The 57,671-nt window shown below is 72.4% G+C and carries 41 protein-coding genes (1 of these 41 running past the window's edge); 20 read left to right on the forward strand and 21 right to left on the reverse strand.

Annotated features, from left to right (window positions below):
• The 5 genes in view from PKF00_RS13845 to PKF00_RS13865 are tightly spaced (at most 2 nt apart) and all read left to right on the forward strand, a layout consistent with a single transcriptional unit that may run on beyond the window.
• Positions 1-3,656 carry the 3' portion of a non-ribosomal peptide synthetase gene (locus PKF00_RS13845; protein WP_271217886.1) on the forward strand. Its footprint begins 616 nt before the window's first position, so only the last 3,656 of its 4,272 coding nucleotides appear in the window; the start codon falls outside the window, past its left edge; the stop codon is at positions 3,654-3,656.
• Entirely contained in the window at positions 3,649-5,133 is a 1,485-nt protein-coding gene (locus PKF00_RS13850; protein ID WP_271217887.1) for an MFS transporter, read from the forward strand. The genes PKF00_RS13845 and PKF00_RS13850 overlap by 8 nt, the downstream gene beginning before the upstream one ends.
• Positions 5,111-6,223 carry a methyltransferase gene (locus PKF00_RS13855; protein WP_271217888.1) on the forward strand — a complete coding sequence of 371 codons (1,113 nt, stop codon included), beginning with the start codon at positions 5,111-5,113 and terminating at the stop codon, positions 6,221-6,223. Before PKF00_RS13850 ends, PKF00_RS13855 begins: the two co-directional genes overlap by 23 nt.
• Complete coding sequence (locus tag PKF00_RS13860) at positions 6,220-7,554, forward strand: FAD-dependent oxidoreductase (RefSeq protein WP_271217889.1); 1,335 nt, start codon at positions 6,220-6,222, stop codon at positions 7,552-7,554. The genes PKF00_RS13855 and PKF00_RS13860 overlap by 4 nt, the downstream gene beginning before the upstream one ends.
• A 2-nt stretch (positions 7,555-7,556) precedes the next feature.
• Complete coding sequence (locus tag PKF00_RS13865; protein WP_271217890.1) at positions 7,557-8,369, forward strand: DUF6875 domain-containing protein; 813 nt, start codon at positions 7,557-7,559, stop codon at positions 8,367-8,369.
• A gap of 140 nt (positions 8,370-8,509) precedes the next feature.
• Here the strand turns inward: PKF00_RS13865 and PKF00_RS13870 are convergent, their stop codons facing one another.
• From PKF00_RS13870 to PKF00_RS13885, 4 genes are all read right to left on the reverse strand, one after another.
• Positions 8,510-9,052 carry a MauE/DoxX family redox-associated membrane protein gene (locus tag PKF00_RS13870; protein WP_271217891.1) on the reverse strand — a complete coding sequence of 181 codons (543 nt, stop codon included), beginning with the start codon at positions 9,050-9,052 and terminating at the stop codon, positions 8,510-8,512.
• Between the two features lie 6 nt (positions 9,053-9,058).
• On the reverse strand, positions 9,059-9,238 hold the full coding sequence (locus PKF00_RS13875; RefSeq protein WP_271217892.1) for a hypothetical protein: 180 nt from the start codon (positions 9,236-9,238) through the stop codon (positions 9,059-9,061).
• A gap of 229 nt (positions 9,239-9,467) precedes the next feature.
• On the reverse strand, positions 9,468-9,947 hold the full coding sequence (locus PKF00_RS13880; RefSeq protein ID WP_271217893.1) for a S26 family signal peptidase: 480 nt from the start codon (positions 9,945-9,947) through the stop codon (positions 9,468-9,470).
• Positions 9,944-10,486: a peroxiredoxin family protein gene (locus tag PKF00_RS13885; protein ID WP_271217894.1), complete on the reverse strand. Its 543-nt coding sequence runs from the start codon at positions 10,484-10,486 to the stop codon at positions 9,944-9,946. The genes PKF00_RS13880 and PKF00_RS13885 overlap by 4 nt, the downstream gene beginning before the upstream one ends.
• A gap of 189 nt (positions 10,487-10,675) precedes the next feature.
• On the opposite strand from PKF00_RS13885, the gene PKF00_RS13890 reads away from it, so the two are divergent.
• Positions 10,676-10,852, forward strand: a complete 177-nt coding sequence (locus PKF00_RS13890) for a hypothetical protein (protein WP_271217895.1) — start codon at positions 10,676-10,678, stop codon at positions 10,850-10,852.
• Positions 10,853-10,953: 101 nt separating this feature from the next.
• On the opposite strand, the gene PKF00_RS13895 is transcribed toward PKF00_RS13890, so the two are convergent.
• The 6 genes from PKF00_RS13895 to PKF00_RS13920 all read right to left on the reverse strand — a co-directional run bounded on the left by PKF00_RS13895 (position 10,954) and on the right by PKF00_RS13920 (position 21,027).
• Positions 10,954-12,768 carry an ABC transporter ATP-binding protein gene (locus tag PKF00_RS13895; protein ID WP_271217896.1) on the reverse strand — a complete coding sequence of 605 codons (1,815 nt, stop codon included), beginning with the start codon at positions 12,766-12,768 and terminating at the stop codon, positions 10,954-10,956.
• 172 nt (positions 12,769-12,940) lie between these two features.
• Positions 12,941-16,003, reverse strand: coding sequence for an AfsR/SARP family transcriptional regulator (locus PKF00_RS13900; protein ID WP_271217897.1), 3,063 nt, complete (start codon positions 16,001-16,003; stop codon positions 12,941-12,943).
• Positions 16,004-16,257: 254 nt separating this feature from the next.
• On the reverse strand, positions 16,258-17,712 hold the full coding sequence (locus tag PKF00_RS13905; protein ID WP_271217898.1) for a glycoside hydrolase family 3 protein: 1,455 nt from the start codon (positions 17,710-17,712) through the stop codon (positions 16,258-16,260).
• Between the two features lie 101 nt (positions 17,713-17,813).
• On the reverse strand, positions 17,814-18,665 hold the full coding sequence (locus PKF00_RS13910; RefSeq protein ID WP_271217899.1) for a carbohydrate ABC transporter permease: 852 nt from the start codon (positions 18,663-18,665) through the stop codon (positions 17,814-17,816).
• Positions 18,662-19,678, reverse strand: coding sequence for a carbohydrate ABC transporter permease (locus PKF00_RS13915; RefSeq protein ID WP_271217900.1), 1,017 nt, complete (start codon positions 19,676-19,678; stop codon positions 18,662-18,664). Before PKF00_RS13915 ends, PKF00_RS13910 begins: the two co-directional genes overlap by 4 nt.
• A 2-nt stretch (positions 19,679-19,680) precedes the next feature.
• On the reverse strand, positions 19,681-21,027 hold the full coding sequence (locus tag PKF00_RS13920; protein WP_271217901.1) for a sugar ABC transporter substrate-binding protein: 1,347 nt from the start codon (positions 21,025-21,027) through the stop codon (positions 19,681-19,683).
• A gap of 203 nt (positions 21,028-21,230) precedes the next feature.
• Here PKF00_RS13920 and PKF00_RS13925 point away from each other — a divergent pair, with 203 nt between their 5' ends.
• The 4 genes from PKF00_RS13925 (at position 21,231) to PKF00_RS13940 (ending at position 27,608) form a co-directional block, all read left to right on the forward strand.
• Entirely contained in the window at positions 21,231-22,403 is a 1,173-nt protein-coding gene (locus PKF00_RS13925; RefSeq protein WP_271217902.1) for an ROK family transcriptional regulator, read from the forward strand.
• A gap of 11 nt (positions 22,404-22,414) precedes the next feature.
• Entirely contained in the window at positions 22,415-23,059 is a 645-nt protein-coding gene (locus PKF00_RS13930) for a M15 family metallopeptidase (RefSeq protein ID WP_271217903.1), read from the forward strand.
• 56 nt (positions 23,060-23,115) lie between these two features.
• The gene (locus tag PKF00_RS13935) at positions 23,116-26,364 is read left to right on the forward strand and encodes an AfsR/SARP family transcriptional regulator (protein ID WP_271217904.1); all 3,249 of its coding nucleotides are present in this window, start codon (positions 23,116-23,118) and stop codon (positions 26,362-26,364) included.
• 77 nt (positions 26,365-26,441) lie between these two features.
• Positions 26,442-27,608 carry an FAD-dependent monooxygenase gene (locus PKF00_RS13940; RefSeq protein ID WP_271217905.1) on the forward strand — a complete coding sequence of 389 codons (1,167 nt, stop codon included), beginning with the start codon at positions 26,442-26,444 and terminating at the stop codon, positions 27,606-27,608.
• Between the two features lie 44 nt (positions 27,609-27,652).
• Here PKF00_RS13940 and PKF00_RS13945 read toward each other — a convergent pair whose 3' ends face one another.
• The 6 genes from PKF00_RS13945 to PKF00_RS13970 all read right to left on the reverse strand — a co-directional run bounded on the left by PKF00_RS13945 (position 27,653) and on the right by PKF00_RS13970 (position 38,690).
• Positions 27,653-28,270, reverse strand: a complete 618-nt coding sequence (locus PKF00_RS13945; RefSeq protein ID WP_271217906.1) for a TetR/AcrR family transcriptional regulator — start codon at positions 28,268-28,270, stop codon at positions 27,653-27,655.
• 262 nt (positions 28,271-28,532) lie between these two features.
• On the reverse strand, positions 28,533-30,362 hold the full coding sequence (locus PKF00_RS13950; protein WP_271217907.1) for a N,N-dimethylformamidase beta subunit family domain-containing protein: 1,830 nt from the start codon (positions 30,360-30,362) through the stop codon (positions 28,533-28,535).
• Positions 30,359-31,894, reverse strand: a complete 1,536-nt coding sequence (locus PKF00_RS13955) for a condensation domain-containing protein (protein ID WP_271217908.1) — start codon at positions 31,892-31,894, stop codon at positions 30,359-30,361. The genes PKF00_RS13950 and PKF00_RS13955 overlap by 4 nt, the downstream gene beginning before the upstream one ends.
• Before the next feature lie 48 nt (positions 31,895-31,942).
• Positions 31,943-32,194, reverse strand: a complete 252-nt coding sequence (locus PKF00_RS13960; RefSeq protein WP_271217909.1) for an acyl carrier protein — start codon at positions 32,192-32,194, stop codon at positions 31,943-31,945.
• 80 nt (positions 32,195-32,274) lie between these two features.
• Positions 32,275-32,448: an MbtH family protein gene (locus tag PKF00_RS13965; RefSeq protein WP_271217910.1), complete on the reverse strand. Its 174-nt coding sequence runs from the start codon at positions 32,446-32,448 to the stop codon at positions 32,275-32,277.
• Positions 32,445-38,690 carry a non-ribosomal peptide synthetase gene (locus PKF00_RS13970; RefSeq protein ID WP_271217911.1) on the reverse strand — a complete coding sequence of 2,082 codons (6,246 nt, stop codon included), beginning with the start codon at positions 38,688-38,690 and terminating at the stop codon, positions 32,445-32,447. Before PKF00_RS13970 ends, PKF00_RS13965 begins: the two co-directional genes overlap by 4 nt.
• 365 nt (positions 38,691-39,055) lie before the next feature.
• Here PKF00_RS13970 and PKF00_RS13975 point away from each other — a divergent pair, with 365 nt between their 5' ends.
• Genes PKF00_RS13975 through PKF00_RS14005 form a run of 7 tightly spaced genes read left to right on the forward strand, consistent with a single transcriptional unit; the run spans position 39,056 to position 50,789 of the window.
• Positions 39,056-40,504, forward strand: coding sequence for a class I adenylate-forming enzyme family protein (locus PKF00_RS13975; RefSeq protein WP_271217912.1), 1,449 nt, complete (start codon positions 39,056-39,058; stop codon positions 40,502-40,504).
• Positions 40,501-41,736 carry a condensation domain-containing protein gene (locus PKF00_RS13980; protein ID WP_271217913.1) on the forward strand — a complete coding sequence of 412 codons (1,236 nt, stop codon included), beginning with the start codon at positions 40,501-40,503 and terminating at the stop codon, positions 41,734-41,736. Before PKF00_RS13975 ends, PKF00_RS13980 begins: the two co-directional genes overlap by 4 nt.
• Positions 41,715-41,945, forward strand: a complete 231-nt coding sequence (locus tag PKF00_RS13985; protein WP_271217914.1) for a phosphopantetheine-binding protein — start codon at positions 41,715-41,717, stop codon at positions 41,943-41,945. The genes PKF00_RS13980 and PKF00_RS13985 overlap by 22 nt, the downstream gene beginning before the upstream one ends.
• Positions 41,938-42,855, forward strand: coding sequence for a thiamine pyrophosphate-dependent dehydrogenase E1 component subunit alpha (locus PKF00_RS13990; protein ID WP_271217915.1), 918 nt, complete (start codon positions 41,938-41,940; stop codon positions 42,853-42,855). The genes PKF00_RS13985 and PKF00_RS13990 overlap by 8 nt, the downstream gene beginning before the upstream one ends.
• The gene (locus PKF00_RS13995) at positions 42,852-43,826 is read left to right on the forward strand and encodes an alpha-ketoacid dehydrogenase subunit beta (protein ID WP_271217916.1); all 975 of its coding nucleotides are present in this window, start codon (positions 42,852-42,854) and stop codon (positions 43,824-43,826) included. The genes PKF00_RS13990 and PKF00_RS13995 overlap by 4 nt, the downstream gene beginning before the upstream one ends.
• Complete coding sequence (locus tag PKF00_RS14000; RefSeq protein ID WP_271217917.1) at positions 43,819-45,255, forward strand: 2-oxo acid dehydrogenase subunit E2; 1,437 nt, start codon at positions 43,819-43,821, stop codon at positions 45,253-45,255. The genes PKF00_RS13995 and PKF00_RS14000 overlap by 8 nt, the downstream gene beginning before the upstream one ends.
• Positions 45,252-50,789 (forward strand): non-ribosomal peptide synthetase/MFS transporter, encoded by a 5,538-nt coding sequence (locus PKF00_RS14005; protein WP_271217918.1) that lies wholly within the window; start codon positions 45,252-45,254, stop codon positions 50,787-50,789. The genes PKF00_RS14000 and PKF00_RS14005 overlap by 4 nt, the downstream gene beginning before the upstream one ends.
• A 410-nt stretch (positions 50,790-51,199) precedes the next feature.
• Here the strand turns inward: PKF00_RS14005 and PKF00_RS14010 are convergent, their stop codons facing one another.
• The 4 genes from PKF00_RS14010 to PKF00_RS14025 form a co-directional block, all read right to left on the reverse strand.
• Entirely contained in the window at positions 51,200-51,709 is a 510-nt protein-coding gene (locus PKF00_RS14010; RefSeq protein WP_271217919.1) for a GNAT family N-acetyltransferase, read from the reverse strand.
• A gap of 9 nt (positions 51,710-51,718) precedes the next feature.
• Positions 51,719-53,188 carry a DUF6297 family protein gene (locus PKF00_RS14015; protein WP_271217920.1) on the reverse strand — a complete coding sequence of 490 codons (1,470 nt, stop codon included), beginning with the start codon at positions 53,186-53,188 and terminating at the stop codon, positions 51,719-51,721.
• Positions 53,185-53,811 (reverse strand): ABC transporter ATP-binding protein, encoded by a 627-nt coding sequence (locus tag PKF00_RS14020; protein WP_271217921.1) that lies wholly within the window; start codon positions 53,809-53,811, stop codon positions 53,185-53,187. Before PKF00_RS14020 ends, PKF00_RS14015 begins: the two co-directional genes overlap by 4 nt.
• A gap of 108 nt (positions 53,812-53,919) precedes the next feature.
• Positions 53,920-54,648 carry a DUF6882 domain-containing protein gene (locus tag PKF00_RS14025; RefSeq protein ID WP_271217922.1) on the reverse strand — a complete coding sequence of 243 codons (729 nt, stop codon included), beginning with the start codon at positions 54,646-54,648 and terminating at the stop codon, positions 53,920-53,922.
• Between the two features lie 43 nt (positions 54,649-54,691).
• Between PKF00_RS14025 and PKF00_RS14030 the strand changes: the two genes are divergently transcribed.
• The 3 genes from PKF00_RS14030 (at position 54,692) to PKF00_RS14040 (ending at position 56,849) form a co-directional block, all read left to right on the forward strand.
• Positions 54,692-54,904 (forward strand): GNAT family N-acetyltransferase, encoded by a 213-nt coding sequence (locus PKF00_RS14030; protein ID WP_271217923.1) that lies wholly within the window; start codon positions 54,692-54,694, stop codon positions 54,902-54,904.
• A gap of 190 nt (positions 54,905-55,094) precedes the next feature.
• Complete coding sequence (locus tag PKF00_RS14035) at positions 55,095-55,457, forward strand: YciI family protein (protein ID WP_271217924.1); 363 nt, start codon at positions 55,095-55,097, stop codon at positions 55,455-55,457.
• 78 nt (positions 55,458-55,535) lie between these two features.
• Positions 55,536-56,849, forward strand: a complete 1,314-nt coding sequence (locus tag PKF00_RS14040) for an RNA polymerase sigma factor (RefSeq protein WP_271217925.1) — start codon at positions 55,536-55,538, stop codon at positions 56,847-56,849.
• Between the two features lie 98 nt (positions 56,850-56,947).
• Here the strand turns inward: PKF00_RS14040 and PKF00_RS14045 are convergent, their stop codons facing one another.
• Positions 56,948-57,586 (reverse strand): maleylpyruvate isomerase N-terminal domain-containing protein, encoded by a 639-nt coding sequence (locus PKF00_RS14045; RefSeq protein WP_271217926.1) that lies wholly within the window; start codon positions 57,584-57,586, stop codon positions 56,948-56,950.
• Between the last annotated feature and the right edge of the window lie 85 nt (positions 57,587-57,671).

Below are 57,671 nucleotides of genomic sequence, written 5' to 3' on the forward strand. Positions count from 1 at the left end.
TACGGTCGACCGACGGAGAGCTGGTGATCCACCGCGTCCCGCTCGAACTGTGGCAGCGGCTCACCGAGCTGGCCAGGACCAGGCGGTGCACCCCGTTCATGGCCCTCATGGCCGCCTACCAGGTTCTGCTGTCCCGCTACAGCGGGCAGGAGGACTTCTGCGTCGGCACCCCCGTCGCCGGGCGTGACGACGAGGACTTCGAGTCCGTCTTCGGCATCTTCATCAACACCCTGGCCATCCGCGCCGACCTCGGAGGCGACCCGTCGTTCGAGGAGATCCTCAAGCGGGTGCGGCGGCGCGCCTTCACCATGTACGGCCACGCCGCCGTGCCGTTCGAACGGCTGGTCGGCGAGCTGCGGCTCGGCGGCGACCCCGCGAGGACCCCGCTGTTCCAGACGATGCTGACCCTCGGCAACCCCGAGGCGGGCTCGATCGAGCTCCAGGGCCTGCGCTCCGAGCCGGTGGTCTCCGGGCTGGTGGCCGCCAAGTACGACCTGGCCCTGAACGTGGTCGTCTACCCGACGCACCTGCAGCTGATGTTCGACTACAGCACCGCCCTGTACGACCGGTCGACCGTGGAGCGGATGGCCGTCCACTTCGAGACGCTGCTCGGCTCGATCGTCGACGCCCCGGGGCGTCGGCTGTCCGAGCTGGAGATCCTGCCGGAGTCCGAGCGCGCGATCGTCCTCGGCGAACCCCCGGAGGACCTGGCCTGGGACGCGGGAGCCCTCCTGCTCGACCATCTGGTCGCCCGGCAGGCCGCCCGCACCCCGGACGCCCCGGCCGTCGTCACCGAGGAGGCGGTGCTCACCTACGGTGAGCTGGACCGGGCCGCGAACGCCCTCGCCGCCCGGCTGCGCGCCCTGCTGGCGCAGGCGCGGCCCGCGGGGGACGGCGTCCACCCGGGCGCGCGGGTCGCGCTCGGGTTGCCCGCGAGCCCGGAGGCGATCGTGGCGCTGCTGGGCGTCCTCAAGGCGGGAGCCGCCTACGTGCCGCTGGACCCCGCCCAGCCCGCCGAGCGACTCGGCCGTCTTCTGGCGGACTCCGGCGCGGCCGTGGTGATCGCCGACGGGGCGGAGTTCGCCGGGTTCACCGGGCCGGTCGTGACGCGCGCCGACCTCGCCCTGTGGGCGGCGGCGGAGGAGGAGGCCGAGACGCCCAGGAGCGCGCTCAGGCACCCCGACCAGGCCGCCTACGTGATCTACACCTCCGGCTCGACCGGCAGCCCCAAGGGGGTCATGGTCGGCCACCGGACCCTTTCCCACCTGGCCAGGTCGTTTCGCGACCTGCACGGGTTCGGCCCGGGGGAGCGGGTGCTCATGGTCCCGCCGCTCAGCTTCGACGCCTCGGCGGGAGACGTCTTCCCCGCGCTGATCAGCGGCGCCGCCCTGGTGCTGCACCCCGAGACCGCCTCGCTCACGGGGCCCGCGCTCGCGGAGCTGTGCGCCAGGCGCGCGGTCACCATGGTCGACGCCGCCTCGGCCCTGTGGCAGCAGTGGGTCGACGACCTGGACGCGGCGGGCGTCCAGGTCGGCGAACCGCTCACGACGATGATGGTCGGCGGGGAGAGCATCCCGGTCGAGCGCCTGCGGACCTGGGCCAGGCTCTCCGGAGGGCGGGTGGCCTTCCACAACCACTACGGCCCGACGGAGGCGACCGTCTGCGCCACCTCCTACCGCACGGTCGACGGCGCCGAACTGGGCGCGGCCACCCATCTGCCGATCGGCGCCGCGCTCCCGCACACCCGCGTCTACGTCCTCGACCGGCACGGCAACCCGGCCCCGACAGGCGTGCCCGGCGAGGTGCACATCGGCGGGGAGTGCCTGGCCCACGGCTACCTCGGCCGTCCCGGGCTGACCGCGGCCCGGTTCGTGCCCGACCCGTTCTCCCCGCGCGCCGGAGCCAGAATGTACGCCACGGGCGACCTGGCCAGGCGGCGTCCCGACGGGAACCTGGAGTTCCTCGGCAGGACCGACCGGCAGCTGAAGGTCAACGGCAACCGGATCGAGCCCGGCGAGGTCGAGGCGGCGTGCCTCGCCTGCCCGGGGGTCCGCGAGGCCGTCGTCGTCGCCGACGGCCGGAGGCTGATCGCCTACCTCGTCGGCGAACCGCCCACGACCGCCGGACTGCGCGCCTTCCTCGCGGGCAGGCTTCCCGCGTACATGATCCCCGCGGTCGCCGTCACGCTCCCCGCCCTGCCGCTGACCCCGCACGGCAAGGTCGACTTCGGGGCGCTGCCCGAGCCCGACCGGGACGCCGCGCCGCCGTACGAGCCGCCGAGGCAGGGCACGGAACGGGCGCTCGCCGAGATCTGGGCGCGGATGCTCGGCGCGAAACCCGGCAGGAAGGACAACTTCTTCGCCCTGGGCGGCCACTCGCTGCTGGTGCCGCAGGTCGTCTCCGCCGTCGCGGCCGAGCTGGGGGTCACGGTCCCGATGACCGAGGTCTTCGCCGCCGCGACCCTGGCGGAACTGGCCGAGGTCGTCGGCGGCAGGCCGGCCGAGGTCGTCGACCTGCGCGCGGAGGCGGTCCTGCCCGGCGACGTCGCCTTCGGCGGCGCGCCGATCCCCCAGGGGCCGCCGCGCCGGGTGCTGCTCACCGGGGCGACCGGCTTCCTCGGGGCCTACCTCCTCGCCGAGCTGCTGCGCGTCACGGAGGCGACCGTCCACTGCCTGGTCAGGGGAGACGAGCCCGCCGAGCGGCTGCGCGCCAACCTCGAACGGTACGGACTGTGGGACGACCGGGTCGCCCACAGGATCGTTCCGGAGAGCGGCGAGCTGGGCGTCGCGAGACTCGGCCTGTGGGACGGGCGTTTCACCGAGCTGGCCGACACGGTCGACCTCGTCGTGCACAACGGCGCCCTGGTCAACTTCGCGCTGCCGTACCGGCGGCTGCGGGGGGCCAACGTGGACGGCGTCCTGGAGATCCTGCGCCTGGCGTCGAGCGGCCGGATCACCGCCCCCGTCCACCTGGTGTCCACCCTCGGCGTGCACCTGACCCCCGGCGAGCGCACGGTCAGGGAGGGGGACCCGCTGCCCGATCCCGGCCTGCTCCACCTCGGCTACGACCAGAGCAAGTGGGTCGCCGACCGGCTGGCCGAGACGGCCCGCCGCACCGGGCTGCCGATCTCGATCCACCGCCCCGCCAGGGTCTCCGCCGACAGCCGCACGGGACAGGCCATGCCCGGCGACTTCCTCGGCAGGCTCTTCGAGACCTGCGTGCGGCTGGGCGCGGTGCCCGACGGGGAACGGCTCGACATGGCGCCGGTCGACCACGTCGCCTCGGCGATCGTCCACCTGGCGTCGAGCGGGGCGACCGGCGACTTCCACTACCACAACCCCCGCACGCTGCGCTCCGCAGTGCTGGCCGAGGGCCTGACCAGGCACGGCTTCCCGGTACGGCTCACCCCCGGCGACGAGTGGCGCAGGCTGGTCCGCGACCGGCTCGCCGTCGGCGACGACCTGCCGATCGCCCTCTACCCCGGCTTCTTCGCCGAGTACGGCGAGCAGGCGGGGCCGTCCTTCGACTGCTCGGCCACCGAGGAGAGACTCGCCCGCGCCGGGCTGGCCTGCCCGGCCGCCGACGCCGAGCTGCTCGACCGCTACCTGGACCACTACGTCGACACCGGGGTGCTCGTCGGAGGCTGCCGTGCATGACGGCATCCGCAGATTCGTCGTGATCTGGGCGGCGCAGCTGCTGTCGATCATCGGGTCGAGCCTGACCGGGTTCGTGCTCGGCGTCTGGGTCTACCAGCGCACCGGCTCGGCCACCGAGTTCGTGCTGATCATGCTCTGCGCGGTGCTTCCCGAGGTGCTGCTGTCGCCGCTGGCGGGGTCGATGGCCGACCGGCTGGACCGCAGGCGGATGCTCATGACCGCCGACGCCGGAGCCGCCGTGACGACGGGCGTCCTGGCGGTGCTGCTGGCCGGCGGCGCGCTCGAGGTCTGGCACGTCTACGTGATCACGGTGGTCGGCTCCGTCTTCGGCGCCTTCCACATGGCCGCCTACCACTCGATGATGCCGCTGATCATGCCGCAGCGGCACCTCGGCCGCGCCAACGGCCTGATGCAGGTCGCGGACGCGGTCCACATCGCGGCGCCGCTGCTGGCGGGAACGCTCCTGGTGACCGTCGGGATCACCGGCGTCGTCGTGATCGACCTCGCCACCTTCCTGGTCACCAGGGTGGTCATGTTCGCCGTACGGCTGCCGGCCGAGGTCACCCGCCCCGGCGGCGCCGTCACCGAGTCCCAGCCGCTGGGCAGAGACCTGTCGTTCGGCTGGCGGCACCTGCGGGCCAGGCCCGGCCTGTTCCGGCTGGTCGTGCTGCTGGCCGTCTACAACCTGCTGTTCGGCATGTCCGGCGTGCTGGTCCAGCCGCTGATCCTGTCGTTCGGGTCGGCGGCCGTGCTCGGCGCGCTGATGTTCGCGGGCGGCGCGGGCGTCTTCGCCGGCGGCCTCGCGCTGAGCGCGTGGGGCGGCCCGAAACGCAGGGTGCGGGGCGTCGTGGCGTTCGCGGCGCTCGGCGGGGCGCTGCTCGCCCTGCACAGCCTCGCCCCCTCACCCTGGCTGATCGCGGTCGTCGCACCCGCCTTCCTGTTCACACTCCCGTTCGTGCAGGGCACGGCGATGACCGTGCTGCAGCTGAAGACGGAACCGGCGGCGCTCGGCCGGGTGCTCAGCACGGTCCGCACCCTCACCCAGACGGCGACCGTGCTCGCCTACCTGCTCGCGGGTCCCCTCGTCGACCGGGTCCTCGAACCCGCCATGGCGCGGGACGGAGCCCTCGCGAGCAGCCTCGGCGCCGTGATCGGCACCGGGAGAGGACGAGGCGTCGCCGCCGTCTTCCTCATGGCGGGCCTCGCCCTGCTGGTGCTCGCCCCGCTTCTGTACCTCCAGCCCCGCCTCCGCGGGGTGGAGACCGAACTTCCCGACGCCGAGGACGTGCACCGACCGGAGCCCGTCACCCAGGAGACCCCCGTCGCGCACCGGCCTTCCGGCGACCCCGACGCCCCCGCCGGCCCCTCGGGGCACGGCGGGGAGGCGGGCCCGGAGGCGGGGAGCGAGTCGCCCGACGTCGCGCAGACCGCGCGAACCGCGCAAGGAGACAGCGATGCCGTTCTATCTCGACCCTGAGGACCTCAGATACCAGGCGCCAGGACCGCACCTCGACCTGATCGGGTCGATGGCGTTCCGCGCGGCCGGCGCAGCCCAGCGATTAGGGGTCTTCGAGACGCTCCTGTCAGGCCCGCTCCCCGTGGCGGAGCTGGCGGCCAGGACGGGCACGGACGCGGGAACCCTGCCCGTGCTGCTGGACGCGCTCGTCTCCTTCGGCTACCTCGACAGGACGCAGGAAGGGGGCTACGCCAACAGCCCGATGACGGCCGGCTCCCTCGACCGGCGGGCCCCCTGGAGCTACGCCCCCGCCCTGGCCTTCTGGCAGGACCTGCTGGGCGAACTGTGGGACGGGCTTGAGGAGTCCGTCAGGACCGGCAGGCCGCAGGCCGACTTCTACGCGTGGCTGGAGAGGCGCCCGGACACCCTGCGGGAGTTCCAGACCATGCTGGACGGAATGGCGGCGGGGCTCGCCCCGCTCATCGCGGAGAGCGCTCCCGCTCCGGGGAGGCGGCTGCTCGACGTCGGTGGCGGCCACGCCCGCTACAGCATCGCCTTCTGCCAGGTCCACCCGGAACTCACCGCGACGATCGTCGACCTGCCCGCCGCCCTCGAGGGCGGCAGGGCCAGGATCGAGGAGGCGGGACTGGGCGGGCGCGTCACCACGCTTCCCGGCGACGTGACCAGGAGTGATCTCGGCACGGGCTACGACACCGCGCTGCTGTTCAACCTCTGTCACGGGTTCGACGAGGCGGCCAACCGTGAGCTGCTCGGCAGGGTCGCCGCCGCGTTGCGGCCGGGCGGCACGGTGCTGGTCCTCGAGACGTTCGCGGACCTGCCCCGGGAGACGCCCCCGGTGACCGAGGCGTTCATCAGGGCCTTCAGCCTCAACCTCGCCGTCACCCAGGGCGGCCGCACCCACACCTTCGCCGACGTGGCCGGCTGGCTGGCCGACGCCGGGTTCGAAGTGGCCGAGCGGCGCGGCCTCGGCGGCCCCGACGAGCTGCTCGTCGCCCGGCTGCCCGAGACGGCCGTGCCGTCCGCCCCGCACCCGGAAGCCGGGGCCCGCCCCCTGCTCCCCGCCGCCTGGACCATGGAGGAAGGCCGATGACGCGCAGGATCCTCGTCGTCGGCGCGGGACCGGCCGGCACGCTCCTGTCCTGTTACCTGGCACGGCGAGGGTTCCAGGTGGACGTCTACGAGCGGCGTCCCGACCCCCGGCTCCTCGACGAGGACGAGAGTAGATCGATCAACCTGGGCCTGTCGGCCAGGGGCATCAGGGCGCTCGAGGACGTCGGCCTGATGGGGACGTTGTGGCCGCTCACCGTGGCGATGCGAGGCAGGGCCATCCACCTGCCCGGCGGCGGGGCCCCCTTCCAGCCCTACGGCGCGCACGACGGGGAGATCCTCCACTCGGTGCTGCGCCGCGACCTGATCACCACGCTGGTCGACCACGCGGAGGCACAGGCCGGGGTGAGCTTCCACTTCGGGCACCGGCTCGTCGACCTCGACCGCGAGGCGGCGGCCGTACGCCTGGTCCAGGAGGAGACCGGAGCCGAGATCACCGTCTCCGGCGACGCCGTGATCGGCGCCGACGGCGCGTTCTCGCAGGTGCGGACCCGCATGCAGCACGGCCTCACGGCGGACAACCACCAGGAGTTCCTGGAGTGGGGCTACAAGGAGCTGACCATCCCGGCCGCCGACGACGGCTCGGCCAGGACCAGGCTGGAGGCGCTGCACGTCTGGCCGGGTGAGGACGCCCTCATCGTCGCCCACCCCAACCGCGACAACTCCCTCACCGGAACCCTCTTCCTGCCGGTCGAGCGGTTCGACGAGATCACCGACCCCGAGGCGCTCTTCGAGGAGCGCTTCCCCGACGCGCTGGAGCTCATGCCGTACCTCGCCAAGGAGTACGCCGAGCACCCGGTCGGCCACCTGGTGTCGATCCGCACCTCCCACTGGCACTACCGGGACAGGGTGGCGCTGATCGGCGACGCCTGCCACGCGGTCTACCCCTTCTACGGCCAGGGCATGAACTCCGCGCTCGAGGACTGCACGGTCCTGGACCGCTGCCTCGGCGAGCACCCCGGCGACCTCGGCGCGGCGTTCGCCGCCTACCAGCGACTGCGCAAGCCCCACACCGACGTGCTGGACGAACTGTCCAAACAGAACTTCGTCGAGCTGCGCGACCGGCTCAGATCCCCGCTCCACCTGGCCCGCAAGAAGGCCGACCTGCTGCTCGCCCGGCTCCTGCCGGGACGGTGGGTCCCGCTCTACACGATGGTCTCGCACACCACCACCCCGTACGCGGACGCGCTGGCCCGTGCCCGGCGTCAGGACGCGATCCTGCGCCGGGCGGGAGCGGGCGGCCTCGCCGCGCTGGTCGCCGGTGTGGTGGCCGGTGCGGCGCTCAGGGCACGGCGGAACCGGAAGGGCCGTTGACCATGCTGACCGATCCCACGGACCCCTCGCGCGTCCTCATCGAAACCTCAGACCTGGACGGCGACCACGACCTGGTCCGCCGGTACGGCGTGTCGCTCAAGGAGATCGTCCTGTGGGCGCGGGAGTACCTGTGCCGTCCCCACGCCGACCTCGGCAGGAAGGGGCCTGTCTGCCCCTACGCCCAGACCTCGCTGGACCGGGGCACCTTCTACCTGGGAGTCCGTCCGGGAACACCGGACGGGGCCCAGGCGGCGGAGGCGCTCGACGGGTACCGAGAGTGGTTCCGCAGACTCGTCTCGCCGCCGGGTGTCTCCCCGCAGTACCGGACCATCCTCGTGCTCTTCCCCGACCTGCCCGAGGCGGAGGCGGCGCGGGTGATCGACACCGCGCAGCGGGCGCTCAAGTCGCGTTACGTCTCGGAGGGGCTGATGATCGGGGAGTTCTACCCCGGCCCGCCGCCGAAGGCGGGACTGTGGAACCCCGCTTTCCTGCCGCTGGGCAGCCCGGTCCCGCTGCTGGCGATCCGCCACATGGTCGCGACGGACTTCGCCTTCCTGCGCGACGACCCCGACCAGTTCGCGGCCTATTTGGAGCGCTTCGGAGACAGGCCTCCCGCCGCGCTGCGTGAGGAGGTCGACGCGACGGCGCGCCGCTACGGACTCGCCGGAGTGGGCGCCGCGGTGGGCGCCAGGGTGAAGGCAGGCGCGGGGGAGACCGCAGCCGGCGTCGCGGTGAACGACGTCGCGGGGGCCGCCGTGGAGATCACGGTGAACGACGTCGTGGACGTCACAGCGGACGTCTCCGCGAATTCGTGAGCGGCGGTCTCCTCCCGCGCCGGTGACCGGAGCCGTCCTCCCTGGGGGGGACAAGGACGGCTCCGGAGCCTTTCATCCGGCGGCGGCTCCCCGCGGGCCTCCCAACCCGGGGGCCGCCGCCGTGCTCCGCGGACCGCCCGTCACCGGGCGGCGACCCCCGGAGAGCCCGTGAACAGCTCGGCGATGTCGTCGAACCGGACGACGGCGACCGCCGCGCATCCGGCCGAGGCCAGCGCGACCGCCACTCCCGCGGGATGGAGCGGTCCGGAGGCCCCCGCCGCCACGGCGGCCCCGCCCGAGAGCGACGCCGCGAGCAGCACGGAGTTGCGGATCAGGTGCCTGCGGCCCAACGGGGAGGAGGACACGCCGAAACACCTGCAGGGCGCGCTCGCCCCGCGCCGCACGCTCAGCTCTATGCCGACGCAGAAGGCCGTCATGAGCCCGGCGGCGAGGCAGAAACCGGCCATCCTGGTGGCGGGGAACGCCAGCAGCGGCGGGACGAGGCCCTCCGCCGTGACGACCAGCGCGGCCGCGGCTCCCGCCCACGCCCTCGGCAGCAGCCGCAGCCGCACCAGAGAACCGGAGAAGGAGGCGAACGCCGCCCCGCCACGCAGCTTGCCCACGGCCGAGACACCGAACACCGCCGCCAGGAGCGCGCCACAGGCGATGAGGACGTACGGCATGCCGACCTAGCAGAGCCCGCAGCCGTGGTCCATGTTGGGGCCGCCCGGCGGACGGCACATCTTGCCGGGGCGGGAAGCCGCGCCGCAGGAGTAGCACCAGCAGTCAAGGGCCAGCGCCCGCGCCTCGGCCGCCGGCACGAGGCGTGCCAGCATCCGGTCGCCCAGACGCTGAACAAAGTCGATCATCGGGGTCTCCTCCCAGCCTCGGACCCGGAATCTCCAGGCCCGCCACCATGCTGGCGACCGTCGCTTCGCAACCGCCATACATCCCCGGCGGTATGGACCGGGAGCGCACGCCGGGCCGCGCGCCGCCCGTCGGCGCGGCGCTCCCCCGTGCCGCCGCCCGCCGTACCGGCGCCATGGACGACCTCGGGACGGCGAGGGTGTTCCTGCTGGGCGTGGGGAGGGCGGCGGCTCAGGAGGTGATGCGGCGGGCGACGACTCCGACGAAGTACTCGGCCGGTATCAGGCCGAGCTGGCGGGAGTCGATGCTGCGGTCGGGGTTGTCGCCCAGGACCAGCAGGTGGCCCGCGGGCACCGTGTCACCGGGCGTCAGCATCGTGCCGGGCCCCACATGGTCGGGGATCCGGTCGCCGGGCACGGCGCTCACCCGTTTGATCGTGTAGATCCGCCCGCCCTCCTCCACGGCCTCCGGGGGAAGCGGCAGCAACGTGCCGGGGCCCGCGGGCTGTCGCAGGACCGCGATCGTCCCCGCCCGCGCCCGCGTGACGGGGACGCGACGGACCAGGACGCGGTCCCCGGACTCCAGGGTCGGGCGCATGCTGTAGCCGTCCACCGTGACGACGAGCAGTCGTCTGCGCGCGGCCAGCAGGAAGACGCAGGCCGGCAGGCAGACGCAGACGGCGGCCACGGACAGGAAGCCGAGCGGGGTCATCGCCGGGCGGCCTTCCTCAGCGTCGCGGCCGAACCCGGCAGCGACAGGTTCCCTCCCGACTCGGCGATCCTTCCGTTCTCGTCCACCAGGCACATCGCGGGGAAGCCCCGGACGCCGAAGGCCCGCGAAACGCCGCCTTCCTCGGCCTCGACCACGACCGGCCCCGCGAGCTCCAGCGCCGCGCTCATCGCGCCGGGCTCGCCCACCACGACCGACAGGACGTTCAGCTCGGGCAGCGAGGTCGCCTCGTCGGCGAAGCGCGGCGCCTTCTCCTGGCACGGCTCGCACCCGACGTCGAAGAAGGCGATCACCGCGGGCAGCGGGAGGTCGGCGGAGCCGATCCGCTCGCCTGTCGTGCACACCGCGGAGAACGACGGGAGGACGGCCCCGACCGGCGGCAGGCCGAGGGAGGGGAAGCCGCCCGCCGCGGGCAGCCGCGCCTCGTGTTCGCGGAGCCTGCGGACGACTCCCAGCATGAGCACCGTGTTGGCCGCGCAGAGCAGGCCGACGAGCACGACAGCGGCGGTGAGATAGGGCATCGGATCGTCTCCTGGGCCGGACGGGGATGTCCGGTCAGGATGCGCGCGGCCGCTTCACGTCCGCCATACACACCAGCCCGGCGCGAGCGCATGGAGTCTGCGAAGGACGATGGCCCAGCTTGGTCCGCGGAACACGGCGGCGGATCGGTGAGAGCCGCCGGAAGGAAAGCGGAGGAGAAGGAGATGTCGATGACGCGTGTTATCGAGCGACTCGGCGACAGGCTGCTGGCCAGGCTGGTGCCGGCCAGGCGGGCGGCGGCGGGCGGGTGCTACCCCTGCGGCGGCGCCCACCTGGGCTCCCGGGTGAACTGCTGGACGGACTGGACGACCGGCAAACAGTACTGCGGCAGCTGCGGTTCCTGCTGACGGATCGCCCGTCGTGCTCGTCCCGGACACGGGCGTCCGGGACGAGCACCGTGGCGATCACCGGGACGAGCACTGTGGCGATCACCGTGGCGATCACGAGGTCAGGCGGGTTCTCCTTCCAGGTGGGGCTGGTAGCCCTCGGCCTGGAGCGCGAACAGCTCCGCGTACCGGCCCCTCCGCTCCATGAGCTCCGCGTGCCCTCCCTGCTCGGTGACGCGGCCCTCGGACAGCACGACGATCCGGTCGGCGTCCCTGATCGCCCCGAGCCTGTGCGAGATCAGCACGCTGGTCCTGCCCGCCCTGTGGGCGCGCAGCATGCTGTGGATTCCGTGCTCGGCCTCGGCGTCGAGTCCCGCGCTGGGCTCGTCGAGGATCAGCAGGTCGCGCCGGTCGCGCAGCAGGGCGCGGGCGAGCGCGAGCCGCTGCCACTGGCCGCCGGAGAGCGGCACGCCCGCTTCGAGGGCCTCGTCGTCCTGCCCGTCGGCGGGGGAGGGGAAGATCCTGCTCAGCATCGTGTCGTAGCCCCTGGGCAGCACGGTGATCGTGTCGTGCACGCCCGCCCTCACGGCCGCGGCCTTCACCCGGTCCCTGTCGCGCAGCGCGTCGAGGTCGCCGAGGCCGATGTTCTCCATGGCCGTGAGGTCGTACTCCATGTAGTCCTGGAAGACGGCCCCGATGCGGGACCGCAGCGTCTCGGGGGCCATGTCCCTCAGGTCGACGCCGTCCCACAGGATCGCGCCCCGGTCCGGGTCGTAGAACCTGCACAGGAGTTTGACCAGGGTGCTCTTTCCCTCGCCGTTGAGGCCGACGACCGCGACGGCCTCGCCGTGCGGGATGAACAGGTCGACCCCGCGCAACACCCACGAGTGCTCGGGGGAGTAGCGGAACCACACGTCGCGCAGTTCGATCCCCAGCCGGAGCTCCGGCGCCGCCCGGTCCTTCGAGGGCAGGTCGGGTCCGGCCTCGACCACGTCGACGTAGTGGCCGAACAGCAGCAGCGCCCGCTGGGCGAGCGAGTAGTCGACCACCATCTGGGAGAGCGCGCCCTGGACAGCCGCGACGGCCGCGACGAACAGGGACAGGTCGCCCACCGAGAGCAGTCCGTCGCGGGCCGCTCCGACCGCCCACACGAGGCCGCCCCCGGCCACGACCGTGGAGAGCGCGGCGAGCGAGCCCTGGGTCCACAGCTCGCGGCGGTCGCGCTCCCGTTCGGCCACGTTGGCGGAACGCCGTTCGGCGAGCATGCGCCCCAGCAGGAACCCGCCGATCCCGAACAGCCGCACCTCCTTGGCCGCCCGCACGTCCGTCAGCACGTGCGAGTAGAACAGGTCCCTGCGGAGCGTCGGGCTGATCCGCCACATCATCCTGACCCTGGCCCGGTTGAGCGTCCGCTCCGCGACGACGGCGGGCAGGGCGGCCAGCAGCACCAGGACCGCCATGGGAGGGCTGATCGTGACCAGGGCCACCAGGAAACCGGCCGTCACGAGGACGCCGCGGCCCATCCCCGCGGCGCTCTGCACGACCGCGCCCGAGGTCAGCTGACTCGACTCCTGGGCCAGGCGCAGCCTGTCGTGGAACCCGGGAGTCTCGAACCTGGCCAGACCGGTGAAGCGGTTGACCGCCGTGTGGAGCCGTTCCCTCGCCAGAAGGCTGACACGGCGCTCCGCCTCCCCGCTCAGATAGCGGTTGAGGTGGAGGGTCACGGCTCCGAGCAGGCCTGCCCCTGCGAGGCCTGCCGTGTAGCCGAGAAGCCGTGACCACGGGGCCCCCGTCGTCAGCGCGTCGAGGGTCAGCTTGGTCAGCCACGCGGTGACGACCGGGACGCCCGCCAGCACGACCGTCGTGACGAGCTGGCCCAGGGCGATCCTGGGAGCCGCTCTCCACATGAGCGCGACGGCGGCGGTGAGATGGGGCATCGGTGCTTTCTCCTCGGCTGCGGCACGGAGACGACGATCGTGCACCGCGCCGCTTCACGTCGGCCATACACCGTCGCCCCGCCCCGGTGCGTGGAGCTTGCGAAGCCCCCGGGCGGACAGTGGTCTCGTGCGAACGCCCCCTGCCCGCCGTGTGCCGCCGCGGCCCGTCGTGTCAGAGCGAGGACTGGCGCGGGACGCCGCGCCGGGCGCGGGCCAGGCCGAGCGCGTCGCCGATCTCCTCGAACATCCGCCCCGCCGCCTCCCCGTCGCCCAGGGCGAGCAGGGCGTATCCCTCCAGACGCCGGAAGCCCGACCTGCGGGCGGAGACCAGGGCGTGGCTCGCGTGGCGCGTGCTCGCGGTCGTGTCGCCGAGCAGCCCATGGGTGACCGCGAGCTCGATGTGCGTCTGGGTGATGTCGTAGTGGAGCTGCTTGGCCAGCGCCAGCTCCAGTGCCCGCTCGTGGAGTCTGAGCGCCTTCTCCGGGGAGTCGCCGCGCGCGGCCGCCCCCAGCGCGTTGGTCGCCGACGTCTCCGACTTGCCGTCGCCGATCGTCCGCGCCAGGTCCCTGGCCCGTACGGCGAGGGCGCGGGCGGTGACGGGATCGCCCAGGTCGTTGTGGACGGCGGCCAGCGAGGAGAGGGCGTCGACCGCGCCGTAGTCGCTCCTGAGCGACTCGAACAGCTCCACGGCGCGGCCGAGCTGGGACAGGGCGAGGTCGAGGTCCCCCCTGTGGTGGGAGACCACGCCGAGGTTGCCCAGGCCGAGGGCCTCGCCCATGGCGGAGGAGCGCTCGCGTTCGCATCTCAGGGCCTCGCCGAGCTGCTCGGCGGCGTGGTCCAGGTTTCCCAGGTAGATGTTGGTCAGCCCGAGGTTGCCGAGGTTGGAGATCATCCCCCGGTACACGCCCAGCCTTCTGTTGGACTCGATGGCGCGCAGGTAGTACCCGGAGGCCTCCCTCGGCTCACCCCGGCTGATGTGGAGCGTGCCCAGCCTGCCCAGCGCCGCGGCCTCCGACTCGAGCCATCCCGCCTTCCTGGACAGCTCCAGCACCGCGGTGTGGTGTTCGAACGCGCCCGCGCGGTCGCCGAGGATCATGTGGGCGTCGGCCAGGCTGCTGCGCATCGCGGCCTGCGCGGCGTGGTCGCCCGCCGCCTCGGCGGAGGCGAGGCCCGCCATGGCGTGCCGCATCCAGCCGGAGGAGTGCCTGCGCAGGTACCAGTAGCCCCGCAGGGCGTCGACGAGCAGCCACTGCGTCCTGCCCCCGGTCTCCTCGGCCAGGGCGACGACGTTGTTCAGCTCCGCCTCGAGCCAGCTCAGCGCCGAGGCCTCGGAGTCGAACGACGGCCGAGCCTGCAGATCGAGCGGGAGGTAGACCATCTGGGGGCAGATCAGCTCCGAGGCCGCCCGCGTGTGCCTGAGGTACCACAGGGCCAGCCGCTCGCGCGTCCGCCGCTGCTCGGCCTCCGGCTCCTCCTCGGCGAACCGCTCCAGGGCGTAGAGCCTGAGCAGGTCGTGCAGGGCGAAGCGGTCGCCCTCGCCGCCGTGGACGAGGTGGGACCTCCACAGCACCCGCAGCAGCGGCTCGACCTCCAGCTGGTCCGCCCCCAGCATCGCCGCCGCCGCGGCGGGCGTGAAGTCGGGCCCGGGAACCGCGCCGAGGGCGCGCAGCAGCCGCCTCGCCTCGTACGGCAGCCGCCGGTAGGAGGCCTCGAACGTCGAGCGGATGGCATGACGCCTGTCGATGTCGCCGTCGAGCGCGCTCAGCCGGTCCTCGCCTCCCAGCCTTCCCAGGTAGGCCGAGACGCTGAGCCCGGGCTCGCTCACGATCTGCGTGGCGGCGAGCCTGAGCGCCAGCGGGAGGTGGCCGCAGAACTCCGCGAGCCCCTCGCACTCCGCGCCGGTGATCCTCTCCACGAGCTCGCGCGACTCCTCCCGCGGCATCACCTCGACCGTGATCCGCCTGACCCCCTCCAGGACCAGGGAGTCGAGCCGGTCGCGGCTGGTGATCAGGGCGCAGGAGGGGAGCGGCGGAAGCAGCGGCCTGACCTGGGCGCCGTCGAACGCGTTGTCCAGGAGCACGAGCGTCCGCCGCCCGGCCAGCAGGCTCCGGTAGAGGGCGGAGGCCTCCTCCGTGGCCAGGGGGACCTGCTCGGCGGGCACGCCGAGCGAGCGCAGGAACTGCGCCAGGGCGTCGAGCGGATGCAGCGGGCGGGTCGAGGGGGTGAAGCCGCGCAGGTCGACGTAGAGCTGGCCGTCGGGGAAGCGGTCGGCGGCGTGGTTGGCCCAGTGCACGGACAGGGCCGTCTTGCCGACTCCGCCGGTTCCGGTGAGGGCGCAGAAGACCGAGGCGCGCCCCCCGGCGGGGGAGGCGGGGAAGAGGTCGTCGAGGGCGCGCAGGTAGGCGGTGCGGCCCACGAAGTCGACGACCCCCGCGGGGATCTGGCGCGGGGTCGGCGCCGCCTGTGGCCGGTTGGAGACGATCTCGGGAGCCAGGAGCAGCCCGGGGTCCTCATTGAGGATGCGTTCGTGCAGGGCGCGCAGCTCCGGGTTCGGGGGCACCCCGAGCTCGTCGTCGAGGATTCCGCAGGCGGTCTGGTAGGCGTCGACGGCCTCGGCCGTCCGCCCGCAGCGGTGGAGCGAGAGCATCAGCAGCCCCCACGCCGGCTCGCGGAAGGGGTTCCTGCCGGTGAACTCCCGCAGACCGGCGACCAGGTCCTCGTGCTGTCCCAGGGCGAGCCTGGCGGTGACGGAGTCCTCGTAGGCGGAGAGGCGAAGCTCCTCCAGCCTGCTGCGGTCCGGCCACAGCCACTGGGGGAGCGGGAGCCCGTCGAGCAGCTCACCGCGCCACATCGCCAGCGCGTCGCCCAGATGACCGGTCGCCTCCCGGAAGCGCGCCGCGGTGAGCGCCTGCCGGCCGCGTGTCACCAGCTTCTCGAACACGGCCGCGTCGTAGCGGCTCTCCTCGACCGTGAGCAGGTAACCGTTGCCGTTCAGGGAGACGCTCTCGTCGAGGAGCCTGCGCAGCTCGGAGACGTAGGACTGCAGGTTCGCGCGCGCGGAGGCGGGCCTGCGCTCCTCCCAGAGGGCCTCGAGCAGTTCGTCGGCGGGCACGAGGGTGTTGGCGCGTAAGAGGAGGATCGCGAGCAGGGTGCGTGTTTTGCGACGCTTCGGGACGAGGATTCGTCCCGAAGCGTCACGTATCTCCAGCGGACCAAGTACACGGAATTCGACCACGGAGAAGTCTCCCACCGCTCGTCTTTCACGGCTGGGCTTTCCGGTGTCTGATGTGCCCGCGGTCCAGCCGGTGGTTCAGGGGTTCGGGATCCCGGGAGCCGAGATCGTGAAGGCGCGGAGGCGTCGGATCACACGACCCCAGGGGGGGTTCGCGGGTCGCGCCGTCGCGGAGGCGCCTTCGTCTGCGGGAGGCCGGGGAGCCGGGGAGTCGTGAGCGCGTGCCCCGCAGGGCACGGGGAGACCGGTCGGGCGCCTCAGATGCTCAACAGCTCGGCGGCGGCCTGGGCGTTGGCGCGGGCGGCGCCGTACGTGGCCAGGTAGGTCGCTCCCTCGGGGCGCCAGATCGGCAGGCCCATCTCCACGACCGTGGCGTCGGGACGGGCGGCCAGCAGTTCGGAGACCACCGTCTGGCTGGTCTCGTAGCGGTGGGCGTCCTTGACCACGACGATCAGGGAACGGCCGATGGCACGCTCCAGGATGTCCGGCACGTCCGCGTCCTCGGGTTTGACCCGGACGACCTCCGCCTGCGGCATCAGGGGGGAGAAACCCCACGGAACGTCTCCGACCGCGATGGTCGGCGGAGTCTCCACCTCGACCACCAGCGGGTCGACGAGCGGGGACGTCGCGCCGGTGAGGGTGACCGCGCGGCGGGCCGCGGTCAGGCCGATCACGCTCTCCTCCGCCTGTCCCGTCTGGGGCGAGCCGAACCAGGCGCGCAGACGGTTCACGCGCTCGGCCGCCGCCTCCAGCCTGGCCGCGGGCAGCCGCCCGTCCCCCACCGCGGCGACGATCTCGTCGATGATCCGGCGGACGTCCTCCTCGGTCGGTATCGGGCCCAGGCAGAGCAGGTCGGCCCCGGCGGCGAGCGAGAGCACCGCGCCGCCGGCCAGGCCGACGCTCTCGGTGATGGCGTGCATGTCGAGGGCGTCGGTGATGACCACGCCGTCGTAGCCCATCTCGCCGCGCAGCAGGCTGGTCAGGGCGGTCGAGGACAGCGTGGCGGGAGCCGCGCCGGTCAGCGCGGGGACCCGGACGTGCGCGGTCATGATGGACTTGGTCCCGGCGTCGATCGCGGCGCGGAAGGGCGCGAGCTCTCGTTCGCGCAGCAGTTCGACGGACGCGTCGACGAGCGGGATCTCCAGGTGGGAGTCCTGCCGGGTGGCGCCGTGGCCGGGGAAGTGCTTGACGCAGGCGGCCACGCAGGCCGACTGGAGGCCGTGGACGGCCGCGACGGTGTGCCGCGACACCAGGGCGGTGTCCGACCCGAAGGAGCGGGTGCCGATCACCGGGTTGTCGGCGGCGGTGTTGACGTCGGCGGACGGGGCCATGTCCAGGTTGACGCCGCAGGAGGCCAGCTCGTCGCCGATGGACCGGTAGACCCGCTGGGTCAGCTCGACGTCGTCGACCGCGCCGAGGGCGGCGTTGCCCGGGTAGGGGCTGCCCACGTGGTAGGCGAGACGGGTGACGTCGCCGCCCTCCTCGTCCAGCGAGATGACCGGGTCGCCGGCCTCGCGCAGGCGGGAGGTGAGCGCCGAGAGCTGGGCGGGGTCGGCGACGTTGAAGCCGAACAGGGTGACGCCGCCGAGACCGTTCTCCAGGTCGTGGAGAACCCAGTCGGGAGCGATGGTGCCCTTGAACGCGACGAGCAGCGTTCCGGCCGCGAGACGACGCAGCCTCTGATCGCTGGAAGCCGCGATGAGCTCAGACATGGCGGTAGATGCTCCTTACCTGAGATGAGGAGTTTCGGATGGGGAAAGGGCGGTACGGCTCGCGCCTTGTGGGTGCGGAGCCGTACCGGCACCAGCGGGGGTCAGCCCTTGACGGCGCCCGCGACGAGACCGGAGACCATCCGTCGCTGCACCAGGAGGAAGAAGATGACGACGGGGATGGTCATCACCGTTGAGGCGGCCATGATGGACCCCCAGTCGGTCGTGTTGCGGCCGAAGAAGTACCGCAGCGCGATCGGCATGGTGTATTTGGTGTCGTCCTGCATGAGCACCAGCGCGAAGAAGAACTCGTTCCACGCGGCGATGAAGGAGAAGATGCTCGTGGCCACCAGGCCGGGGGCGACCAGCGGGAACAACACCTGCCAGAAGGTGCGGAAGCGGGTCGCGCCGTCGATCGCGGCGGCCTCCTCCAGCTCCCTGGGGACGGCCGCGACGAAGTTGCGCAGCATCCAGATGGCGAACGGCAGCGTCAGGCCGACGTTGATCACGACGAGGCCGAGGATCTCGTTGTACAGCCCGGCGCGCTTGGCCATCAGGAACAGCGAGATGCCCAGGGCCTCGGCCGGCACCATCTGCACGATGAGCAGCAGGACCAGGAAGGTCGCGCGGAAGCGGAACTTGAACCTGGCCACGGCGACCGAGGCGAGCAGCGCGAGAACCGCGCCGACCACCACGGTGCTGAGGGCCACGATGAGGCTGTTGCCCAGATAGAGCCAGATGGAGTGGCCGGCGACGCCCTCGGTGAAGATGCCGGCGAAGTGCTCCAGCGTCGGCTCCGTCGGCAGGGGCCTGAGCTCCAGGGAGGAGATGTCGGCCTCTGACTTGAACGACGTGGAGACCATCCAGAAGACCGGGAAGATCGCGGCCAGGAAGACGACGATCCCGGCGGCGTTGAGCCCGACGCGGCCGAGCCGGGCGCGGAGTGCCGGGTTCATCGGAGCTCCTCCTGTCGGACCATCTGACGGACGTAGACGAACGTGACCGCGAGCAGGATCAGCGTCAGCACGACGGCGATCGCCGAGCCGATGCCCATCTTCGGCGGTGCGGAGAACGCCTCGGCGTAGGAGTAGAGGGACAGGTTGAAGGCGTCGCGCGTGGCCACACCGCCCGCGAGCGTGTGCAGCTGGGTGAAGACCTTGAAGTCCCAGATGATGGACAGCACCAGCAGCACCGAGAAGACCGGCCGTAGCAGCGGGAAGGTGATCTTCCAGAAGATCCGCCACGCGGTGGCGCCGTCGACCCTGGCCGCCTCGTACAGCGCCGAGGAGATGCTCTTGAGACCGGCGAGCACCGAGACCGCGATGAAGGGGAACGACTGCCACACCACGCACAGGATCAGCACGGTGTACAGCGGCGCGGGCTCGAGGAACCAGACGAAGCCCGACCAGTCCGACCTGCCGAACAGCGCCTGCGACAGGAAGTCGGGCAGCAGGTTCAGCACCCAGTTGGCGACGCCGTTGCGGTCGTCGAACAGCCAGCGGAAGATGATCGCCGAGCTGATCGCCGGGGTGGCCCAGGCGAGCATCGAGCCGATCACCACCAGGGTGGACATCTTCTTGCCGAGCTTGTTGAGCAGCAGCCCGACCAGGGTGCCGATGACCAGGGTGAGCGTCACCGCGATCAGGGCGAAGATGACGGTGTTGCGCAGGGCCGCCCAGAAGAGGTCCGACTCGACGATCTTCTGGTAGTTGCCGACTCCGACCGACTCGGCGGGATAACCGCGAATCTCCCTCAGTCCCACCTTCTGGAAGGACATCTGGATCATCTGGACCAACGGGTAAAGCAGCAGCCCGCCGATGACGATCATCGCCGGGAGCAGCAACCCGTAGGGGAGATATCTCGGGTTGAGCGCTGAACGCGGGTTAGCGGGGCGGAGCCCACGCTTCGAACCGCCGGCCTTGCGGCCGCCGTCCGAAGCGTGGGCCTGCCTCGACGTGGTCGTCGTCATGGCTACTGGTTCAGCAGCTCTTCGACCTGCTTGCCTGCCTCGTCCGTGGCGGCCTCAAGGGTCTTCTTGCCCTGGACGATGTCACGCAGCATGTTGTGGATGACCAGCTTGTTCTTGTCGACCTCGACCCAGTTCGGGCTGGCGGGCAGGCCCTTGCCGTTGACCAGACCGGCGGCGAACGGGCCGAGCCACTCGTCGCTCTTGTACTTCTCGCCCTGCAGCAGCGAGCCGTAGGTCGGGAACAGGCCCATGGCGTCGGCGTTGGCCTGGTTGTTCTCCTCGGTCATGAGCATCTGGATCAGCTCCCACGCGGCCTCGGGGTGCTTGGAGTCCTTGCCGATGGCGAGGTCCGAGCCTCCCGCGAACTGCGGGGCGATGTTGCCGTCCTTGGCCGGGAGGGCGAAGGCGCCGACGTTCTCGCTCTCGGAGAGCTTCTTGTTCGTCTTGCTGATCTCGGCCTTGGCCCAGGAGCCGTCGATGTACATGCCGGTCTTGCCGTTGGCGAAGTTCCTGGCGATCTCGATGGAGTTGCGGCCGAGGGAGGCCACGGGGGAGACCTTGTGGGCCGTGATCAGGTCCGTGTAGAACTTGATGCCCTCGCGAGCGGTCGGCTCGCTCAGCTTCGAGACCCACTTGCCGTTCTCGCTCTTGGCGATCTCGCCGCCCACGCCCCAGACGAAGGGGGCGAGGGACTGCATCATGTCGCTGCCGCCGTTGAACTCGAAGCCGGCGGTGCCCTTCTTCTTCTCGCTGATGGTCTTGGCCGCGGCGACCAGCTCGTCCCAGGTCTTCGGGACCTCGAGCTTGAGCTCCTTGAACCAGTCCTTGCGGTAGATGACCGCGCGGTCACCGGCCATCCACGGCACGCCGTAGATCTTGCCGTCAAGGGTGTCGGTGTCCCACATGCCCTGCGAGATGCCGCCCTTGCCGGGGAAGGCGCCGACCTTGTCGGTGAGGTCGAGGAAGACGTCCTGGGCGGCCCAGGTGATGACGTCGGTGTTGCCGATCTCGGTGACGTCGGGGGTCTCGCTGCCGGCCGCCGCCGCCTGGAACTTCTCGGCGTAGCCGGTCCACGGCGACCACTGCACGTTCACCTTCGCGCCGGTGTTCTTCTCGAAGTCGGCGACGACCTTCTCCATGACCGACTTCTGCTCCGGGGTCGGGTCGCCCCAGCGCCAGAAGGAGAGGGTCTGGCCCGCGTACTTGGGGCCTGCGCTGGAAGCCGCCGCGGACGGGTCGGCGGACGCGCTGTCACTGGTGCTGGTGCTGGTGCCGCTCCCACATGCGGCGAGGCCCAGTGCCAGGACGGCGGTCGTTGCCGTCGAAACGGCGATCTTCGTGAACTTCACTTGGGGTTCTCCCTTCCCGGCTTCGCGTCGGGGTCGCGCTTCGTGCGTCGGCGGGGATCCCCGGGACCTCGCCGTACGTAATCGAAGTTCTGTCCAGGTCCGAGGCTTCACCTGCTTGCCTGCGGGCCGACTGCCGCTAAACTAACAAGAAACTTTCTTAAAAGAAACGATCGTTAGCGGATCGTGACGGGGGGAAACCGATCTTGACCAGACGTCCGGGCACCCCTCGGCTGCTGCGCCAGCTCAACGACCGCGCGGCCCTGGAACTCCTGCTTTCCAGTGGCCCGCTCACCCGTGCTGAGCTGGGAGAACTCACCGGGCTCTCCAAGGTGACCGCGGGTCAGCTGCTCGCCAGACTCGAGGACCGCAGACTCGTCGCGATGGTCGGCGAGCAGGCGGGCGGGCGGGGACCGAACGCGGCGCTGTACGGCGTCGTGCCCTCGTGCGCCTACGTCGCCGGACTGGACGTGCTGCCCGACCGGATCAGCGCCGGGGTCGCCGACATCACCGGGGAGACCGTCGCCGAGGTCTCCGTCAATCCCAGGGACCACGACGACCCGGTGCGGCTGGTGCACAGCGCCGTCCAGAAGGCGTGCGAGTCGGCGGGCATCACCCTCGCCCAGCTGCGCGCCTTCGTGATCGGCACCAGGGGCGTCGTCGACCCCAGGACCGGCGACGTCAGGTTCTCCTTCGACCTGCCCTCCTGGCACGAGGGCGTGCTGGCCGAGCTCCGCCGCGACCTCAACGTCCCCGTGACGATCGAGAACGACGTGAACCTGGCCGCGCTGGCCGAGCACTTCTGCGGCGCCGCCACGGAGGTCGAGGACTTCGTGCTCGTCTGGGCGGGCGTCGGCCAGGGCCTGGGGGTCATGCTCGGCGGACGCCTGCACCGGGGTTTCACCGGAGGCGCGGGCGAGATCGGCTGGCTCCCCGTCCCCGGCGAGCCGCTGCCCGTCAACGTGACCGAGCCCCAGTCGGGGTCGTTCCAGAGACTGGTCGGCGGCGACGCCGTGGCGGGCCTGGCGAACGCGTACGGCGTGCGGGCCGCGGGCCGGGGCGACTCGGTGGCCGACCACGTCCGGGCGGCGGTCTTCGACGGCGCGGAGGGCTTCCTGGACGAGCTGGCCGGACGTCTCGCGGTCGGTGTCGCGGCGGTCGCCGTGGTGCTCGACCCGGGGCTGATCGTGCTCAGCGGCCACATCGGCAGGGCGGGCGGGCCCGCGCTCGCGTCCAGGATCCAGGAGGCCGTGGCCAGGGTGTGCCCGAGCGAGCCGAAGGTGGTGATCTCGGAGGTCGAGGGCAACTCCGTGCTGCGCGGGGCGCTGGTCTCGGCCCTGCACCAGGCCCGCGAGCAGGTCTTCTCCGAGACGGTGTGAGAATTGCCGCTATGCGCGACATCGTTTTGATCTCCGATCCCCGGGTCGCCTCGATTCCCGTCGAGGAGTCCGGGGAGCAGCTGGTCGACGTCCGGGGGCGGTTGCGGGTCGACGAGCGGCTCGCCGACCCCGAGGGGGCCTACGCCCACCTCAGGCAGGGACTGCTCGCCAGGCTCGAGGACGCGCAGGATCGGCTGCCCCGGGGATACCGGCTGCTGGTCGTGGAGGGCTACCGGCCGCTGGCGACGCAGCAGCAGATCTTCGACAGGTACTCGGCGGAGCTGTGGGCGACATTTCCAGAAATGTCGCCTGAGGAGATCTACAGTGCGGCGAGCCGTTACGTCTCGCCGGTCGAGGTCGCCCCGCACACCGCGGGCGCGGCCGTCGACCTGACCCTGTGCACGGAGGACGGCGTCGAGCTGGACATGGGCACCCCGCTCAACGCCACCCCCGAGGAGAGCGACGGCGCCTGCTACACCGCGGCCCCCGGCATCTCGTCCGAAGCCCGCCACCACCGCGAGGTGCTCGGCGCGGCCCTCGACTCGGCGGGCCTCGTCAACTACCCCACCGAGTGGTGGCACTGGTCCTACGGCGACCGCTACTGGGCCATGACCACCGGAGCCCCCTCCGCCCTCTACGGCCCCCGCGCCCTGTAGCGCCCCCGCTCGCGGCGGCACGGCCCGCTTCGAGGACATAGGGGACAATCGACGCCATGCACTTCGGCATCCTCGGCCCCCTGGACGTGCGGTCCCCCACCGGTGAGACGATCACCGTGGGCGGGCCGAGACCGCGTGCCCTGCTGGTGATGCTGCTGCTCGAGGCGGGCCGGGTGGTCGGCGTCCAGCGGCTGATCGACGGCCAGTACGGCGACGATCCCCCCGCGGGCGCGGCCAACGCCGTACAGGCCCAGGTGTCCCGGCTGCGCCGCGCTCTGCCCGCCGGGCTGGTCGAGTTCCACGGGACCGGCTACCGGCTCGCGGCGGACCCCGAGGACGTCGACGCCCACCGGTTCGAGCGGCTCGCCCGCGAAGGGCGGCGTCTGCTGTCCACGGGGCACCACGCCGCCGCCGAGAGCCCGCTGCGGGAGGCGCTCGGCCTGTGGCGCGGGCCCGCCCTGGCCGACCTGGCGGACCTGCCCTTCGGCCGGGCGCAGACGGCGCGCCTGGAGGAGCTCAGGCTGACGGCGGCGGAGGACCTGGCCGAGGCCGAGCTCGCCCTGCCCGGAGGCGGCTCCGTGGCCGAGCTACGCCGTCTTGTGACCGCCCATCCGTTGCGGGAACGCCTGCGGGGACAGCTGATGCGCGCCCTGCAGGCCGAGGGGAGACAGGCCGAGGCGCTGGAGGTGTTCGAGGAAGTCAGACGGCTGCTCGCGGAGGAGCTCGGCGCGGACCCCTCACCCGAGCTCGCCGAGGTCCACCTGGCGCTCCTGCGCGCGGAACGGCCCGCGCCGACGCCGAGGCGGAGGCCCGCGGCCCAGCTCACCAGCTTCGTGGGGCGGGAGCGGGAGCTGGAACGGCTCGACGCGCTGCGTGACACCCGCCTGGTCACGATCGTCGGGCCGGGCGGCACCGGCAAGACCAGGCTGGCGGTCGAGGCGGTCAGACGAGGGCGGCGCGAGGTGTGCTTCGCCGACCTGTCCCCGCTCGCCGACCTGTCCCCGCTCGGCGCGCACCCCGCACCGGACGGCGGACAGGTGGCCCAGGTGGCCCAGGTGGTGCTGGGCGCCCTCGGACTGCGCGAGACGGGCCTTCACCCGCTGCGCGCGCCCGACCCCGTGGCGCACCTGGTCGCCGCCCTGGCCGGGCAGGGACTGCTGTTGGTGCTCGACAACTGCGAACACGTGGTCGCGGCGGCCGCGACGCTGGTCCGCGGACTGCTGGACGAGTGCCCCGGGCTGGCCGTCCTGACCACCAGCCGCGAACCCCTCGGCATCACCGGTGAGACGCTGATGCCGCTGACGCCGCTGCTCACCCCGCCGCCCGGCTCGCCGACGGCCGACGCCCTGGCCTATCCGGTCATGCGGTTGTTCGCCGACAGGGCGGCGGCCGTACGGCCTGCGTTCGAGCTGGGGCCGGACAACGTGGAGACGGCCGTCCGGATCTGCGCGGCGCTCGACGGACTGCCGCTGGCCGTCGAGCTGGCGGCCGCGCGGCTGCGCTCCTTCACCGCGGAGGAGATCGTCACGCGCCTGGCGGAGCACGGCCGCTTCCGGCTGCTGTCACGCGGCGACCGTACGGCCGCGGCACGCCACCGGACCCTGCACGCGGTGGTCGAGTGGAGCTGGGACCTGCTCACCCCCGGCGAGCAGGTGCTGGCCAGGCGGTTCGCCGTGTTCGCCGGAGGCGCGTCGCTGGAGGCGGTCGAGGCGGTCTGCGAGGTGGAGGACGCCGCGGGACTGCTGGCCGACCTGGTGGACAAGTCGCTGGTCGAGACCGACGGCGACCGGTACCGCATGCTCGACACGATCAGGCTGTTCTGCGCGGAGCGGCTGACCGAGGCCGGGGAGCGGGAGCGCATGCGCGGCGCCCACGCCCGCCACTTCCTCGACCTCGCGCAGCGCGCCGACCCCCGTCTCCGGGAGGCGGAGCAGCTCCGGTGGCTGGCCAGGCTCTCGGCGGAGCACGACAACCTGATGACCGCGCTGCGCCGGAGCGTGACGGGTGACGGTGCCGGGGAGGGCGACAGGGAGACGGCGCTGCGGCTGGTCGCCGCACTGGCGGCGTACTGGTGGCTGAGCGGGCGGCGCGGCCAGGTGGGGGAGATCGCCGCCGATCTCCTCAGGGCGGTTCCCGAGCCCGTCGAGGGTCTGGAGGAGGAGTACGTCACATGCGTGGTGCACGCCGTCCCCCGGGCGTCGCCGGAGCACTGGGGACGGGCCGCGGCGATCGTGGAGTCGCTGGACCGGCTGCGCCACCCCTTCGTCGTGGCCCTGTGGGGCATGGCCGCGGGACCGCCCCAGGCCGGGCCCCGTACGCTGCCCGGCCTGGAGCCGTGGCTGCGGTCCCTGGAGACGCTGAGCCTGGGCCTGCTCGCGATGATGGGAGGCGACCCGGCCGGAGGCGAACGGGACCTGCGGGAGGCGCTGACCGGCTTCCGTTCCATGGGAGAACGGTGGGGGACGGCCCAGGCGCTGGACGGGCTGGCCATGATCGCGAGTCGGCGCGGGGAGTGGGCGCGCGCCCGGGACCTGTGGGCGGAGGCACTGGAGCTGTTCGAGCGGCTCGGCGCCGTCGAGGAGACCGTGGACGTGCTGACGCGCAGGGCCGAGGGGCTGGTGCGTCAGGGCGACATGGCCGCCGCCGTCGCCGACTGCCGGCGCGCCGGAGAGCTGGCCCGCACGACGGGCAGACCGGACGCGATCGCCACCGTCCACCTGGAGTCGGCGGAGATCGCACGGTTCCACGGTGACCTCGCCGAGGCCGGGCGCCTGCTCGACCTGGCGCTGGAGGCCTCGCGGGACGGGGGCTTCGGCATCGAGGGGACGCGGACCCGCGCGCTGGTCGCGCTGGGACGGCTGGCCGAAGCCGAGGGCGACCCCGCGCGGGCCCGCCTCAGGTACCGGCAGGCGCTGACCGCGGCACGCGGCTCCTCCCTGACGGTCTGCCTCGCCGACGTCGCAGAGGGGCAGGCGGGAGCCGCGCTGCTGGACGGGGCGGGGGAGCGCGCCGCGACGCTGCTCGGCGCGGCGGTCGCGCTGCGCGGGACGGCCGTCGCCGGGGCCCGGGACGTCGCCGGGACCGCCGCAGGCGCACGCGACCTCGTCGGCGCGGAGACGTTCGCGTCGGGGTTCGCCCGAGGAGCCGCGATGAGCCAGGAGGAGGCGCTGACCGTGCTGGACGGCGAGCAGGCCCACGGGGGCGGCCTGGCCGAGGACACGGATGTTCGGGGGGACACGGACGTTTTGGGGGACGCGGACGTTCAGGGCGACGCGGACGTTCGGGGCGACGCGGCGGGGGACTGACGGCGCTCCACGCCGAGGAGGTCCGGCTGTCAGCCGACGGTCGGCGAGCTGTCAGCGCCCCTCGCGAGGCTCGGGACATGAAGAACACCACGGTCCTCATCTCCGGCGCGAGCATCGCCGGGCCCGCCCTCGCCCACTGGCTGCACCGCGCGGGCTGCGCCGTCACCGTCGTCGAGAAGGCCCCCGCGCTCCGCCGGGGCGGCCAGGCCGTCGACTTCAAGGGCGCGACCCACCTCACCGTGCTGGAGCGCATGGGAATCCTCCAGGAGGTGCGGCGTCGCCAGACCGGGGGAAGCGACCAGACCATCGTCGACGCGAACGGCAGACGCCTGGCGGTCGTCCCGGGGGAGTTCACCGGCGGCGACATCGAGATCACCCGCGGAGACCTGTCCGCCCTGCTGTACGACAGGACCAGCGAGGGCTGCGAGTACGTCTTCGGCGACTCCGTCACCTCGCTGACCGAGACACGGGGCGGCGTGCACGTCACCTTCGAGCGCGGCGCGCCGCGCACCTTCGACCTGGTCGTCGGCGCGGACGGCATCCACTCCAACGTCCGGCGGCTGGCCTTCGGCCCCGAGTCCGAACACGTGCGTTTCCTGGGCCACTACTACGCGCTGGCCGACCTCGGGGGGGACAGTGAGAGCCTGATGTACAACGAGCCGGGCCGGATGGCCGCGATCGGCGGTCCCAAGGCGCCCGCCTTCTTCGTCTTCGCCTCCGAGCAGCTCGACTACGACCGCTACGACGTCGAGCGGCAGAAGCGGATCCTGGCCGACGCCTATCGGGGCGCGGGCTGGCGGGTTCCCGAGCTCATGGCGAGGCTGCCCCAGGCACGCGAGCTCTACCTCGACTCGATCAGCCAGGTCAGGATCGACCACTACGTCAAGGGCAGGGTCGTGCTGCTCGGAGACTCCGCCTACGGCAACACCCTGGGCGGTTTCGGCACCGGCCTGGCCGTCGTGGGCGCCTACGTGCTCGCCGGAGAACTGGCCGAGGCCGGAGGCGACCACCGGGTGGCGTTCGCGCGCTACGAGGAGGTCTTCCGCGACTACGCCAAGGTGGCCAGGCAGGGCAACGCGGGCCCCTTCCTCGCCCCGCCGACCCCGGCGCGCATCAGGATGCGCAACTGGACGTTCAACCGCAGACTCCTGTTCAGGGCCATGATGAAGATGACCGACAGGTTCGCCACCAACATCGCCCTCAAGGACTACCCCGCCCTCACCCGGTCCTCCCGCACCCCGTGAGTCGTCGGCGTCGCGGCCTCCCTTCCTGGCCTTTCAACCGCCTCTCACCGCGTGGCCGGTCCACTTGACGTCCCGGCGATCTGGGTGACGATGAAGTCGAGCCGCTCCGTCTGACCGTTCGGGGGGATGCGGCCGCTGTCCGCCAGGGCGGCTATGCCGTGCAACGCGCTCCAGGTGACTTCGGCGAACAGCTCGCGTCGCGGGTTGTCCGAGCGGAAGCAGCTCACGAACTCGTCGAAGGCGGCGCGCAGTGGGGGCGGCGTCTCGGCGTGCGCGAACTTCACATCGGTCGGCAGGACGAACATGGCCTGGTAGAGGGCGGGCCGCTCGGTCGCGAAATCCAGGTAGGCGCGGCAGACGGCGTGCAGTGCCCCAGACGGCGCCCCAGACGGCGCCTCAGACGGCTCGGGGGCGGCCAGCCGGGCACGGCGCAGGCGGGCCGCGAGTTCGCCGAAGCCCTCGATGGCGACGGCGCGCAGGATGGCGTCCTTCCCGTTGAAGTGGCTGTAGAGCACGGGCTGGCTGTACTCGACGTGCTCGGCCAGCCTTCGCGTCGTCACCGCCTCCCACCCTTCGGCCTCGGCCAGTTCGCGGGCGGCCGTGATGATCAGCTGATGGCGTTGGGCGCGTTCACGTTCGCGGCGTCTGGCGATGGCGGACATGACAGCATCATAGCAACGCTAGACATTATGTCTACGATAGAAATATTGCCGCTATGAAAACTAGCGGCGCTAGAAAAGGCGGTGCGACAAGCCCGGGGCGGCCGCCTACGGCATCCACGGCGCTGTCGCAGCGGTGATGCCGGCGTTCTGCTCGCCGTGGCCGCGGTGGTCGGCGCCGTTGGGCGCGAAACGGCGCGGAGCCGCGAACTCCGATTCGATCCAGCCCCGCCTTCCTCCACGCGAACAGCCCGGACGACCCGGGTCAGAGGTCGGGGAGCGGAGGGCGTTGGAACAGGGGGCGGTCGGGGGCGGCGCCGATCAGGAGGCCGGCGTGGGCGGTCAGGACGGTGCAGCCGCCCGCGTCGCACAGGTCGGTCCACTCCGCGGGCGTCGTCACCGGCAGGCGCGTGCGGATCCTGCCCTCCCCGTCCACGACGTAGAGGCGGCCGTTCATCGCGGTGAGGGAGACGGCCCCGCCCGAGGAGTCGACCAAGGCCCACTCAGAGGTTTCCGGGCTCAGCCGCCACAGGTCTTCCGCGGTCGCGGCGAAGAACTCGCCGTTCACCATGCCGAGGCCGACTCCGCCGGAGGGCGCGTCGGCGATGGTGATCCAGCCGTGCTCGGGGTCCTGGTAGACGAGCCGGTCGTCGGAGGTGAGACCGTACAGGCCGATGGGATGGACGGTGGTCGCCTCCCTGGGGGTGGCCATGGCGACGACCTGCGGCGCGGTGCCCGCGCGCTGCCAGCGCAGGTTCTGGGCCGAGACGTCGCGGACGAACAGGGAGTCGTCGGGGGCGACGCCGTACAGGCGGGAGCCGAACACCGTCAGGGCGCGGAACGTTCCCACGCCGCCGATGATCTCCCAGCCGCCCGTCCTGGACGACAGCCGGTCCAGCACGTTGCGGGTGATCCTGTCGACGGCCGGGTCGTGCAGGGTGTTGCCCCAGTTCACGGTGGACGCGGTGAACACCGTTCCCGCGCCGAGGCCGAAGACGCCCATGGTGGCCATGCCGCCCTGGCCGTAGCGGTGCCAGTGGCGCAGGTCGGCGGTGGCGAGGATGACGAAGGAGGGCGGGGTGCCGTCGCGTCCCGTCGCCAGCGGGACGCCGTCGACCTCGACGAAGTCGCAGGCGTCGGTCTCGTAGCCGATGGCCCCCTGGCCGAACTTGTCGCCCTCGCCGAGCCCGGTCCCGGCGAACACCCAGTGTTCGGGGAACCTGACGGTGTAGGACTCCTCGTGCATCCGCTGCATGTACGGCCCCCAGGTTCCCGCGCCGCGCCTGAAACTGACGCCGGTCAGCCCGTTCTCGGGGCGGTTCACCGGGGCGCTCGACCACTCGACCGTGGTCAGCCCGGGGTCGATCGCGGCCATCGGGTCCATGACGGCGTCGCGGTAGCAGACCATCGTCCGCCCGTCGTCCTCGAGGCGGAACTGCCACCAGCAGGTGTTTCCCGAGAACACGGCCAGATTGCCGCCTCGGCGCACGAACTCCTCGACGTTGTCGCGCATGCCCGCCGACCAGTACTCGTCGTGGCCGTTGACCACCAGCAGCCGGTAGCCGGACAGCAGCTCCGCGCCGTCGTGCAGGTCGAGGCCCGAGCAGTAGTCCACGTCGTAGCCCGCGGGGCCGAGCCAGCGGAGCATGCCCTCCTCCCAGCGCTCCGGCGGAGGCCCGCCGCCGGGCCGGTCGAAGGACACCTTCGCGGCGCGGTTCGGCTGCTCGGTCCAGTAGATCGACTCGCCGGGAATGCCCGCCCGGTTGTACGCCTGCCAGGTCGGGAACGGGATCGACAGCAGGATCGGCGAGTTCGGCCTGGCGGCCCTGACGACGAAGTAGACGTCGGAGAAGCCCTCGGAGAAGCCCTCGTCGGCGGTGAAGACCGCGCGGTAGAGCGAGCTGGGCCAGTCGGCGGGGATCTCCAGCGTCCAGAGCGGGCCGTCGAACCGCTCGCTGAGCATGGGCAGGTCGGCGGCGACGTCCTCGACCGTGACCGTGCCGCGCGCCGGGGCCCGTGAGGTGTGGGCCAGGTGGAAGCGGAGGGTCCCCTCCTGGACGCAGGAGGTGGACTCGGCGTAGGCGTAGACCGTCATCCGACCGGCTCCAGAATCTCGCGGAACGCCGCGTCGACCAGCAGGGACTCCAGATCGCGCAGGTAGCGCTCCATGGCGGCCCTGGACATGTAGTGGGTGTCGGCGGTCAGCGAGACGCCGAGGCCGCCGGGCTCGCCGGTCACGTGAAGGCAGAACCTGCAGTTGAGCTGGTCCTGGCTGAGCGGCCAGGTGAGGGTCGTCGACCCCATGGCGCGCCGTACCGTCGCCTCGTCGTGGGAGGCGTCGACCCGGTCGACGAAGCGCATGTCGTTGAAGCAGCAGTAGGGGTGGATCCTCGTGCCCCGTTCCCGGCTGACCCGTTCGACGAGCCGGTCCCGGTCCCCGGGATCGTGGTAGGCGGAGCGGTAGGCGCGCAGCGCCGCGGACTTCGCCGCTCTGAGCACCTCCGTGAAGCCGCCGTGGCGCAGGTCCAGCACGAACAGGCCCTCCTGGGAGAGCGTGGTGACCGTGTGCGCGGCGTCCTCACGGAAGCGGTTGCCCACGATGGGCAGCATCGCGCACACGTCGTGCCCGGTCACGTCGCCGACCAGCAGGCAGGAGGCGGCCAGCAGCACGGTCGAGGTGCTCGTGCCGTGCACGGCCGCGATCCGTTGGACGGCCAGGTCCAGGGCGCGTGAGACGAGCTGCGCGCGCCAGACGGGCGGGCTCTCCGGCACGGCCTCCCGCCGGTCGAACATGGTCGGCGGGATGCGCCGGTACTCCGTCTCCCAGTGCTCGGCGGCGATCCTGGCGACCCGCAGCCCCGGCTCTGAGCGCTGCCAGCGGGCCAGGTCGAGCGGTGAGGGCGGCGGGGGGCCGGGCACGGTTCCGCGGAGCAGGAGCAGCCGCAGGTCGGTGATCGCCACCTCGGCCCCGAGGCCGTCGGCGGCCAGGTGGCAGAAGACGAGCACGATGTGGGTGACGGTCCCGCGCGGGCCCTCCCCGCCGGTGCCGTCTTCCGCGCCGCGCTCCCGGGAGGTCTCGGCGGTGGTGCCGTCCCCTGTGTCGTGCCCCTGAGGGGTCTCGGCGGTGGTGCCGTCTCCCGTGCTGTGCTCCTGAGGGGTCTCGGCGGTGGTCGCGGGGTTTTCCCGGGCGTGTTCGGCGGGGTCGCCCGCGACCACGAGCCCGACTCTGAGCGGCCATTCGCCCGTGTAGTCGAACGCCGTCTCCGCCAGCCTCCTCAGGAGCAGCTCCGGGTCGCCGTCGGAGATCGTGATCGGGATGGAACCGCCCGCCGCCAGCACCTGTGACGGCTCCGGCTCGGGCCCGGTTTCCGGTCCTGTCTCCGTTCCGGGCCGAGGTCCGGGACCCAGCCTCGTCCGCAGCGACTCGTGCCGCTCGACCAGCGCGCCCAGGACTTCGGCGGCCCGAGCCACCGTGAGCGGGCGGGCCCGCCTCGGCACCTCGAGCACGCGGCCGAAGTTGAAGTAGTGGTCGTCCGGAGCCGTCTTCCTGATCGCGTCCCAGATGGCCCGCTGCCCCCATGTCAGCGGAGCCGTACCTGACCGGCTCCCCGAGAACCGGATGTTCATGTGCCTCTCCCCGTTAGAAGAACGCCCCTGACCGTCGTCGCGGCCCGTTCAGGAGTCCGAGCGCCCGGCTCGCGCGATGTAGCGCTCCAGCGCTCCCAGGTCGTCCAGCAGGTCGAGCCCGTCGCCGGACAGGTCGATCTCGATTCCGAACTCCGTCTCGACCGCGTCGATCAGCCGCATCTGCGCCAGGGACGTGACCCCGAGCGCCGACAGCGGGACCGTGGCGGTCAGCGCCTCCTCCGCCGTGACCGCGCCGTCCGACGCCGAGGCCACCATCGCGGCCAGTCGTTCCCTAACCATTGCGGGCTCCTGTCATTCGGTCGTGTGTCGTTCGGGCGCGGTCGTCGTCCGCCGACACCCAGATCCACTCCTCGGACATCTCAGGACTCCCTCGCACTGAGCGGGCGCAGGTCGGTCCACACCTGGTCGATGTGGGCCAGGCACTCCTCCCTGCCGCCGGTGAAGCCCTCGAGGCGCCAGCCGTCCGGCAGGTCCCGGCCCTCGGGCCAGACCGAATACTGCTCCTCGTGGTTGACCACGACGTGGTGATTCATCTCGGCTCCCCGTTTCCATGAGGCGTTTCGACGAGGCGGGCGGCCTCGTCGTCGGACAGTTCCGCCAGTTCGGCGATGAGCAGTTCCTCGAGCGAGGCTGCGAGCCCGGCCACGGTGCTGCGGGCGAACAGGGTGCGGATCGGCACCTCCACCTCGACGACGGCGCGCAGTCTGGCGATGACACGGGTGGCGAGCAGGGAGTGTCCGCCGAGGGCGAAGAAGTCGTCGAACGCGCCGACCTCCCCGATCCCCAGCACCTCGCCGAACACCTCGGCGACCAGCTCCTCGGCGTCGCCGCGCGGAGCGACCTTCGCCTCCGTGCTCACCGCGGGCGCGGGCAGCGCGGCCCGGTCGATCTTGCCGCTCCGGGTCAGGGGCAGTCCTTCGAGCCGGACCCAGAGCGCCGGGACCATGTAGGCGGGAAGCGTGCCCGCCAGGTGCCTGGCCAGCTCCTCGCCGTCCGCGGTGCCGACGACGTAGCCGACCAGGGTGTCGTCGCGTACGGCGACGGCCGCCTGGCCGACGCCGGGACGGGCGAGCAGCCGCGCCTCGATCTCGCCGAGCTCGATCCGGAAGCCTCTGACCTTGACCTGGTCGTCGTCGCGGCCGAGGAACTCCAACTGCCCGTCGGCCCGCCAGCGCGCCCGGTCGCCGGTCCGGTACACACGTGAGCCGTCCGGGCCCGGCACGAACCGCTGCGCGGTCAGGGCGGGCCTGCCCAGGTAGCCCCTGGCGAGCCCGGCCCCCGTGACGCACAGCTCGCCGGGGGCTCCCGGCGGCACGGGTTCGCCGTCGCCGTCCAGGATCAGGACCCGGGTGCCGCCGATGGGCGCGCCGATCGGCGGCCGTCCCGGCGAACCGTCCAGCTCGGCCGCGGTGGCGATGATCGTCGCCTCGGTCGGGCCGTAGGTGTTGACCAGCCTGACCCGGTCGCCGAAGCGCTCCCGCCAGCGCGCGACCGCGGCCTCGTGCACCTGCTCGCCGCCCAGGATGACCAGGCGCAGCGTGTCGGGCCAGGCGATCTCGTCGATCTGGTCGACCAGCGCGTGCCAGTAGGCCGTCGGCAGGTCCAGCACCGTCACCCCGTCCAGGTGGTCGGGCAGGGTGACGCCGCCGTCGGGAAGCAGTTCCAGGCGCGCCCCGGCGGCCAGCGCGGGGTAGATCTCCTCGGCGTGGGCGTCGAAGCTCAGCGAGGCGAACTGCACCACCCGGTCGCCGGTGTGCAGGCCGTACGCCTCGCGCATCCACGCCACCCGCGCGGCCAGCCCGTCGTGCTCGACCACCACGCCCTTCGGCGTCCCGGTCGACCCGGAGGTGTAGATCACGTACGCGACGGCGTCGCGCGGCCCGGTTCCGTCCGCCCCCTTGTCCGCCGCGCCGGCCGTCCTGTCCGTGGCCCTGCCCGCCGTCCTGTCCGGCACGTCGTCCGCGACGGAGTCGAGCACGAAGGACGCCCCGCTGTCCTCGACGAGGAAGGCCAGGCGCTCCCGCGGGTAGTCGGGGTCGAGCGGGAGGTAGGCGGCTCCGGCCCGCCAGGCGGCGAGCAGGGCGGCGATCGTGTCGGGCGTCCTGCCCAGGCGGACGCCCACCACGTCGCCGGGCGTGACGCCGCGTGCCCGCAGGAGCGCCGCCAGCTCGTCCGCCCGCGCGTCCAGCTCGGCGTAGGTCAGCGTGACGTCCCCGCAGCCGACCGCGACGGCGTCGGGACGCGCCCGTACGGCCGCCGCGACCAGCTCGGGCACCTGGGGCGTCTCGGGCAGCGCGGGCCCCTCGCCGAGACGCGCGAGCAGGGCGTCGTCCTCCTCGGTGCGCAGCGGCAGCGCGGAGACCCGGTCCCCCGCGGCGGAGGGCAGCGAGGTGAGGAGCAGACGGAACCGCGCGGCCAGACCCTCGACGGTCGGCCGGTCGAACAGCTCGGCGTCGTAGACCAGGGTGAGCAGCAGCTCGTGCTCGTCCTGCCAGGCCTCGAGGGCGAGCTCCAGCTTGGCCTGCCGCATGCCGTGCTCGAACGCCGTGGCGGTCAGCCCGGCGAAGGCGTCGCGGTCGTGCCCGGAGTCCTGCGTGTGCAGGATGAACATGGTCTGGAACAGGGGCGTCCTGGTGAGGTCCCGTTCGGCGCGCAGGGCCGTCACCAGTTCCTCGAAGGGGACGCCCTGGTGGGAGAAGGCGTCCAGGACGCCGATCTGGGTCTCACGGAGCAGGTCGGTGAACGCCGGGTCGCCCGACAGGTCGCCGCGCAGGACCAGCGTGTCGCTGAGGTAGCCGACGACGGGTTCGAGCTGGACCCGGTCCCTGCCCGCGGTCGCCGTGCCGACCAGGATGTCGCTCTGGCCGGTGTGCCGGGCCAGCAGCACCTGGTAGGCGGCGAGCAGGACCATGAACATCGTCGCGCCGTGGTCCCTGCCGAGGCGGGCCAGGGCGTCGGCCTCGGCGGAGGTCAGGCTGACCGTCACCACGTCGCCGCGCCTGGCGGTCCCCGCGGTGCGCGGCCTGTCGACCTGCAGGTCCAGCGGCGTCGGGTCCGCCAGGCGGTCCCGCCAGTAGTCGAGCAGGGCCCCGGTGTCGCGCTCCCGCTGCCAGCGGGCGACGTCGCCGAACTGGAGCGGCACCGGGGGCAGGTCGTCCTGGCCCGAGTACAGGTGCGCCAGCTCCTCGAAGAGGAGGTTGAGCGACCAGCCGTCGCCGAGGATGTGGTGCAGCACGACGCACAGCACGTGGTCGTCCTCAGCGATCCTGACCAGCGTGACCCGCAGGGGCGGCCTGGAGGCCAGGTCGGCGAAGGGCCGGTTGGTCAGGTCCGCGACGAGCGCGAGGGCCCGCGCCTCGTCGGCGGCGTCCGCCTCCTCGACGGGCACGGGGCCGGGCGGGTCGACGGTCACCGACGGCGCGCCGTCCACCTCGGGGAAGCGGGTGCGCAGGCTCTCGTGCCTGGCCGCGACGCCGTCGAGCGCCCTGGTGAGCGCGTCCCTGTCCAGCCTTCCCCGCAGCCGCCTGACCAGGCACATGTTGTAGGAGGCGTCGCCGGGGTCGAGCCGGTTGAGGAACCAGAGCCGTTCCTGGCCGAAGGACAGCGGCGGCGCGGTCCCCTCAGGCCTCGGCCGTGGCCCGTCGGCCTCCCCGCCGGGGGAGCGGCTCTCTCCGGCGCCCGCGGGAGCGTTCTCCCGCTCCGCGTCGTGAGCCGTCTGCCCGCCGGCCGCGACCAGCTCGGCCAGTCCGGCGACGCTGGGGCGCAGGAAGACCTCCCTGACGGGCACCTCGACGCCGGACAGCGCGGACAGCCGCGCGGTGACCATGGTCGCCAGCAGCGAGTGGCCGCCGAGTGAGAAGAAGTCGTCGTGGGCCCCGACCGAGGGGGCTCCCAGGACCTCGGCGAAGACCTGGGCGACCAGCCGTTCGGCCGGGGTGCGGGGGGCCGTGGCGCCCGCCCCGGGCGTCACGTCGACCTCGGGCAGGGCCTTGCGGTCGATCTTCCCGTTCGGGGTCAGCGGGAACGTCTCCACCTCGACGAACACGCTGGGCACCATGTACGCGGGCAGCTCCCGCCCGGCCCGCTCCCTGACGTCGTCGGCGAGCCCCCAGGTTTCCGCGTCCGGCCGCTCTCCCTCGCGGGGAGTCCGCCGGGCAGCCGGTGAGGCGGGCACCACGAAGGCGACCAGCCGGTCTCCGCGCACGGCGACGATCGCCTGCCCCACGCCGGGGCAGGCGTCGAGCACCGCCTCGATCTCGCCGAGTTCGATGCGGTGCCCGCGGAGCTTGACCTGGTTGTCGGTGCGGCCGAGGAACTCCAGGGTGCCGTCGCCCCGCCAGCGGGCGAGGTCTCCGGTGCGGTAGACGCGGGAGCCGCCGGGCCCCGGCACGAAGCGCTCCGCGGTCAGCGCGGGGCGGCCGAGGTAGCCGGTCGCGACGCCCGCGCCGCCGATGAGCAGCTCGCCCGGCACGCCGACGGGGGCGGGGTCGCCCGAAGGGGCCAGCACGTGCACGACGGTGTTGGCGATGGGGCGGCCGATGACGATCTCACCGGGGTCGGCGGGCACCTCCCAGGCGGTGGACCAGATCGTGGTCTCGGTCGGGCCGTAGACGTTGACGAGCCGCTCGACCCTGGGCCGCAGCTCCCTGGCGAACTGCGGCGGCAGGGGTTCACCGCCGGTCAGGCCGACCACGGGCGGCAGGTCCCCGCTGAGCAGGACCCGCCATCCCGACGGCGTCGCCTGGACGTGGGTCACTCCGGCGTCCCTGACGAGGCGCGCGAGCCGTGCGCCGTCACGCGCAGTCTCGGCGTCGGCGACGACCAGCCTGCCGCCGGTCACCAGGGGCAGGTACAGCTCGAGGGCGGAGATGTCGAACGACAGCGAGGTCAGCGCCAGCCACACGTCCTGGGGCGAGGAGCCGACCAGCGTCCGCATGGCGAGCAGGAAGTTGGTCAGCGCGCTGTGCGGCACGACCACGCCCTTGGGGCGTCCGGTCGACCCCGAGGTGTAGAGCACGTACGCGGTGTCGTCAGGGCGCGGCCCGCCGGTCGAGCCGGACGTCGGAACGGGCGCCGCGCCGTCCCCCCGCGGGAGGTCGTCGAGGCCGGTCAGGACCAGTGCCGCGCCCGAGTCCTCGATCACGTAGGCGACGCGGGCCCGCGGGTAGTCGGGGTCGACGGGCAGGTAGGCCGCCCCGCTCATCGCCACGCCCAGCAGCGCGACGACCATGTCGCTTCCGCGTTCCATCTGGACGGCGACCAGCGAGCCCCGGCCGACGCCGGCGGAGGCCAGCCGCCCGGCGAGCCCGGAGGCCCGCTCCACCAGTTCGGCGTAGGTCAGCGTGTCGACCGCGAGGGCGTCGGGGGTCGCGGCGGCCTGGTCGAGCACGAGGTCGACGAGCGTCACGCCGGGCAGCTCGGACCCGGTCTCGTTCCACTCCCGCAGCAGGGCGAGCTCGGCCTCGGGCAGCATCCGCAGTGAGCCGATCGGCGTGTCCGGCTCCGCGACGGCCGCCGCGAGCAGCTCCCCGAACCTGGCGACCATCCGCTCGACGGTGCTCCGCTCGAACAGGTCGGTGCTGTAGATCACGGTGCCGAGCAGGTGGCCCTCGCCGGTGGGAGTCAGGTCCATCGACAGGTCGACCCTGGCCCTGGTCCAGCCGTGGGGGAAGGGGGTCGCGGCGACGCCGGGCAGCGGGTCGTCGGACTCGCCGTGGGTGTGGAAGGCGAACAGGGTCTGGAACAGCGGGGTGCGGCTGAGGTCCCGCGCCACGTCGAGTTCGGCGACCAACTGCTCGAAGGGGACGTCCTGGCGGGACAGCGCGTTCAGCACGACCTTGCGGGTGCGCTTGAGCAACTCGCCGAAGGCGGGGTCGCCGGACAGGTCGCAACGCAGGGCCAGCGTGGTCGACAGGAAACCGATCATGGTCTCCAGCTCGGTGCTGTCGCGGCCCGCGGACGGGGTGCCGACGCAGAAGTCGTCCTGCCCGGTGTGCCTGGCCAGCAGCACCTGGTAGGCCGACAGCAGCACCATGTACGGCGTGCAGCGCGCGCGGCGGGCCAGGTCGTTGATCCCGGCGGCCGTCTCGGCGGAGATCGTGAAGTGCACCTCGTCGCCCTCGCCGGTCCGCTGCGGGGGACGGGGCCGGTCGGCCGGCAGGTCGAGGGGCGGCACCCCGGCCAGGTGCTCGACCCACCAGCGCAGCTCGGTGTCCGCGGAGAGCTGGGCCCTGGCGTGCTCGCCGTACTGGAGGGGGAGGTCGGGCAGCGGGGCGGCGGCGCCGCCGGCGTAGTGGGCGGCGACCTCGGAACGGAGCACGTTCAGCGACCAGCCGTCACCGTTGATGTGGTGCAGGACGACGCAGAGCACGTGCTCCTCGGGGCCCAGCTCGATCAGCGAGACGCGGAAGGGCGGAGCGGCGGCCAGGTCGAAGGCCGTGTTGGTGAGCGCGGAGACCAGCGCGAGCGCTTCCTCGTCGTTCCCCGCGGCCAGCCGCTCGACCACGATCGGGGCGGGGGGTTCGACGACCGCCAGAGGCTCCCCGCCGACCTCGCGGAAGCGGGTTCGCAGGCTCTCGTGCCGCGTCGCGACGGCGGTGAACGCCGCCTCGAGGGCTGCGGAGTCAAGACGGCCTTTCAACCTGTAAACATAGGATGTGTTGTAGGTTGAGTCGCCGGGATTGAGGCGGTGAAGAAACCACAACCGCTGCTGGCCGTACGACAGCGGGTACTCCGTCCATGGCTGGCCGGGTGAGATGGTCTCTGGCTGAAGCACGCAGAGCTCCTTCGGCGGCCGCAGGCTCGCATGCACGCGATCGCGCTCGAAAATGGGTATGCGAAAGCCCGCTCCGCGCATATTTGCCGAGTTGAGCACAGAAGAGGAAGGGCTTCTTTCTGGAAAGAAACCTTTCAGTTAGTTCTGGGTGGTTAGTGTTACACCTCTTCTCCGGGTACGCAAGGCCCGCCCTGGCCGGGGTTTCCGGTCTGTTCGGCCAACCTCTCCAAAGGGCTTGCGTGGCTGTGGCGATCATGTAAGACTGACGCTCGTTTTAGAATAGTAAAGGTTCTTTCCTGTAGTGATCTCGGACGTCCGCACGCGTCGGGCTCATATACATCCGATCTTTATGGGAGGTTCACTTGGTGAACCTGACCGTCCCCCAGTTGCTCAGAGACCGGGCCTCCACCGAACCTGACGGGGTCGCGCTGATCGTGCACGGATCGGCGCCGCTCACCTATCTCCAGTGGCACGAGCAGGCTGTCGCGATGGCGAAAGGCCTGGTCGCCCGGGGTGTCACCAGGGGGGATCGGGTCGGCCTGGTCTTCGGGAGCGCGGACTGGGCGGACTACGCGGCGGCGTTCTGCGGGGTGCTGGCGGCGGGAGCGGTCGCCGTGCCGCTCTCCGACCGCCTCGCCCCCGCCGACCTGCGCTTCATGCTCGAACACTGCCGCGCGAGCGGGGTCGTCCACGCGGCGGGCCTCACCGTGCCCGAGATCGGCTGGACCGCGACACCGGCCGGGCTGCGGGCCGAAACGTCCTATGAGATCGTCGATCCCGCCCCGGGAGACCTCGCCCAGATCCTCTACACCTCCGGCACCACGGGCCGTCCGAAGGGCGTCTCCGCCACTCACGCCAACCTGGCGTACGGCTGCGGCGCCAAGCGGCGTCCCTTCGCGCACTCCAAGCACCTGCTCCACGCGTTCCCGATCGGCACGAACGCCGGCCAGGCCATGCTGATCAACGCGCTCGACGCCCACCCCGCCGTGGTGACGCTGCCGCGCTTCACCCCGGGCCGCTTCGCCGCGCTGATCGAGTCCTACCGGGCAGGGACGGTCTTCCTCGTCCCCGCGATGGCCATCGAGCTGCTCAACGCCGGGGTCGGCGACAGGCACGACCTGTCCAGCGTGCTGCTGCTCGGCTCGGCCGCCGCGCCGCTGCCCTCCGCCGTCGCCCAGGCGCTCACCGCGGCCTTCCCCAACGCGACGATCACCAACTACTACACCTCGACCGAGGCCGCCCCCGCCCAGACGGTCATGATGTTCGACCCGGACCGTCCCGGCAGCGTGGGCCGCGCGATCGCCGGGGGGCGGGTCAGGGTCGCGACCGAGCAGGGGGAGCCGCTCCCCGCGGGCGAGACCGGCGAGGTCTGGATGCGCTCTCCCGCCGCGCCGCGCGCCTACTACGGCGACCCGGAGAACGGGACCTTCCGCGACGGCTGGGTGCGGATGGGCGACCTCGGCCGCATCGACGCCGACGGCTACCTCTACCTCGTCGACCGGGAGGGCGACGTGGTGAAGTCCGGCGCCTACAAGGTCTCGACGATCCACGTCGAGGAGGCGGTCTACCAGCACCCCGCCGTGGTCGAGGCGGCCGCGTTCGGCGTGCCCCACCCGGTCCTCGGGACCGTCGTCGCCGTCGCCATGGCGACCAGGGCCCCCCTCACGCCCGAGGAGCTGCGGATCTTCCTCAAGGACAGGCTCGCCTCCCACGAGCTGCCCGCGCACGTGACCGTCGTCGACGCCCTGCCGCGGAACAACGGCGGCAAGGTCGACAAGCGCGCCCTGCGCCGGAGCGTGGAGGGGACGCCATGAGCGAGGTCACGTTCACCCAGCGGGGGATGTGGGTGACCGAGCAGCTGGTCGAGGTGGGGACCGCCTACCACATGCCGCTCCTGGTCCACCTGCGCGGAGAGCTGGACGCCGACGCCCTGCTGGCCGCGTGCGCGGCCGTCGTCGAGCGTCATCCGGCGCTGGGCGGCGTGGTCGCGGAGGCGGACACCGGGCTGCGGCTCGTCCCCGGCGCGGAGGTCCCCGTACGGCGCGCCCACGCGGAGGGCGAGGAGGCCCTCGCGGCGGCCGTACGCGAGGAGATCCTGCGCCGGTTCGACCTGGAGACCGGGCCGCTGGCCAGGTTCACCCTGTTCGAGACGGGGCCGGGGCTTCACACGCTCCTGTTCGTCGCCCACCACCTCGTCTTCGACGGTCAGTCCAAGGACATCCTGGTCCGTGACCTGGCCGCCTTCCACAACGGCGAGCCGCCGCCTCCGCTCGCGGCCGTCGACCACGGCGGGGCGGAGCGCGACCGGGTGACCGCCCTGCTCCCCGAGGCGCGGGAGTTCTGGAAGCTCCGCTGGCAGGATCCGGGCGAGACCGTGATGCTCGGCAGGGCGCTGCGCTCCAGGCACGCGGGCGAGGGCCGGATGCTGCACTTCACCGCCGACCCCTCCGTCGACGGGCTGACCCGGTTCGAGACGCTGCTGTCCGCGCTGCACGTCCTGCTCGCGGGATACGGCAACGAGCGGGTGACCACCGCCGTCGACCTGTCCACCCGGCCCCCCGAGGCGGCCGACCACGTCGGCCTGTTCGTCAACGAGCTGCCGGTCTCCTCTGCGCCGTCCCCGGACGAGAGCTTCCTGGCGTTCGGCGCGAGGCTGCGGGCGGGGCTGCGCGAGGTCTACCGGTTCCGCCAGGTGCCGCTCTCCGCGGCGATGCCCCGTCTCAGGCCGCACGCCGCGCTCGTCCCCGTCTCCGTCAGCTACCGCACCCGCCGCGACGCCGACCCGGTGTTCACCGGTCTCGACGCCTCGGTGGAGTGGACGGTCTTCAACCACGCGGTCCGGGGCGCGCTGCACCTGCAGTGCGTCGACGGCCGCGACGGGCTCACGGTCAGCCTGCGCCATGATCCCGAGGTGGTTCCGGACGCCCGAAAAGCGGCCGATGACCTGCGTCTTCTTCTGGAACGCGCCACGCAGACCCCCGACATTCCGATCAAGAAGCTACTGAACGAAACTCTGGAGAAGAGATGGGTTCCGTCACCACCCTGACCGACCAGGTGCGCGAGATCTGGGAAGAAGTCCTGGGCATCTCGCCGATCGACGACAACGACGACATCTTCGACCTGGGCGGTCACTCCCTGACCATCACCCAGATCATCGCCCGCATGCGCAAGCGCCTGGACATCGAGGTCTCCCTCGACGACTTCTTCGACAATCCGACCATCGCGGGAATCGTGGAGTCCCTCGGAGATGACTGAGACCCTCGACCGGCTCCGTCTGTCCCGCCTCGGTGACGACGACCTGGAACTGCTGCTGCTGGTCAGGCACTTCGAGCTGAAGCTCCTCGAGCTGTACGGCAGAGGTGAGCTGAACGGCACGACGCACACCTGTCTCGGGCAGGAGTACGTTCCCGTCTCGCTGCGCCCGCTGCTCGGCGAGCACGACCACATCTTCAGCAACCACCGGGGGCACGGCCACTACCTGGCCAGGTTCGCCGACCCGCACGGCCTGCTCGCCGAGATCATGGGCAGGGAGGGGGCGGTCTGCGGGGGCGTCGGCGGCAGCCAGCACATCCACCGTGACCGCTACCTGTCCACCGGCGTGCAGGGCGAGAGCCTGCCCGTGGCCGCCGGGGTCGCCCTCCACCTCAAGCGGGCCGAGCCGGGGGCGCTGGCCTGCGTCTACATCGGCGACGGCACCTGGGGCGAGGGCGCGGTCTACGAGGCGCTGAACCTGGCCTCGCTCTGGCGGCTGCCGCTGCTGGTGGTGGTGGAGAACAACGGCATCGCCCAGTCGACGCCGACCACCTCGCAGATGGCCGGCAGCATCGCGGGCAGGGCGGCGGCGTTCGGCGTCAAACACCACCTGGTCGTCTCGACCGACGTCAACGAGATCAGGACCTCGCTCGAGCCCCTGGTCACCGAGGTGCGCGACTGCAGGCCGCTAGTGGTCGAGTTCGTGACCCACAGGCTCGGCCCGCACAGCAAGGGCGACGACATCCGTCCCGCCGACGCCGTGCAGGCCGCCAGGGACAACGACTGGTACGTCCGCTACGCCAACGACCACCCCGACCAGTTCCACCGGCTCGACAGGCTGGTCAGGGCCGAGGTCCAGGCCATCGCCGACGAGGTCGCCGCCCGTCCGCTCTCCCGCTGGGAGGAGTCGTGAGAGTCGCGGAGAACCTCAACGCGGCCCTGCACGGGCTGCTGGACGACGACCCGACCGCCTACGTCCTCGGCGAGGACGTCCTCGACCCGTACGGCGGGGCATTCAAGATCACCAAGGGCCTGTCGATGCGGTTCCCCGGGCGCGTGATCGGCACCCCGATCAGCGAGGGCGCCCTGACCGGCGTCGCGGCGGGCCTGGCGCTGACCGGCAACACGGCCGTCGCCGAGATCATGTTCGGCGACTTCGTCGCGCTCGCCTTCGACCAGATCTGCAACTTCGCCAGCAAGTCGGTCTCCATGTACGGCAAACGCCTGCCGCTGCGGATGGTCGTGCGCTGCCCGACCGGCGGCGGCAGGGGCTACGGCCCCACGCACAGCCAGAGCATGCAGAAGCACTTCGTCGGCATGCCCGGCCTCTCGCTGTATGAGATGTCGCCCTTCCACGACAACCGCGCGGTGTTCACGGCGATGCTCCAGCGGGGCGAGCCGTGCCTGTTCTTCGAGGACAAGGTCCTCTACACGCGGCAGATGGACCAGGTGGACCCGATGTTCCGGGTGCGCCGCGACGGCGAGCTCGCGGTGATCGACCTGGAGGACCGGCCCGACTGCGTGATCATCGCTCCGGGCGGGATGGCGCACAGGACGCTGGCCGCGATGAAGACCCTGGTGCTCCAGCAGGAGATCTCCTGCAGGCTGCTGGTCCCGTCCAGGCTCTACCCGCTGGACGTCGACGCGATGCTGCCCCACCTCGGCGAGGTCGTCCTGGTCGCGGAGGAGAGCACGGCGGGCGGCACCTGGGGCGGCGAGGTCGCCCATCTCCTGCACGAGCGCGTGTGGGACCGCCTGCGCGGCCCCGTCCGTCTCGTCCACTCCAGGGCCAGCGTGATCCCCACCGCGGCCCACCTCGAAAGCGAGGTCCTGGCGGGGGAGTCCACGATCCACGACGCCGTACGAAAGGCTCTGCGTGGCTGACATCCGCGTCCCCAAGCTCAACAACAACGACACCGAGTACCTCGTGGTGGCGTGGCTCGTCGAGGACGGCAAGCCTGTCAGGGAGGGGGAGCCCGTCGCCGTCCTGGAGACCTCGAAGGCGGCCGACGAGCTGGAGGCCGAGGAGTCCGGCTACCTGCACCACGTCGCCGCGCTCAACGCCTGGATCGCTCCCGGCGCCGTTCTGGCCCGGATCACCGCGGAGCCGGACGCGCCCGCTCTCGCCCCCGGGGACACGGTCGTCGCCGGGGACGTGCTCGCCCCCGTGGAAACGGTCGCCTCCGTGGGCACGGTCGTCCCCGGGGAAACGGTCGCCTCCGGCGGGACGGACGTTCCCGTCGACGCGCCTGCCGGCGACGGTGTGCCCGTCTCCTCCGGCGGGCCCGTTTCCGGCGACACGGCCGCCCCCGGTCGTCCGGTCGTCTCCGGCGGCCAGGGCCCGTTCCCTGAGGACTCCCGGGCCGCGGACCCGGCCCTTCCCGCGCGGGACCCCGTCATCACCGACCCCGCCCGCGCCCTCATGACGGAGCTCGGCGTCACCCCCGCCCAGATCGCGGCGCTCGGCCTCGCCGTCGTCCGGCGCGCCGACGTGGAGCGCCTCGCGGGGCGGGCCGGCGGCCCGGCGGGCACGCGCGAAGCGACCGGCGCGGAGGACCCGGCGAACACGGGGGAAACCCCGGGGGGCGAGGGAAGCACGGAAGGCGCGGGCGGCACGCGCGACGCGGACGGCGCGGACAGGGTGGGCGACGCGGACGACGCGGCGGGGACGCACGTGCTGTCCCGGGTCCAGCGGGCCGTCGCCAGAGCCGTCACGACCTCGCACGACACGATCCCCGCCGCCTACACCGCGATGAAGTTCGACGTGGGCCCGTCGCTGGAGCGCGCCAGGGGGCTGAGCAGGGAGGTCCGCAGGCCGGTCGGGCTGGCGGAGCTGTTCGTCCAGGCCGTGGCCGCGCTGCACCCGGCCTTCCCGCTGTTCTTCGCCTCGGTCGACGGGGACCGGGCCAGGCGGGCCGACGCTCCGCGCGTCGGCGTCACCTTCGACATGGGCGAGGGGCTCTACGTCCCGGTCGTCCGTGAGACCGGGTCGCTGAGGGAGATCGCCGACGCGCTCATGCGGTACCGCCTGGCCGCGGCCGAGGGCGACTTCAGGGAGAAGGACCTCGTCGGCGCCAACATCGCCGTCACCCTGCACACCGACGCCGACGTCGTCCTCGCGATCCCCTTCATCTTCCCCGGGACGGTCTGCGCGCTCGCGATCACCTCGCCGCAGCCGGAACTCGTCCTCGGAGAGGACGGCGCCGTGACGGCGCGAACGGTCGCCAACATCGGCCTCGCCTACGACCATCGACTGATCAACGGCAGGGACGCCGCGCTCTTCCTCGCCGCCCTCCGGACGGAGCTGCAATGACCGAGACAACGCTGTCGGACGCCAAGCGGGCACTGCTCGCCCAGCGGCTCCGGCGCCGGGAGGAGTCCCGGACCATCACGGCCAGGGACCCCGCCACCACGCCGCCTCTGTCCCACGCCCAGGAACGCCTGTGGTTCCTGGAGCAGTACCGTCCCGGCACCACCACCTACACGGTCCCCGTCGCGGTCCGCCTGTACGGCGAGGTGGACGTCGACGCGCTGCGCCGGGCCCTCGACGAGACCGTCACCCGCCACGAGGCCCTGCGGATGCGCTTCCTCACCACCGAGGACGGCACCCCCGAGCTGGTCGTCGACGAGCCCCGCCCCGCCGAGCTGCGCGTGACCGAGGCCGCGAGCCTGGAGGCCGCCGTCGAGCTGTTCGACGCCGAGCTCGCCACCCCGTTCGACCTGGAGCTGGGCCCGCTGTTCAGGACCGTCCTGGTCAAGCTCGCCCCCGCCGACCACGTGCTCCTGCTGGCCGCGCATCACACCGTCGTCGACGGCTGGTCCATCGACCTCGTCATCCGCGAGCTGCTCGCCCTGCACGACGGCAAGACCCTGCCGCAACCCCAGGTCGGCTACGGCGACTACGCCGTCTGGCAGCGGGGGCGCGACCACCGGGGCGAGGTCGACCACTGGCGCGACAAGCTCGCCGGGCTCCCCGCGATCGAGCTGCCGACCGACAGGCCGCGCCCCGCCGAGCAGGGCTACGAGGGAGCCGCCCTCGACTTCGCGCTCGACGCCGACCTCACCGGGCGGCTCGCCGAGCTGGCCAAGTCCACGGGCGCGACGCCGTACATGACGCTGATGGCGGCCTTCCAGGTCCTGCTGGCCCGCTACTCGGGGCAGACGGACTTCGCGGTCGGCTCTCCGGTCGCCGGGCGGGGGCTGCCCGAGCTGGACGGCGTCGTCGGCATGTTCGTCAACACGCTGGTGCTCCGCGCCGACCTGGCGGACGACCCGTCGTTCACCGCCTTCCTCGCCCGCACCCGCGAGACCGCGCTGGACGCGTTCGCCCACCAGGAGCTGCCGTTCGACCAGCTCGTCAGCGAGCTGAACGTCGTCCGCGACGTCAGCAGGTCGCCCCTGGTCCAGGTGACGTTCGCGTTGCAGAACTACAAGGCGGGCGAGGAGGACGGGCGCGTCTCCTACGTCACCCTTCCCGCCAAGACCACCCGTTACGACCTGGCCCTGTACCTCTTCGAGAGCCCGGACGGGCTGGTCGGCAACTTCACCTACAGCACCGCGCTGTTCGACCGGGAGAGCGTCGAGCTGCTGGCCTCCCGGTTCGAGACGCTGCTGCGGTCGATCGTCGCGGACCCCGGGACCCGGGTCGGCGAGCTGTCGCTGCTGTCGGAGGAGGAGCGGGACCTGGTCCTGGGCTTCGGCTCCAGCACCCTGCCCGCCCCCGTCGGCCACGACCTGCTCCACGAGCTGGTCACCGCCCAGGCGGCGCTGACCCCCGACGCGAAGGCCGTGGTCCACGAGGGCGACCACCTCACCTACGCCGAGCTCGACCACCGCTCCGACCGGATCGCCGCACTTCTCCGCAACAGGTACGGCGTCGGCCCGGACAGCAGAGTGGGCGTCCTGCTCGACCAGTCGGTCGACCTGGCGGCGGCCGTGCTGGGGGTGCTGAAGTCCGGCGGCGCGTACGTGCCGCTCGACCCCAAGCAGCCCCGTGACCGCCTGGCCTACATGCTCGGCGACGCGGGGGCGGCCGTGGTCGTCACCACCTCGGCCCTGAGCGAGCTGGTCGCGGGGCCCCAGGTCGTCCGCCTGGACGCCGAGGCGCTGGAGGAGACCGCGTTCGAGGCCCCCGAGGTCACCGCGGACAACCTGGCGTACGTCATCTACACCTCGGGGACGACGGGGCGTCCGAAGGGCGTCGGGGTGCAGCACCGGCAGGTGCTGAACTACCTGGCCGGGGTCAGGGAGCGCTTCGCGGTCGAGCCCGCCGGGGTCTACACGCTGCTGCAGTCGCTCTCGTTCGACTTCGGCGTGACGATCTTCTACCTGTCGCTCATGACCGGCGGCGAGCTGCACCTGGTCGACCCGCAGTCCCCGGTCGAGGAGCTCGCCGAGCAGCTCGGCCGTACCGACTACCTCAAGATGACCCCGTCGCACCTCGCGTCGCTGCTCGCCGACTCCGACGCCGCGACCCCCGCCGAGCTGCTGCCGCGCAAGCTGCTCATCCTCGGCGGCGAGGCGTCCAGGTGGAGCTGGGCCCGCGAGCTGACCGAGCACACCACCGTGGTCAACCACTACGGCCCGACGGAGGCCACCGTCGGCATCTCCACCCACGCCGTCACCGGCGAGGCCGAACGGGCGCTGAACCTGCCGATCGGCAGCCCGCTCCCCGGGGCCAGGGTCTACGTGCTCGACGAGCACCTGCGGCTCGTCCCGCCCGGCATGACCGGTGAGATCTACCTCGGCGGCGACCGTCTCGCCAGGGGATACCTCGGGCAGCCGGGGCTGACGGCCGACAGGTTCCTGCCCGACCCGTACGGCGAGCCCGGCGCGCGCATGTACAAGACCGGCGACCTCGGCCGCTGGCTGCCCTCGGGCGACCTGTGCTTCCTCGGCCGCCGCGACCTGCAGGTCAAGGTGCGCGGCTACCGGGTCGAGCTGTCGGAGATCGAGTCCGTCCTCACCGACCAGCCGGGAATCGCGCACGCCGTCGTCGAGCTGCGCCAGGACCGGCTCATCGGCTATCTCGTCGGGGAGAAGACCAAGGTCAGCGAGCTGCGCGCGACGCTCGGCGAGCGGCTCCCCGAGTACATGATCCCGGCGCGGTTCGTCTGGCTGGACGAACTGCCGCTGAAGTCGCACGGCAAGGTCGACCGGGCCAGGCTGCCTGAGCCCGACGAGGAGCGCCCCGACCAGGAGGCCGGGTTCGTCCCACCGGAGACGCCCGTCGAAGAGGCGATCGCCACGGTGTGGGCCTCGGTGCTCGGGCTGGTCCAGGTCGGCGTGCTGGACGACTTCTTCGACCTGGGCGGACATTCGCTGCTCGCCGCACAGGTGGTGGCCCGCCTGCGGAAGGCTCTCCCCGCAGGCGGGCGCCAGGTCAGCATCCTCGACCTGTTCAAGCACCGCACCGTGCGCGAGCTGGCCCAGGTCGTCGAGGCGGGCGACAGCGGCCCGCGCATGCTCCTGCACCGCCTCACCCCGGCCCGCACCGCCACCTCGACCGTCGTCTGCGTGCCGTACGGCGGCGGCAGCGCGGCCATCTACCAGCCGCTGGCCGACGCGCTGCCCAAGAACTGGGCGCTGCACGCGGTCGCGGTGCCCGGCCAGGAGATGGGGCTGGTCGAGGAGACCCGTCCGGTCGCCGAGGTCGCGGAGGGCTGCGTCGAGGAGATCCTCAAGGGGATCAAGGGGCCGCTGGCGCTCTACGGCCACTGCGGGCTCGGCGTCATGCTCACCGTGGAGATCGCCCGGCGTCTGGAGGCGGCGGGCCGCCAGGTCGACGCCATCTACCTCGGCGGCGTCTTCCCCTTCGCCAGGCCGCAGTCGGCGCTGGCGTGGCTGGCGAACCTGACCGACAAACTGCGCAGCGACCAGGTCTGGGCCAACGCCCTGCAGGCGGCGGGCCTCGACGTCGAGGACCTCGGCCGCGACGAGCTCAAGCTGGTGATCGACAACCGGCGCAAGGGCACCAGGGAGGCCGAGCGCTACTTTACCCGCCTGTTCGAGGAGGGGGTCGAGCCGCTCAAGGCGCCGATCATCTCCGTCGCGGGCGAGCGCGACCCGGCCACCGAGTTCTACCAGGAGCGCTTCCGCGAGTGGCACCTGCTGACCGACTCGACCGCCGTGGTCGTCCTCGACGAGGCCGGGCACTTCTTCCTGAAGTACCGGGCCGAGGAGCTCGCCACCATCGTCACCGGCACCCACCGGGCCATCGCCTCGGGTGAGACCGAGCGGCTCGGCCGTACGGCGAGGTCCACCTGGTGGCTCGAGGGCGTCTCCCAGCAGACGGCCTCCGAGCCCGTGTCCGCCGCGGCGTCCACGCTCAGCGCGTCGGAGCTGTCCGAACTGCAGGACTCCGACCTCGGGAGTTCCGTGCCGGACACTCCCGCGGAGCTCGTCTCCACTCCCGCCACGCGGGCGGGCGGGCCGGCGCCCGGCCGCGGAGCCCCGCCCGGCGCGGCCAGGCTCGGGCCGCAGCCGAGCATGAAGCGCTTCGCCGCCGTGGCGGCGGGACAGCTCATCTCGATCGTCGGATCGTCGCTGACGGAGTTCGCCATCCCGCTGTGGATCTACGTCCACACCGGCTCGCTCGCCAGGTTCGCGCTGTTCTCGGTGCTGGCCCTCGTCCCCGGCATGCTGGTCGCCCCGATCGCGGGCACCCTCGTCGACCGCTACGACCGGCGCAGGATCATGCTCGCCGGAGACCTCGGGGCGTTCGGCACCCAGCTCATCCTCGGCCTGCTGCTGTGGACCGGCAACCTCGACGTCTGGCACATCTACCCGCTCATCGTGCTGCTGTCGGTGGCGCTCACCTTCCAGCGTCTCGCCTACAACTCGGCGATCCCGCAACTGGTCCCCAAGCGCTTCCTCGGCCACGCCAACGGCGTCGTCCAGATGATCACCGGTACCGCCCAGCTGGTCGTCCCGCTGGTCGCCGTCGGCCTGATGTCCCTGATCGGCCTGGAGGGCATCCTCGCCCTGGACGTCGGCTCCTACGTGTTCGCCATCGTGGTCCTGCTCTTCGTCCGTTTCCCGAAGACCATGGCCTTCAGGCGCAGGGAGTCGCTGACCGCGGAGATGGTCGAGGGCTGGAAGTTCTCCTGGGGCGTGAAGGGCTTCCGCTCGATGCTCTTCTTCTTCGCCTTCCTGAACGTCTTCCTGTCCCCGCTCTTCCTGCTCATCTCCCCGCTGGTCCTGGGCTTCGCCACGCTCGACGACGTCGGCAGGGTCTCCTTCTTCGGCGGCCTGGGCGTCTTCCTCGCCGGAATGGCCATGACCGTCTGGGGCGGCCCTAGGCGGCAGAGGCTGCGCGGCGTCATGCTCTCCACGCTGGTGCTGTCGGTCTTCTGCCTGGTCACCGGCTTCCAGCAGAACCTGGTCGTGATCTCGATCGGCGTCTTCGGGATGTCGTTCTGGCTGACCATGCTCAACGGCGTCTACGCCACGATCATCCAGGTCAAGGTGCCGCAGCGCTTCCACGGCCGCGTCATCGCGCTGAACACGCTCATCGCCTGGTCCACGCTGCCCATCGGCTTCGGCCTGGTCGCGCCGTACGGCAGCGCGCTCTTCGACCCGCTGATGATGCCCGGCGGCGCGCTGGCCGACACCGTCGGCGCCGTGATCGGCACGGGGCCCGGCCGGGGCGTCGGCCTGATGTACGTCCTGTTCGCGGTCGCCATCGCCGCCATCGCGCTGGTCGCGCTGCGGACCAGGACCCTGTCCAGGTTCGACGAGGAGGTGCCGGACGCGCTCCCCGACGACCTGGTCGGCTTCCAGACCGTCCAGAAGCGTCAGGAGTCGCTGGCGGAGGTGGTTCCGATCAGGAGGACCACGGAGGTGTGACACGACTTCCCCGTCAGGCGTCCGCCCGACGGGGAGACTCCCCGCCAACGCGCCAGGGCGGGGAGGAAACCGTCCCGGCAGGGGACGGGCGAGGGAGGACAGAGCGGCCCGGTCACGGGCCGCGAACGTCCGCCCGTCGCCTGCCGGGACAGAGACAGGCACGGCGGGGCGGGGAATCCCCGGACCCCCTTGACCGGGAACCCCCCGCCCCGCCGTGACCGTCCCGCAGAGGTCTTCCGGGCTGCGGGGCTCCCGTTCCACGAAGCCCCGCGGCCCTCTCGCTCTCATGGGCCCCTCCGTCGCGCTCCCCGCCGCGCCGGACCGGTTCCGGCCCTGTTCCCTCACCGTCGCCCTCGACGACAAGCGTCCGTGCGGAGCGGGGGATCGGCCGTCCACGGCTGCTCCGGCCGTCAGGGCAGGGTGAGCTCGTACTCGACCTGCGCGAGCGGGTTGCCGTCGCCGTAGTCGTGGTCGCGGACCACGCCTGACTCGGTGAAGCCGCTCTTGGCGTAGAAGCGGCGTGACTGAGGCGTGTCACGGAGCGTCCACAGATGGACGTGCCCGAAGCCGTCCTCGCGGATCCTCCGCAGGGAGGAGGCCATCAGGAGGCTCGCGACGCCGCTTCCCCAGCCGTCAGGGTGACCGTAGAAGCCGAAGATCTCCGCCGACCCGGGCCGTGTCGCCGAGGGGCCGAAGTAGGAGAAGGCCAGCGCCCGCCCGTCCAGCGCGGCCAGCAGGGCCGTGTTCTCGCTCTCGGCGAGCACGCCGTGCCATTTGTGACGCCGCTGTGCGATCGCCTCGGCGGCGAACTCCGGGGAGAAGAAACCGGAGTAGGCGGCCCTCCACGACTCCGAGTGGACCTCGCCCACCGCGTCCCCGTCACCCGAGGAAGCCGGGAAAACGGTGAAATTTCTGGTCATCAGGGCACGCTACTGGAGCTGGACGCCTTTCACCGTCCGCGTCCGCCTCCGGCCACCGCGCGTGGCCAGAACGATGTATCCCCAGAGAACCCCCAGTCCGGTCAACGCCTGGGCCAGCAGGTAGGGCACCGGATTCGCGGGCTGTACGGCCAGCGCCAGCAACGCGGGCGCGCAGCCGAGCAGCGCGAGGTCCACGCCGGTCAGCGCCCACAGCAGCGGCCCCGTGGGAATCGCACCCCCCGGCGTGTCGATGACCGGCATGGAGTGGTCGACCGGCCGCCGCCTGGCCATCCGCAGGGCCGCCACGGCCAGGGCGGGGCCGCAGGCCGGGCCCAGCAGCCACCAGAGACCCCCGGGAGAGGCGCCGACGGCGCTCAACCCGGCGAAGGCGACATCCAGCCACAACGCGCCCAGCAGAGCAGACGGCAGGGCCCGCACGGCCAGGGCGGCACGAGGCTCCACGGCCAGCACCCGCAGCAGCGCGGGGTTGTCGTCGTCGCGGCGGACGCCGGACGTGACGGAGGCCGCCGCCGCGAGCGCGCCCGCAGGCGTCAGCGCGACGGCCACCTGGGGCAGCCCGGCGGTCACGACCAGGGCGGGCAGCGCGGCGGCGCCGGCCAGTACCGCGAGCCGCGCCGGACGGCGTCCGAGGCGCCGAGCCTCCTGCCAGGCCAGCGCCCACGCGCCTGTCACCGGCCAGCGGCGCGAGCGCAGTGTCCGGCCCCGCCAGTGGTTGTCCTCCACCACCCAGGTCAGCATGCCGGGATCCAGCACCACGGCCGCTTGAGCGACCCGGCCTGCCCTCACGGAGGCGGCCAGGATCGCGCGGGCGGGGACGCGGCCGAGCGCCGTCCAGGCCCGCCGTACCAGCAGCGCGGTCACCGCCGCCGCGCAGCCCGCGACGACGCCGACCGGTCCGGCCGGAGCGCCCGCCACCACCGCGGGCAGGTGCCGGCCGGGCCCGGCGCCGAGCACGGCCAGCACTACGGCCGCCACCACGATGACGGCGATCAGCGCCCGCAGCCACCCGTCCCACGCGGGAGACGCCTGGCCCAGGACCCCCATCGCCATGCCGCCCAGCCCCGCGCCGAGACCCAGCACCAGCGCGGCCGCCAGCCGCAGGGAGAGCTGATCGGGAGCGCCGAGCACGGCCACCAGCGCCACGCCCAGCACCAGGCCGCCCAGAACCGACACGGTGAGCAGCGCCAGCGCCGTCCTGCCGAGGACGGTACGGCGGGGCAGCGGCGACAACAGGCGCCAGGAGGCGTCGGCGGCGCCCAGCACCACCGGGCCGGCCGTCCTGACGAGCGTCAGGTAGCCCGCGTAGGCCACGGCCACCAGCGCCAGCCCGGAGCTGATCCGGCCGGGATCGGCCTGGCGGGCGAGGGCGCCCAGAACGGACACGAGCGGCTGGCCGACGATCGCGATCGCCACGGCGGCGCTGAGCGACGCCGCGTACCGGTCCTGCCAGCTTCTCACCGTGCCGCCTCCAACGTGACCAGGCGGGCGCCGCACGCCTCGGCGAGAGCGATGTCATGGGTGGCCATGACAATGGTGCCGCTCTGCGCCGCGTATTCGCGCAGGATGCCCGCCAGGCGTTCGCGGAAGTCGGCGTCCAGCCCGCGCTCGGGCTCGTCCAGCAGCAGCAGGCGGCTCGGCCTGGCCAGCGCCATGGCCAGCGACACCCGCTGGCGCTGCCCGGTGGACAGGGTCAGCGGGTGCAGTTCGGCACGCCTCTCCAGCTGGAAGGCCGACAGCGCCGACTCGACGCTCAGCCGTCCGCCGCCGTGGACCGACAACACCAGCTCCACGTGCTCCCGGACGCTCAACCCCGGATACCAGGCCGGCTCGTCGCCTGCCGACACCACCTCGCGCCAGAAGCCCGCCGTGTCGGCCGGCGGGCCGCCCAGCACCCTGATCTGCCCCCCCGAGGGAGTCTGCAGGCCGGCGAGGCAGCGCAGCAGCGTCGACTTGCCCGCCCCGTTCTCCCCGGCGACGGCCACGATCTCCTCTGGCCCGGCTGTCAGGTCCACCTCGCGGAACACGGTGTGCCCGCCCAGATCCACCCGGACGTCACGCACGGTGATGATCGCTGTCTCCACGTTTCGGGAGTCTACGTCCGTCGCCGTCACACCGGGCCGCGGTGACGGCGGGCCTGACGCCGCCTCACCGGTCGGCCGCCCGGGGGCACCCTCGCCACCCGAGCCTTGTCACGCGCCGTGCGTCGACGACAGGGTGGCGTTGATGTCGGCGACGCGGCCGAGTTCGTCGAAGGCGGCGGTCGCCTCGAAGCCGGGGCCGGTGAGGGCGAGCTTCGTGTGGTCCGCGTTGAACGTCGCGCCGAGCCCCCGCCGTACGGCGTAGCCGTGCAGGGCGCGCCGGTGGTCCGTCAGCCACATGTCGGTGAGCGCCTGCTGGATCACGCGCATGACGCGGGCGGGCTCGGGCGGCGGCAGCCGGAAGGCCGGGTGCTCCACGAGGAACGCGACACGGGTGCCGCCGCCCGCGTCGCCGCTGTAGGAGGTCCACTGACCGGTCACGGCCTTCGCGGCCTCGATGAGGATGCTGGCGGCGTGGTGCGGCTCGGCGGGCGAGCCGGGCAGCGTGTCGAACGGCACCTCCGCCGAGGCGAGTTCCGCGATGTTGTACCGCTGCCCGAAGTCGCGCAGCGTCGCCGACAGCGCGGTCAGCTCGTCCGGGAACCCGGACGGGTTCGCCCAGGCCCACAGCCACGAGCCGGGGCCGGGGGCGGCGCTGCCGAGCAGGTGGAACCGGGAGCAGGTGATGCTGTGGTCCTCTTTGTCGAACGTGAACCGCTGCTGTCGCAGGTCGACGTTCCAGTTGTGGTCGCCGACGACGTCCGCGAGGTGCAGCTGGTGTTCGATCGAGATCATCGCCGCGTCGTCGAGAAGGTTTGTCAGGGTGAGTGTCTCCGGCACGCCCGCAGAGTAGGGGATCTTCGCGGAAGGCGTCCATTTGGCCATGGTTCGTTCCACGGATCCGAACGGCGGTGACGCGGCCCGCGGCCGGGGGGCGGCGCGGGCGCTGATCGAGCGAGTGGCGGAGGCGGCACGGGAGCGGGGAGCCTCCCGCCTGTACTGGACCACCGGACAGGACAACGTCACCGCCCGCGCCCTGTACGACAAGGTGGCGCGTTTCCATGGGTTCGTCCGCTACGACTACCCACTGAGGTAGGGCCGGGACCGGAGGCTCGCGAAGCGCCGCCGGGCGCGCCCCGAACGGTGGCGCGGCTGCCCGTCGCCGAGGTGACGTCGATTTCGCCGTCGTGCCGTGTCGATTCGACCGGGTGTCGTTCGTGTAGAGGGTGAGAGGCCCGGCGGACGCCGGGTGCGACATCCGACTCGTCAAAGGAGATCCTGGGAAGATGAAGCACTACCTGCTCAGCATCCAGCAGCCCGACGGAGGCCCGCCCTCGCCCGAGGTCCTGGAGCCGATCATGCGGGAGGTCGGCGCCTTCAACGAGGAGCTCAGGGCCGCGGGCGCGTGGGTCTTCGCGGGCGGGCTGCACGAGCCGAGCACGGCCACCGTGGTGCGGGTCCAGGACGGCGAGGCGCTCGTCACCGACGGTCCGTACACCGAGGGCAAGGAGCACGTCGGTGGCCTGACCATCGTCAGGGCGTCTGATCTCGACGCCGCGCTGGAGTGGGGACGCAAGCTCGCCAGGGCGGTCACGCTTCCGGTGGAGGTGCGTCCGTTCCAGGGTGAGACCGGTGACCACCTGCCGTAGGACATCGCACGTGTTCCTCGCGGAGCCGCCCGGGGACCGTCCTCCGCGGCTCGTCGAACCGCGTCGGAGGGAGCCGCGATGACGCCCGGCGCGCCGGACGTCCTCGTCTCGGACGTCGAACGCGTCTTCCGCGAGGAGTACGGCCGCGCGGTCGCCGTCCTGGTCCGCCGCTTCGGGGACATCGACGTCGCCGAGGAGGCGGTCCAGGAGGCGTTCGTCGCGGCGGTGCGGCGCTGGCCGTCCGACGGGATGCCGCCGAGCCCGGCGGGATGGATCATCGCCACCGCCGGCAACCGGGCGGTCGACCGCCATCGGCGGGAGGCGTCGCGGGAGGACCGGCACGCCCAGGCCGCCCTGTTGCACACCCCCGACGAGCCCGCCGAGGAGGGCGCCGTGCGCGACGACCGGTTACGGCTGCTCTTCACCTGCTGCCATCCCGCGCTGGCCCCCGCCGCCCGGGTCGCGCTGACGCTGCGGCTGCTGGGCGGGCTCACCACCGCGGAGATCGCGCGGGCGTTCCTGGTCCCCGAGGCGACGATGGCCCAGCGGCTGGTCCGGGCCAAGGGCAAGATCCGTGACGCGCGGATCCCCTACCGGGTGCCGGGTGAGGCCGACCTGCCCGCCCGTCTGGGGGCCGTGCTGACGGTCGTCTACCTCGTCTTCAACGAAGGTCACACGGCCAGCTCGGGGGACCGGCTGGGCCGGGCGGACCTGTGCGCCGAGGCGATCCGCCTCGGACGCCTTCTGGTCGAGCTCATGCCCGACGAACCCGAGGTCACGGGGCTGCTCGCGCTCATGCTGCTCGTCGAGTCCCGGCGGACGGCCCGCACCGGCCAGGACGGCGGTCTCGTGCTGCTGGCCGACCAGGACCGCGGCCGGTGGGACCGCGGCCTCGTCGCCGAGGGTCAGGCTCTCGTACGAGCCTGTCTGCGACGCGGACGGCCCGGCCCGTACCAGATCCAGGCGGCGATCAACGCCGTCCACGGCGACGCGCCGGACGCCGCCGCCACCGACTGGCGGCAGATCCTGCGGCTGTACGACCTGCTTCTGACGTTCGACCCGAGCCCGGTCGTGGCGCTCAACCGCGCGGTCGCCGTCGCGGAGGTCGAAGGGCCGCGGGCGGCGCTGGCCCTCGTCGACGCCCTCGACCTGGACCGCTACCACCTTCGCCACGCCGTCCGCGCCGACCTGCTCCGGCGACTGGGACGGGACGCCGAGGCCGCGCGGGCGTACGAGGCGGCGATGGCCCGTACCGCGAACGCCTCCGAACAGGCCTTCCTGCACGACCGCCACCGGGCGCTCACCCGGCCGGGTGAGGCCGAGCCCGGTGGACCCGAGTTCGGTGCCTCCGAGCCCGATGAAATCGGCGCCGGTGAGACCGAGCCCGAATGAGCCCGGCACCGGTGAGCCCGGCCTCGACGAGGCCGGGCCCGCCGAAACCGGTGGCGTCCCGGACGGTTCCGTCCGGCCGGCGGAGACCTCTCGTGCCTTCAGAAGGCGGCGATGGTGGCCGGGGCGCGTTCGGCGCGGCTGAGAGCCCGCAGCACGCTGGTCGGGCCGTGGCGGCGTACGGCCAGGCGTGACAGCAGGTCGACCACGGTCTCGACGGCGCTCGGCGGGAAGTCCGGCGTCGGCACGCCCACGCTGACCGCCAGATCGTCGGAGTGGACCGCCAGCTCCATCATCCGGGTGACCAGCATGTCGTCGAGCGCCAGCGACCACGGCCCCCACAGGTGGATGCGCACCGGCCGGTTCGCCGTCGAGCCGAGGGCGCCGGTCAGTTCCCCCAGGGCGGCGTCGACGCGTGCCGCCAGCGCCGCGGGTCCTTCGGCCGAGATCTCCTGGCCGCCGTTCCTGATGCGCACGTTGATGTCGTCGTCGAGGGCGGTGCCGATCCACAGCGCCCGGTTGTAGTGCTCCAGCAGGGTGATGGTCGGCTCCTGCGGTACCGGTCCGGTCAGGAGCGGTGGGAGGGCCAGGATCTGGTAGGCCAGGTGGCCGGCCAGACCGGCCACGCTGAACTCCGGCAGCGCGCTGGGCCCGTGCCAGGCGGCGGCGACCGCCGGATCGCGCAGCAGTTTCGCCGCCGAGTGGGCGGTGGACAGGAAGTCGGCTCTGGTACCGGTCATTTCCGCATCCTCCTGGTGGGTTTCGCCGTGGACCGCGTTGAGCTCCATGAGATCACCGTCACGGATCCGATGGGCGATTCCCGGG

The sequence above is a fragment of the Streptosporangium carneum genome, from assembly GCF_027922005.1.
Lineage (GTDB): Bacteria > Actinomycetota > Actinomycetes > Streptosporangiales > Streptosporangiaceae > Streptosporangium > Streptosporangium carneum.

Excerpts from the sequence above, each read along its gene's own strand:
- PKF00_RS13870 (WP_271217891.1), bottom strand. The coding sequence starts at position 9,052 with ATGCCGTACGTCCTCATCGCCTGTGGCGCGCTCCTGGCGGCGGTGTTC.
- PKF00_RS13875 (WP_271217892.1), bottom strand. The coding sequence starts at position 9,238 with ATGATCGACTTTGTTCAGCGTCTGGGCGACCGGATGCTGGCACGCCTC.
- PKF00_RS13895 (WP_271217896.1), bottom strand. The coding sequence starts at position 12,768 with ATGCCCCATCTCACCGCCGCCGTCGCGCTCATGTGGAGAGCGGCTCCC.
- PKF00_RS13905 (WP_271217898.1), bottom strand. The coding sequence starts at position 17,712 with ATGTCTGAGCTCATCGCGGCTTCCAGCGATCAGAGGCTGCGTCGTCTC.
- PKF00_RS13945 (WP_271217906.1), bottom strand. The coding sequence starts at position 28,270 with ATGTCCGCCATCGCCAGACGCCGCGAACGTGAACGCGCCCAACGCCAT.
- PKF00_RS13860 (WP_271217889.1), top strand. The coding sequence starts at position 6,220 with ATGACGCGCAGGATCCTCGTCGTCGGCGCGGGACCGGCCGGCACGCTC.
- PKF00_RS13955 (WP_271217908.1), bottom strand. The coding sequence starts at position 31,894 with ATGAACATCCGGTTCTCGGGGAGCCGGTCAGGTACGGCTCCGCTGACA.
- PKF00_RS13855 (WP_271217888.1), top strand. The coding sequence starts at position 5,111 with ATGCCGTTCTATCTCGACCCTGAGGACCTCAGATACCAGGCGCCAGGA.
- PKF00_RS13990 (WP_271217915.1), top strand. The coding sequence starts at position 41,938 with ATGACTGAGACCCTCGACCGGCTCCGTCTGTCCCGCCTCGGTGACGAC.
- PKF00_RS13890 (WP_271217895.1), top strand. The coding sequence starts at position 10,676 with ATGACGCGTGTTATCGAGCGACTCGGCGACAGGCTGCTGGCCAGGCTG.
- PKF00_RS13980 (WP_271217913.1), top strand. The coding sequence starts at position 40,501 with ATGAGCGAGGTCACGTTCACCCAGCGGGGGATGTGGGTGACCGAGCAG.
- PKF00_RS13930 (WP_271217903.1), top strand. The coding sequence starts at position 22,415 with ATGCGCGACATCGTTTTGATCTCCGATCCCCGGGTCGCCTCGATTCCC.
- PKF00_RS14035 (WP_271217924.1), top strand. The coding sequence starts at position 55,095 with ATGAAGCACTACCTGCTCAGCATCCAGCAGCCCGACGGAGGCCCGCCC.
- PKF00_RS14005 (WP_271217918.1), top strand. The coding sequence starts at position 45,252 with ATGACCGAGACAACGCTGTCGGACGCCAAGCGGGCACTGCTCGCCCAG.
- PKF00_RS13885 (WP_271217894.1), bottom strand. The coding sequence starts at position 10,486 with ATGCCCTATCTCACCGCCGCTGTCGTGCTCGTCGGCCTGCTCTGCGCG.
- PKF00_RS13865 (WP_271217890.1), top strand. The coding sequence starts at position 7,557 with ATGCTGACCGATCCCACGGACCCCTCGCGCGTCCTCATCGAAACCTCA.
- PKF00_RS14010 (WP_271217919.1), bottom strand. The coding sequence starts at position 51,709 with ATGACCAGAAATTTCACCGTTTTCCCGGCTTCCTCGGGTGACGGGGAC.
- PKF00_RS13915 (WP_271217900.1), bottom strand. The coding sequence starts at position 19,678 with ATGACGACGACCACGTCGAGGCAGGCCCACGCTTCGGACGGCGGCCGC.
- PKF00_RS14045 (WP_271217926.1), bottom strand. The coding sequence starts at position 57,586 with ATGACCGGTACCAGAGCCGACTTCCTGTCCACCGCCCACTCGGCGGCG.
- PKF00_RS13965 (WP_271217910.1), bottom strand. The coding sequence starts at position 32,448 with ATGAATCACCACGTCGTGGTCAACCACGAGGAGCAGTATTCGGTCTGG.
- PKF00_RS13880 (WP_271217893.1), bottom strand. The coding sequence starts at position 9,947 with ATGACCCCGCTCGGCTTCCTGTCCGTGGCCGCCGTCTGCGTCTGCCTG.
- PKF00_RS14040 (WP_271217925.1), top strand. The coding sequence starts at position 55,536 with ATGACGCCCGGCGCGCCGGACGTCCTCGTCTCGGACGTCGAACGCGTC.
- PKF00_RS13910 (WP_271217899.1), bottom strand. The coding sequence starts at position 18,665 with ATGAACCCGGCACTCCGCGCCCGGCTCGGCCGCGTCGGGCTCAACGCC.
- PKF00_RS14030 (WP_271217923.1), top strand. The coding sequence starts at position 54,692 with ATGGTTCGTTCCACGGATCCGAACGGCGGTGACGCGGCCCGCGGCCGG.
- PKF00_RS13950 (WP_271217907.1), bottom strand. The coding sequence starts at position 30,362 with ATGACGGTCTACGCCTACGCCGAGTCCACCTCCTGCGTCCAGGAGGGG.
- PKF00_RS13985 (WP_271217914.1), top strand. The coding sequence starts at position 41,715 with ATGGGTTCCGTCACCACCCTGACCGACCAGGTGCGCGAGATCTGGGAA.
- PKF00_RS13940 (WP_271217905.1), top strand. The coding sequence starts at position 26,442 with ATGAAGAACACCACGGTCCTCATCTCCGGCGCGAGCATCGCCGGGCCC.
- PKF00_RS13935 (WP_271217904.1), top strand. The coding sequence starts at position 23,116 with ATGCACTTCGGCATCCTCGGCCCCCTGGACGTGCGGTCCCCCACCGGT.
- PKF00_RS13960 (WP_271217909.1), bottom strand. The coding sequence starts at position 32,194 with ATGGTTAGGGAACGACTGGCCGCGATGGTGGCCTCGGCGTCGGACGGC.